54 protein-coding genes and 5 pseudogenes (1 of these 59 cut by a window edge) are annotated in these 57671 nt (G+C 42.2%); 26 read left to right on the top strand and 33 right to left on the bottom strand.

Features of this window, described 5'->3' with window-relative positions:
• A protein-coding gene (locus NMG48_RS10020) for a PAS domain S-box protein (protein ID WP_271255080.1) crosses the window boundary here: on the bottom strand, positions 1-3783 show its 5' portion. The gene continues 2856 nt to the left of window position 1, outside the view; the window shows 3783 of its 6639 coding nt (coding positions 1-3783); it begins with the start codon at positions 3781-3783; the stop codon falls past the left edge of the window.
• A 1058-nt stretch (positions 3784-4841) separates the two neighbouring features.
• On the opposite strand from NMG48_RS10020, the gene fabD reads away from it, so the two are divergent.
• Positions 4842-5723, top strand: coding sequence for an ACP S-malonyltransferase (gene fabD, locus NMG48_RS10025; RefSeq protein WP_271255081.1), 882 nt, complete (start codon positions 4842-4844; stop codon positions 5721-5723).
• A gap of 95 nt (positions 5724-5818) precedes the next feature.
• Here the strand turns inward: fabD and NMG48_RS10030 are convergent, their stop codons facing one another.
• The 6 genes from NMG48_RS10030 to NMG48_RS10055 all read right to left on the bottom strand — a co-directional run bounded on the left by NMG48_RS10030 (position 5819) and on the right by NMG48_RS10055 (position 15617).
• Positions 5819-8158: an EAL domain-containing protein gene (locus tag NMG48_RS10030; RefSeq protein ID WP_271255082.1), complete on the bottom strand. Its 2340-nt coding sequence runs from the start codon at positions 8156-8158 to the stop codon at positions 5819-5821.
• A 657-nt stretch (positions 8159-8815) separates the two neighbouring features.
• Positions 8816-9250 carry a response regulator gene (locus tag NMG48_RS10035; RefSeq protein WP_126384280.1) on the bottom strand — a complete coding sequence of 145 codons (435 nt, stop codon included), beginning with the start codon at positions 9248-9250 and terminating at the stop codon, positions 8816-8818.
• A gap of 57 nt (positions 9251-9307) precedes the next feature.
• Positions 9308-12748 carry a PAS domain-containing protein gene (locus NMG48_RS10040; protein ID WP_271255083.1) on the bottom strand — a complete coding sequence of 1147 codons (3441 nt, stop codon included), beginning with the start codon at positions 12746-12748 and terminating at the stop codon, positions 9308-9310.
• A gap of 80 nt (positions 12749-12828) precedes the next feature.
• Entirely contained in the window at positions 12829-14220 is a 1392-nt protein-coding gene (gene glmM / locus NMG48_RS10045) for a phosphoglucosamine mutase (RefSeq protein ID WP_271255084.1), read from the bottom strand.
• 366 nt (positions 14221-14586) lie between these two features.
• Positions 14587-15183 carry an ATP-dependent Clp endopeptidase proteolytic subunit ClpP gene (gene clpP, locus NMG48_RS10050; protein WP_126384272.1) on the bottom strand — a complete coding sequence of 199 codons (597 nt, stop codon included), beginning with the start codon at positions 15181-15183 and terminating at the stop codon, positions 14587-14589.
• A 119-nt stretch (positions 15184-15302) separates the two neighbouring features.
• Positions 15303-15617 carry a hypothetical protein gene (locus NMG48_RS10055; RefSeq protein WP_271255085.1) on the bottom strand — a complete coding sequence of 105 codons (315 nt, stop codon included), beginning with the start codon at positions 15615-15617 and terminating at the stop codon, positions 15303-15305.
• A gap of 155 nt (positions 15618-15772) precedes the next feature.
• Here NMG48_RS10055 and NMG48_RS10060 point away from each other — a divergent pair.
• The 4 genes and pseudogenes from NMG48_RS10060 to NMG48_RS10075 all read left to right on the top strand — a co-directional run.
• Positions 15773-15934, top strand: a pseudogene (locus NMG48_RS10060) (AbrB/MazE/SpoVT family DNA-binding domain-containing protein); the annotation flags it as partial.
• Positions 15935-15993: 59 nt separating this feature from the next.
• Entirely contained in the window at positions 15994-16362 is a 369-nt protein-coding gene (locus tag NMG48_RS10065; protein ID WP_271251623.1) for a helix-turn-helix domain-containing protein, read from the top strand.
• Positions 16363-16391: 29 nt separating this feature from the next.
• Positions 16392-16940, top strand: a pseudogene (locus NMG48_RS10070) (transposase); the annotation flags it as partial.
• 113 nt (positions 16941-17053) lie between these two features.
• Entirely contained in the window at positions 17054-17389 is a 336-nt protein-coding gene (locus NMG48_RS10075) for a type II toxin-antitoxin system PemK/MazF family toxin (RefSeq protein ID WP_271255087.1), read from the top strand.
• A 79-nt stretch (positions 17390-17468) separates the two neighbouring features.
• Here NMG48_RS10075 and NMG48_RS10080 read toward each other — a convergent pair whose 3' ends face one another.
• Positions 17469-17690: a hypothetical protein gene (locus NMG48_RS10080; protein ID WP_271255088.1), complete on the bottom strand. Its 222-nt coding sequence runs from the start codon at positions 17688-17690 to the stop codon at positions 17469-17471.
• Between the two features lie 146 nt (positions 17691-17836).
• Here NMG48_RS10080 and NMG48_RS10085 point away from each other — a divergent pair, with 146 nt between their 5' ends.
• A complete protein-coding gene (locus NMG48_RS10085) occupies positions 17837-19819 on the top strand; it encodes a DUF262 domain-containing protein (protein WP_271255089.1) in 1983 nt (660 codons plus the stop codon).
• 79 nt (positions 19820-19898) lie between these two features.
• Here NMG48_RS10085 and mazF read toward each other — a convergent pair whose 3' ends face one another.
• Complete coding sequence (gene mazF, locus NMG48_RS10090) at positions 19899-20234, bottom strand: endoribonuclease MazF (protein ID WP_271255090.1); 336 nt, start codon at positions 20232-20234, stop codon at positions 19899-19901.
• The gene (locus NMG48_RS10095; RefSeq protein WP_271255091.1) at positions 20228-20470 is read right to left on the bottom strand and encodes an AbrB/MazE/SpoVT family DNA-binding domain-containing protein; all 243 of its coding nucleotides are present in this window, start codon (positions 20468-20470) and stop codon (positions 20228-20230) included. The genes mazF and NMG48_RS10095 overlap by 7 nt, the downstream gene beginning before the upstream one ends.
• Positions 20471-20638: 168 nt before the next feature.
• On the opposite strand from NMG48_RS10095, the gene NMG48_RS10100 reads away from it, so the two are divergent.
• The 3 genes and pseudogenes from NMG48_RS10100 to NMG48_RS10105 all read left to right on the top strand — a co-directional run bounded on the left by NMG48_RS10100 (position 20639) and on the right by NMG48_RS10105 (position 21670).
• Positions 20639-20887 carry a hypothetical protein gene (locus tag NMG48_RS10100; protein WP_271255092.1) on the top strand — a complete coding sequence of 83 codons (249 nt, stop codon included), beginning with the start codon at positions 20639-20641 and terminating at the stop codon, positions 20885-20887.
• A gap of 31 nt (positions 20888-20918) precedes the next feature.
• A pseudogene (locus NMG48_RS21695) lies at positions 20919-21089 on the top strand (type II toxin-antitoxin system VapC family toxin); the annotation flags it as partial.
• Positions 21090-21229: 140 nt separating this feature from the next.
• Positions 21230-21670 carry a SufE family protein gene (locus NMG48_RS10105; protein ID WP_271255093.1) on the top strand — a complete coding sequence of 147 codons (441 nt, stop codon included), beginning with the start codon at positions 21230-21232 and terminating at the stop codon, positions 21668-21670.
• A gap of 31 nt (positions 21671-21701) precedes the next feature.
• On the opposite strand, the gene NMG48_RS10110 is transcribed toward NMG48_RS10105, so the two are convergent.
• The 8 genes from NMG48_RS10110 to NMG48_RS10145 form a co-directional block, all read right to left on the bottom strand.
• On the bottom strand, positions 21702-22808 hold the full coding sequence (locus NMG48_RS10110; RefSeq protein WP_271255094.1) for an iron-containing alcohol dehydrogenase family protein: 1107 nt from the start codon (positions 22806-22808) through the stop codon (positions 21702-21704).
• 165 nt (positions 22809-22973) lie between these two features.
• A complete protein-coding gene (gene acsF / locus NMG48_RS10115) occupies positions 22974-24050 on the bottom strand; it encodes a magnesium-protoporphyrin IX monomethyl ester (oxidative) cyclase (protein WP_271255095.1) in 1077 nt (358 codons plus the stop codon).
• Positions 24051-24089: 39 nt separating this feature from the next.
• Entirely contained in the window at positions 24090-24533 is a 444-nt protein-coding gene (locus tag NMG48_RS10120) for a bacteriohemerythrin (RefSeq protein WP_271255096.1), read from the bottom strand.
• A gap of 196 nt (positions 24534-24729) precedes the next feature.
• Positions 24730-26130 carry an oxygen-independent coproporphyrinogen III oxidase gene (gene hemN, locus NMG48_RS10125; protein WP_271255097.1) on the bottom strand — a complete coding sequence of 467 codons (1401 nt, stop codon included), beginning with the start codon at positions 26128-26130 and terminating at the stop codon, positions 24730-24732.
• 42 nt (positions 26131-26172) lie between these two features.
• Positions 26173-26904 (bottom strand): biliverdin-producing heme oxygenase, encoded by a 732-nt coding sequence (locus tag NMG48_RS10130; RefSeq protein WP_271255098.1) that lies wholly within the window; start codon positions 26902-26904, stop codon positions 26173-26175.
• Positions 26905-27064: 160 nt separating this feature from the next.
• Positions 27065-30286, bottom strand: coding sequence for a helicase-related protein (locus tag NMG48_RS10135; protein ID WP_271255099.1), 3222 nt, complete (start codon positions 30284-30286; stop codon positions 27065-27067).
• A 255-nt stretch (positions 30287-30541) separates the two neighbouring features.
• Positions 30542-31684 carry a transposase gene (locus NMG48_RS10140; RefSeq protein WP_271252192.1) on the bottom strand — a complete coding sequence of 381 codons (1143 nt, stop codon included), beginning with the start codon at positions 31682-31684 and terminating at the stop codon, positions 30542-30544.
• 277 nt (positions 31685-31961) lie between these two features.
• A complete protein-coding gene (locus tag NMG48_RS10145) occupies positions 31962-32603 on the bottom strand; it encodes a DUF2513 domain-containing protein (protein ID WP_271255100.1) in 642 nt (213 codons plus the stop codon).
• A gap of 20 nt (positions 32604-32623) precedes the next feature.
• Between NMG48_RS10145 and NMG48_RS10150 the strand changes: the two genes are divergently transcribed.
• Together NMG48_RS10150 and NMG48_RS10155 are read left to right on the top strand one after the other, a co-directional pair.
• Positions 32624-32860, top strand: a complete 237-nt coding sequence (locus NMG48_RS10150) for a hypothetical protein (protein WP_271255101.1) — start codon at positions 32624-32626, stop codon at positions 32858-32860.
• Positions 32853-33263 (top strand): type II toxin-antitoxin system VapC family toxin, encoded by a 411-nt coding sequence (locus NMG48_RS10155; protein ID WP_271255102.1) that lies wholly within the window; start codon positions 32853-32855, stop codon positions 33261-33263. The genes NMG48_RS10150 and NMG48_RS10155 overlap by 8 nt, the downstream gene beginning before the upstream one ends.
• A gap of 293 nt (positions 33264-33556) precedes the next feature.
• On the opposite strand, the gene NMG48_RS10160 is transcribed toward NMG48_RS10155, so the two are convergent.
• From NMG48_RS10160 to NMG48_RS21700, 6 genes are all read right to left on the bottom strand, one after another.
• Positions 33557-33814, bottom strand: a complete 258-nt coding sequence (locus NMG48_RS10160) for a BrnA antitoxin family protein (protein ID WP_271255103.1) — start codon at positions 33812-33814, stop codon at positions 33557-33559.
• Positions 33783-34052: a BrnT family toxin gene (locus NMG48_RS10165; protein WP_271255104.1), complete on the bottom strand. Its 270-nt coding sequence runs from the start codon at positions 34050-34052 to the stop codon at positions 33783-33785. Before NMG48_RS10165 ends, NMG48_RS10160 begins: the two co-directional genes overlap by 32 nt.
• A 196-nt stretch (positions 34053-34248) precedes the next feature.
• On the bottom strand, positions 34249-34596 hold the full coding sequence (locus NMG48_RS10170) for a DUF5615 family PIN-like protein (RefSeq protein WP_271255105.1): 348 nt from the start codon (positions 34594-34596) through the stop codon (positions 34249-34251).
• A complete protein-coding gene (locus NMG48_RS10175; RefSeq protein WP_271255106.1) occupies positions 34596-34832 on the bottom strand; it encodes a DUF433 domain-containing protein in 237 nt (78 codons plus the stop codon). The genes NMG48_RS10170 and NMG48_RS10175 overlap by 1 nt, the downstream gene beginning before the upstream one ends.
• Positions 34819-35004, bottom strand: coding sequence for a hypothetical protein (locus NMG48_RS10180; RefSeq protein WP_271255107.1), 186 nt, complete (start codon positions 35002-35004; stop codon positions 34819-34821). The genes NMG48_RS10175 and NMG48_RS10180 overlap by 14 nt, the downstream gene beginning before the upstream one ends.
• Positions 35005-35148, bottom strand: coding sequence for a type II toxin-antitoxin system RelE family toxin (locus NMG48_RS21700; protein ID WP_345961257.1), 144 nt, complete (start codon positions 35146-35148; stop codon positions 35005-35007).
• Positions 35149-35242: 94 nt separating this feature from the next.
• Here NMG48_RS21700 and NMG48_RS10185 point away from each other — a divergent pair.
• Positions 35243-35719 (top strand): annotated as a pseudogene (locus NMG48_RS10185) (transposase); the annotation flags it as partial.
• Between the two features lie 33 nt (positions 35720-35752).
• Here NMG48_RS10185 and NMG48_RS10190 read toward each other — a convergent pair.
• On the bottom strand, positions 35753-36964 hold the full coding sequence (locus NMG48_RS10190; protein WP_271251743.1) for an IS256 family transposase: 1212 nt from the start codon (positions 36962-36964) through the stop codon (positions 35753-35755).
• An 81-nt stretch (positions 36965-37045) separates the two neighbouring features.
• Here NMG48_RS10190 and NMG48_RS10195 point away from each other — a divergent pair.
• Positions 37046-37789: pseudogene (locus NMG48_RS10195) on the top strand (IS256 family transposase); the annotation flags it as partial.
• A 135-nt stretch (positions 37790-37924) separates the two neighbouring features.
• Here NMG48_RS10195 and NMG48_RS10200 read toward each other — a convergent pair.
• Positions 37925-38134, bottom strand: a complete 210-nt coding sequence (locus tag NMG48_RS10200) for a hypothetical protein (RefSeq protein ID WP_271255108.1) — start codon at positions 38132-38134, stop codon at positions 37925-37927.
• 301 nt (positions 38135-38435) lie between these two features.
• Positions 38436-39071 carry a restriction endonuclease subunit R gene (locus tag NMG48_RS10205; RefSeq protein ID WP_271255109.1) on the bottom strand — a complete coding sequence of 212 codons (636 nt, stop codon included), beginning with the start codon at positions 39069-39071 and terminating at the stop codon, positions 38436-38438.
• Between the two features lie 68 nt (positions 39072-39139).
• Here NMG48_RS10205 and NMG48_RS10210 point away from each other — a divergent pair, with 68 nt between their 5' ends.
• Positions 39140-39277, top strand: a complete 138-nt coding sequence (locus NMG48_RS10210) for a hypothetical protein (protein ID WP_271255110.1) — start codon at positions 39140-39142, stop codon at positions 39275-39277.
• A gap of 44 nt (positions 39278-39321) precedes the next feature.
• On the opposite strand, the gene NMG48_RS10215 is transcribed toward NMG48_RS10210, so the two are convergent.
• From NMG48_RS10215 to NMG48_RS10230, 4 genes are all read right to left on the bottom strand, one after another.
• Positions 39322-39582 carry a DUF4926 domain-containing protein gene (locus NMG48_RS10215; protein ID WP_271255111.1) on the bottom strand — a complete coding sequence of 87 codons (261 nt, stop codon included), beginning with the start codon at positions 39580-39582 and terminating at the stop codon, positions 39322-39324.
• The gene (locus NMG48_RS10220) at positions 39579-39917 is read right to left on the bottom strand and encodes a DUF6883 domain-containing protein (RefSeq protein WP_271255112.1); all 339 of its coding nucleotides are present in this window, start codon (positions 39915-39917) and stop codon (positions 39579-39581) included. The genes NMG48_RS10215 and NMG48_RS10220 overlap by 4 nt, the downstream gene beginning before the upstream one ends.
• A 212-nt stretch (positions 39918-40129) precedes the next feature.
• Entirely contained in the window at positions 40130-40528 is a 399-nt protein-coding gene (locus NMG48_RS10225) for a hypothetical protein (protein WP_271255113.1), read from the bottom strand.
• Between the two features lie 368 nt (positions 40529-40896).
• Positions 40897-42141, bottom strand: a complete 1245-nt coding sequence (locus NMG48_RS10230) for a response regulator (RefSeq protein ID WP_271255114.1) — start codon at positions 42139-42141, stop codon at positions 40897-40899.
• Between the two features lie 629 nt (positions 42142-42770).
• Here NMG48_RS10230 and NMG48_RS10235 point away from each other — a divergent pair.
• The 4 genes from NMG48_RS10235 to NMG48_RS10250 all read left to right on the top strand — a co-directional run bounded on the left by NMG48_RS10235 (position 42771) and on the right by NMG48_RS10250 (position 46620).
• The gene (locus NMG48_RS10235) at positions 42771-44486 is read left to right on the top strand and encodes a DUF3352 domain-containing protein (protein ID WP_271255115.1); all 1716 of its coding nucleotides are present in this window, start codon (positions 42771-42773) and stop codon (positions 44484-44486) included.
• A gap of 98 nt (positions 44487-44584) precedes the next feature.
• Complete coding sequence (locus NMG48_RS10240) at positions 44585-45301, top strand: DUF3386 domain-containing protein (RefSeq protein WP_271255116.1); 717 nt, start codon at positions 44585-44587, stop codon at positions 45299-45301.
• A gap of 70 nt (positions 45302-45371) precedes the next feature.
• Complete coding sequence (locus NMG48_RS10245; protein ID WP_271255117.1) at positions 45372-46214, top strand: hypothetical protein; 843 nt, start codon at positions 45372-45374, stop codon at positions 46212-46214.
• A 121-nt stretch (positions 46215-46335) separates the two neighbouring features.
• The gene (locus NMG48_RS10250) at positions 46336-46620 is read left to right on the top strand and encodes a hypothetical protein (protein WP_271255118.1); all 285 of its coding nucleotides are present in this window, start codon (positions 46336-46338) and stop codon (positions 46618-46620) included.
• Positions 46621-46645: 25 nt separating this feature from the next.
• Here NMG48_RS10250 and NMG48_RS10255 read toward each other — a convergent pair whose 3' ends face one another.
• A complete protein-coding gene (locus NMG48_RS10255) occupies positions 46646-48553 on the bottom strand; it encodes an AAA family ATPase (protein ID WP_271255119.1) in 1908 nt (635 codons plus the stop codon).
• Positions 48554-48697: 144 nt separating this feature from the next.
• Between NMG48_RS10255 and NMG48_RS10260 the strand changes: the two genes are divergently transcribed.
• From NMG48_RS10260 to NMG48_RS10275, 4 genes are all read left to right on the top strand, one after another.
• Positions 48698-49141, top strand: a complete 444-nt coding sequence (locus tag NMG48_RS10260) for a gamma-glutamylcyclotransferase family protein (RefSeq protein ID WP_271255120.1) — start codon at positions 48698-48700, stop codon at positions 49139-49141.
• A 131-nt stretch (positions 49142-49272) separates the two neighbouring features.
• The gene (gene tsf / locus NMG48_RS10265; protein WP_271255121.1) at positions 49273-49992 is read left to right on the top strand and encodes a translation elongation factor Ts; all 720 of its coding nucleotides are present in this window, start codon (positions 49273-49275) and stop codon (positions 49990-49992) included.
• A 175-nt stretch (positions 49993-50167) separates the two neighbouring features.
• Positions 50168-50776, top strand: a complete 609-nt coding sequence (locus NMG48_RS10270; protein ID WP_271255122.1) for a hypothetical protein — start codon at positions 50168-50170, stop codon at positions 50774-50776.
• Between the two features lie 48 nt (positions 50777-50824).
• Positions 50825-51154 (top strand): translation initiation factor, encoded by a 330-nt coding sequence (locus NMG48_RS10275; protein WP_271255123.1) that lies wholly within the window; start codon positions 50825-50827, stop codon positions 51152-51154.
• Between the two features lie 34 nt (positions 51155-51188).
• Here NMG48_RS10275 and NMG48_RS10280 read toward each other — a convergent pair whose 3' ends face one another.
• The gene (locus NMG48_RS10280) at positions 51189-51743 is read right to left on the bottom strand and encodes a Uma2 family endonuclease (protein ID WP_271255124.1); all 555 of its coding nucleotides are present in this window, start codon (positions 51741-51743) and stop codon (positions 51189-51191) included.
• 321 nt (positions 51744-52064) lie between these two features.
• On the opposite strand from NMG48_RS10280, the gene NMG48_RS10285 reads away from it, so the two are divergent.
• The 4 genes from NMG48_RS10285 (at position 52065) to NMG48_RS10300 (ending at position 57586) form a co-directional block, all read left to right on the top strand.
• The gene (locus NMG48_RS10285) at positions 52065-53900 is read left to right on the top strand and encodes an NAD(P)H-quinone oxidoreductase subunit F (protein ID WP_271255125.1); all 1836 of its coding nucleotides are present in this window, start codon (positions 52065-52067) and stop codon (positions 53898-53900) included.
• Positions 53901-53930: 30 nt separating this feature from the next.
• Complete coding sequence (locus NMG48_RS10290) at positions 53931-55448, top strand: NADH-quinone oxidoreductase subunit M (protein ID WP_271255126.1); 1518 nt, start codon at positions 53931-53933, stop codon at positions 55446-55448.
• 91 nt (positions 55449-55539) lie between these two features.
• Complete coding sequence (locus NMG48_RS10295; protein ID WP_271255127.1) at positions 55540-56856, top strand: CO2 hydration protein; 1317 nt, start codon at positions 55540-55542, stop codon at positions 56854-56856.
• A 280-nt stretch (positions 56857-57136) separates the two neighbouring features.
• The gene (locus tag NMG48_RS10300) at positions 57137-57586 is read left to right on the top strand and encodes a fasciclin domain-containing protein (protein WP_271255128.1); all 450 of its coding nucleotides are present in this window, start codon (positions 57137-57139) and stop codon (positions 57584-57586) included.
• Positions 57587-57671 lie beyond the last annotated feature (85 nt).

The following is a 57671-nucleotide window of genomic DNA, read 5'->3' on the forward strand; positions in this document are numbered from 1 at the left end:
CAATGCAGCCCCAATTAAAATTGCAATTCGACTACCATCTTTACGGTAATATTCCTTTTCCCAAGGGGTGACTTCACCATATTTAGTTAACTGCTCCATGCACTCATAATCTTTAGCCAGATATTCTTCTGGTGTCATCGCCATCCAATCAATTGCTCCAGACTCCAGATCTTGTCTAGAGTATCCAATCATATCTAAGAAACGATCATTCGTATCGATAATATGTCCTTGGAAATCAGCAAAGATCATACCGACCGCATTAGAGTCAAACATCCGACGGAAACGTTCTTCACTCTGGCGTAAAGCTTGTTCGATCTTTTTGCGATCGCGAATATCACGGAAAATTCCTTGAGCGATTGGCTTGCCATCAAATTCGATTACTGAAGCAGAAATATCAACGGGAATGACTTCTCCATTCTTACTCAGGAAATTGACATCAAATACCTGAGCGATCTCTTGCTTAGCGAACCGCTCAAAGGCAATGATGATATCAGGTAAATCCTCTGGAGGATGTAGTTGGCTAAAGTGCATGGTGGCAAGCTCATCACGGCTATAGCCCAATAGCTCTTCTGACTTACTATTGCACTCTAAGATATACCCCTGTAGATCCGCCAATATAATCGCATCGCTGGCTCCATCCATGAGGGTGCGATAGCGAGTTTCGCGTTCTTGGACTAATCGGTTGACTCGCTCCTCTAGCTCAGTATTGATCCTTTCTAGTTCTAATTCCGCCATCTTCAGACTAGTGATGTCTATTACTGTCCCTTGCGCTCGGAGCGGGATACCATCTTTGGCATACAGGGTTTCGCATTGAGCCTGTATATATTTAATTCTGCCATCGGGCATCAACAGGCGATGGATGACGTTGTAGGGAGTGCGATTGCTTAGTGATTTTGTATAGCCAGCATCTACCCATTCGAGATCGTCAGGATGCACCGCATTGAGAAATACTTCATAGGATAAAGTAACTTGCTGTGGATCAATCTCAAAGATCCGAAAAACCTCGTCCGACCAATAGAGGGTATTCTCAATTAAATTATGTTCCCAATTACCGAAATGGGCAATACGCTGAGCTTCTCTAAAGAGTTGAGTAGTCCGCTTTAGATCATTTTCGGCTTGTTTGCGTTCAGTCACATCTAAGACGATTCCCACCCAATTAACTTGTTGATTCTCTAATCTTTCAATTTGGGCGTTAGCTTGTAACCATTTTATTTTTCCTGATGGGGTGATAATCCGCCATTCATGCTGAAAATTTTGCATATTAGCGAGACTTTGTTCGCCTGCTGCAATATAACCAGCTAAGTCATCAGGATGTATTTGGTTAAGGAGAAGACTAGAATCAGCCAAGGCTTCAGCAATATCAATTTCTAAGATTTCTGCTGCGGGGGGACTAATGTAAGTGAACTCCACAGATCCATCAGGATTTTGCACTAAGGTATAGAGCATCCCCGGGACAGTTGTGGCAATTTTTTGTAAATGGGCTTCACTCTTGGCAAGTTTTAGCTCATTGATCTTGCGATCGCTAATGTCGCGAGCAATTAAGAGTACTTCATTTTCGTTATAGGGAACGACACGCACCTCTTCAACGTGAATATTCTCTTCCGTTGAAAGATCCTGCTCATAGGTCTGCAATGACTGGGTTTGCAATGCTCGCTCTACAAACTCCATACGTTTTTGAGCCAATTCAGGTGGTAGCGTCTCTGATACATGCGTCCCTCGCATATCAGCTAAATCACCCACAATTCGATGCTGATTGGGAATACTGGCAAATTCTAAATAGATACCTTCGCGATTAGCGCGCATAAATAGATCAGGTATTGCCTCAATTAAGGCGCGTTGATGAGCTTCACTTGCTTTTAGAGCCTCTTCTGCTTGCTTGCGATCGCTAATATCCGCGATCATTCCAATTAAGCCTATCCCTTCGCCTTCACCATTCATCAACCACTGATTACGATCTTCTACCCAAATGTAATGCCCTGCTTGATGTCTGATCCGATATTGCCCCAAAAATGGTGTTTTGTTAGTAAAGGATGGCTCAACTAGTTGCTGAAAACTGACTTGATCTTCAGGATGAATTAACGCTAGCCAATCACTAAAAGTATTGGGCATGGACGCAGGGGGATAACCCGTAATTAGCTCAGCATTTGCGCCCCAAACGATAGCATCATTCACAAAATCATATTCATAGAGCATTTGACCACTTGCTCGTTCGGCGGCTTCGTAACGATTGCGCCATGTGGTCAGTTCCGCTAATTGATGCTGGACTTGTTGATAGGCAAGGGATTGCTGAATCGCGATCGCTAGTTGGATCGAGATATCCTGCAAAAGTTTTGCCTCATCTGTTTGCCAATGGCGATAGTCATTGCATTGATGGGCGATCAATAATCCCCATAATTGACCCGATAAGTTGATGGGAACAACAAGATTTGCCTTAACCTGATATCTCTCTAACTGTTCGATATGGCAGGAGCTATAGCCGACGGCGTAGATATTATTTACGACAATAGGTTCATTTTGTTGATATAAAGCGATCGCTCGCGCATGAAAACAAAAATCATTAATCTGATTGCCTAACGAAGCAATCACTCCATCCTCCACTGATTCTGCGAGAATGATGCCACTCCAGTCAGGCTGAAACTGATACACCAATAGGCGATCGCACTGGATAAATTCCCTTAGATCCGCTACACAGGTATCCAAGATTTCTTGGAGATTGAGGGAGCGCCGAATGCGATCGGCAATTTGGGTGACCATCTTTTCCCTTGTCACCTTGGCGATTAAGGATTGGGTGCGGACTTCTACCTGTTGCTCTAGCTCAACATTGCGGTTTTCTAGTAATAGGATCTTTTCTGTCTCTAACCGTGATACTTTGGTTTCTAAAATCTCAGCTAGGTGATAAAGCTCTAGGGGATTAAGAGCCTGTAATAAATTGCTTTGGGTAATAATTCCCAATAGCTCCCCCTGTTGACCTGTGACTGCTAAGCGACGAATAAATTGTTGCTCCATCATCTCTTGTACAGACCTTAGAGAAGCATCTGGCGCGATCGCAAAAACAGGCGTACTCATCACCGATGCTGCGGTGCAATCTTTGAGGCTTAATCCCAAGGATTGAAATTGTACGAGATCTCGCTCAGTTACCATACCCACAGGACACTGCAAAGATTTTCCGCCAGAAGGAGCGTTCAATGGCTCCACAAGCATGATGCAGCTAACCTTGTATTTGGTCATCTGTTGCGCGATCTCTAGCATTGAGCTATGGGGTGCAGCACAAATCACATTACTAGTCATGACATCGGCAACTGGCCGTAACCGCAGCAAGTTCATCGGTTTGAAGCTTTGCCGTAAACTTTCATGGGTGATCAGTCCCACAAGACGATCTTGTTCATCGACGATGGGCAGATGTCGAATATGGTGCTGCTGAAGTAAATTAATCGTTAATAAAACATCGGTGAAGTTCGATTCGCGGAGGCTGACGACTGGATGCACCATCACATCGCGAATCCTTAATTGATCAAGGGGGATTTGCTGACCACTAAGGCGAACGATATCGCGTTCGGTCAAAATGCCAATGAACTTGTCGTCTTCGACCACCAATACACAACTGGATCTGACTTCTGTAAGATGCTCATCAATATGAGCAGTACTAAAGGATGTGTGGCAGTGCGATCGCTCCCTAGTCATTTCGGCGATCGCATCGATGACCATCAAATCAGGCTGAACCACTAAAGGATCACGCACAATTGCCGATTTCAATTCAGATACTGTGAGTGGCGATATGTTCACAAATACTTCCCAATAGATACTTAGATGTTCACAAGATGTTCACGGTAAGAGTGTGTTTGAGAAGTACCCTATTTAGCATAAATTTCTGCTTTTACACCCCTTAATCCTCCCCTTATCAAGGGAAGAAACTCAAATCCCTTTGTAAGGGGAGTTAGAGGGGGTAAAAACTTCTCAAACACGATCTAAAAATCACCCAAATTATTGCTTTTATGATTTGCCTCTATACCAATATTTAGGTATAAGAGCTTACAAATTAGTAGTACATACTAACTTGCAAGATTGAAATCAATCTCAGCAGGTTTTGAGATTTTTTTGGATCTTTAATTGACGGTTGCTAGGCTACACATCGTGATAATTGCTAACAATACAGATGTTACAAATAATTATTTTCCCACCCCCCTATCTACACTCTACTTATATACACACTTTTATATAGATTGCCTTTTGCTCAAAAACGAGGACTGTCTTTGGAAAAGATGCTCTAGAGAGATGTGTAGGTTTTGTGTATTAGGATGCAAATTTTTAAAATAGCCTAGGCAATTCTTAAAATTTGCTACTAAGAATATTCTTAACCTTGTAAATATTTTATCAATTTAATTAGATCAATGTGCATTAGATTAAGCTGCACTGATAGCGTTTTCTTGGTTAGTGAAGTAGGGGGCTGTTTTCCCTCCTTTGGCGGGGAAACAAATCTCTGTAACTCGCTTGTTTGAAAAGCTCTAAGTAAACGCGAGTGCGGGATAATTTGAAACGGGCTTTGAGAGAGGGGTTGCTACGCAACCCCTCTCTCAAAGCCCCAAATTTGTCAGCTTAACTCGAACTGACGTTGATATGGCTTCTTCATGCATAAATTGTTTTTAGGATGATTTGATGAAATTTGGTAAGGGAGAATTTCGCCACAACCAAGATGGTGTAAGCACTTCACCGACAATTCCTCCTGCCAATGTTAAATATATGCGAAGATCAATAACTAACTGATTTTTAACAAAGGTGATCAGCGGCGCTTGGTGCTGCCAATCCTAACTCTCAGATCATTACTAAAAAAATACTGATAAAAAATGACAAAAAATGTATGGATATTTCCCGGACAGGGATCGCAAGCTGTAGGCATGGGCTTAGATCTAGCGGAAGTGGGCAAGGATAAATTTGCTAAGGCAGAGCAAATTCTTGGTTGGTCAATTTTAGAAAAGTCGCAAACTGATGCCGCCGAACTTTCTAAAACGCAATTTACTCAGCCTAGTTTGTATGTAATATCCGCAATTCTTGCCGATGTCCTAAAAGCTAAAGGAGCAAAACCCGATGCCGTAACAGGGCATAGCTTGGGTGAATATAGTGCGCTCTATGCGGCGGGTGTGGTGGACTTTGCCACAGGTTTAGAATTAGTCAAACAGCGATCGCTACTGATGTCAGAGGCAAGCGGTGGGGCAATGACCGCTTTGATTGGTTTTGATCGCACACAATTAGAAACAGCGATCGCCCAAACCGAAAATGTCATTCTTGCCAATGACAATAGCGCCGATCAAGTCGTCATTTCAGGAACAGAAGCTGCTGTCAAATCGATTGTGGCACAGGTAAAAACGAAGCGGGCGATCCCTCTAGCTGTGAGTGGGGCGTTTCATTCCCCCCTCATGGCAGAGGCATCGGCGAAGTTTGCGACAATTCTCGAACGGACAATCTTTAATGATGCGGAAATCCCTGTGATTTCTAATGTTGAGCCAAATGGTGCTACGACATCAGGACAGGCTCTGCGCGCTCTCCTCACTCAACAGATGACCTCCCCCGTGCGTTGGCGCGAAGTATGTTTGTATCTCGCTGAGCAAGGCTATGAACAAGCGATCGAAGTTGGTACAGGCAAGGTTTTGACAGGACTAGTCAAGCGTACTGCACCAAGCTTAGCCCTAGTAAACATTAGTACTCTAGAAAAGGCGATCGCCTTTTAAGTAGCTCAGCATAGCTATAAACCAAACCCAGATGGTTGTACCGCCTGCTACGCGGGCGGTACAACCATCCAATAAAGGGAGCGCTAGCGCTCCCTTTATCGTAATAAAGCTGCGATCTCCTCTGCTTCTAAAGGCTTAAATAGATAATATCCCTGACAAGCATGGCAATTATTTATCTCCAAAAAGTCTAACTGTTCCGCCGTCTCTACCCCCTCGGCAATCACATTTAACCCCAGATTGATCCCTAAAATAATAATCGCTTTGACGATTTCACAATGTTCAGACTCATTTTTAAGACTTGTAATAAATGAACGATCAATTTTGAGAGTATGGATGGGAAAACGATGCAAATAGCTTAACGAAGAATAGCCTGTCCCAAAATCATCAATACAAACTTGAATATTTCTGGCATTGAGATCGCTTAAAATTTGTGTCGCTAAGGAAGTTTTTTCAATTAAGATACTTTCCGTAACTTCTATCTTTAAATGAGAGCTATCTAGATTGCTACTTTCTAGTATTTGTTCTATTTTACGAATCAAATCTGGCTTAGTGAAGTGCTTCCCAGATAAGTTAACATTGATTGTCATAGTTTTTGCTAGAGGAAACTGAGCTTGCCACTTGTGTAGTTGGGTGCAAGCCTCTTGCAATACCCAAAAGTCGATCGCCCCAATGAGTCCGATATCCTCCGCAAGGGGAATAAATTCCGCAGGTGAAATCAAACCATCCTCAGGATGTTGCCAACGCACAAGAGCTTCAAACCCTAGTATCTGTGATGATTTCAGACAAATAATTGGTTGGTAATATACTCGTAGCTCTTGTCGTTCAATTGCTCTTCGCAACTCATTCTCTAAGCGGAGCTTTTTGAGCGCTTCTTTGTGCATTGCGGGATTAAAGATTTCATACCGCTCCCTACCCTGTTCCTTTGCCTGATACATTGCGGTGTCTGCATCACGCAGTAGTTGATCAGGTTGGGTGTATTCACTGGAACTGAGCGCAATACCAATACTAGTACTTATAAATACTTCATTACCATCCAAGGATATTGGAACCTTTAAAGCATCCTGAATTCTATGGACAACTTCAATGACATTATCAAGCTCTTGAATGTCTTCCAGCAACATCACAAACTCATCACCGCCTAGCCGCGCTACCGTATCACCACCCCTCAAGCAGTCAATTAAGCGATTTGCCACAACCTTGAGCAACTGATCGCCTGCTAAATGTCCGAGGCTATCATTGATCACCTTAAACCGATCTAAATCTAAGAAGAGAACTGCAAACTTATCGGTAAGACCTTCGGAATTGAGATGCGATCGCCTTTGTAATAGTTGTAAAGCATGACTAAGGCGATCGAGGAATAAGGCTCGATTTGGCAAACCTGTTAACACATCATGAAACGCATCATGGCGAAGTTGCTCTTCCATCCTTTTGCGCTCCATCAGTTCAGATTGTGCATTTTGATAAAGTTCTGATTGATGAATGGCGATCGCACATTGATCGGCGATTTCTTTAACTAGAGATAGTTCGTTATCTGTCCAAATACGTTCGCGATCATTTTGATAAATACTAATGCCCCCAAAATAAACTTGTTGATAAAACAGTGGTGTCAGTACAAATGATTGCACACCAGAGTTATTAGCAATTTGGCGAACTTCTTCCTTTACAATCTCATTGATTTGATGGATTGCAATCTGCTTTCCCCTTATTAAGTCGGCATGATAATTGGTGAAAAAGTCGCATGGTAGTCCCAGCATCTTCTTATTATTATTATTGGGATCATTGTTTTCATTATTCACATAACTTACAAGTATTTGTTGGTCGCTATTTGGCTGAAGGATCAAGCAATAGGTGGCTTGTAGAGCCTCATGTAAGAGATTTGCCGTTGTTTGCAAGACATCCTCTAAAACCAAAGTTTCCCGCATCGCTTGGACAATACGATTAATGATGGTTTCCCGCCATGCTTGCTGTTCAATTTTGGCGATCGCTTCTTTTTGTTGACGGCGCAGTGTAAATTCTTGCAAGGCGCGTTCTAGCACACTGGGCAACCGAAACAACCGATCCTTGAGAACATAATCAGTCATTCCTGCCTTGATACATTCTACTGCTGCCTCTTCCCCTAAGCTCCCCGTAATTAAGATAAAAGGAATATCTTGACCTGATGCTTTGAGTAATTTAAAAGCCTGTAATCCGTTAAAACTAGGTAATCGGTAATCCGAAAGTACAACATCGTAGGTTGCACTGTGCAAATATTTCTGGCACTCAACTAGGGTCGCTGTTACATCATAGGTGAAAGATATATTTGCTGATTCGAGCGTCAGTAAGATTAACTCCACATCCGCCTCAACATCTTCAATCATCAAAATATGCAGCGATCGCTGTGATCGTTGTTCGGTTGACCCCGCAAATTCTCCAAACTCTGATATCACATTGCTCATGGTTTACAGACAAAGACACAAGTTTAGAGCTTTGAAATTTTTGTCTCGCCTTAGACAAAACAAAAACTCAAAAGCCTTACTGCAATTGATTTTTTGTTTCCAAATGACTGTATACCCCTTTGAAAACTGCTATAGCTAAGTTAGATCTTAAATATTTATAGCAGTGCGTAATCTTGGGAGTTACAGACAAGAAGGCTGACACCTCCTATTTTACCCAGATATTCATTATCTCATCGCGTACTTTCCCAGTGCATGAATTATAAAACTTGTATTCCTACCGATAGAGGAACACAAATCTAGCCTTCGATAGACTGGAAAATGCTATAGATCTGAAAATTGCTATTAATGAAGCATTAAGTATTGATGCCTGACTTCAAGTATATCTAAAAAGAATAAGTGCCTGAACGAATTAAATATAAAAACTCAAAAGCTATGATTTAACCTGCACGTTTACTACATTTTTTGGCTTTTGTAATTAACGTCAGTTCGATATTGTCATTTACGCCGTGCCTTGCATAGCGTAAATGTAAGAATCGCTTAGCGATTCTTACCATTTCTCGCTTAACTCAAACTGACGTTAATTAAACGTCAGTTTTGCCTCCTATCTCAAAGAGGTACATAAACCAAAAATCTGGCTCTTTATCAAATCGGAGAACTCTAAGTGCTGGATGGTAACTGATTGAGCATCATCCAGTAAAATCCTACTTGGCGCGACATCTCCACAAATTGCTGGAAGTCTAAAGGCTTGACAATGTAGCTATTAACTCCTAAATCGTAACAAGCTTTTAAATCACGATTTTCCGCAGAGGAAGTCATCACCACAACTACAAGATTATGGGTACGGGGAGAACTCCGAATCATCTCTAATACCTGAATACCATCAATCTTTGGTAGCTTTAAATCTAAAAGTACTAGTTTTGGCAATGGTTGAATGGGAGGATTACCATCGCGTCCAAATAGATAATGAATTGCTTGTTCACCATCTGAGGCGATATCAATTTTATTAACAAAGTTATAACTATCTAAAGCTAATTGAATTAGCTCGACATCATTAGGATCATCTTCAACTAGTAGAATTTGAGTTGGTTCCATATACATAGCCTGTGATATTTTCTAAAACATTTCAACAATGCACAATCTAAAGTTTGATTAAAGTTTGATAAAAAAGGTTGCGCCTTGATTAGGATATCCTTCTGCCCAAATGGAGCCACCATGACGTTGGATAATGCGTTGAACGATCGCTAAGCCGATTCCTGTTCCTTCAAAGTCTTTTTCGTTATGTAACCTTTGAAAAACTCCAAAAAGTTTATCCGCATATTCCATTTGAAAACCTACGCCATTATCTTTAATTCTAATTGTCTGATCTGGTAGACTATCAATCTCGATCCGAGGTTGGGGTTGATTGCGGCTAAATTTGATAGCATTGCCGATGAGATTGCGAAAAACCTGCTGCAAAAGTGTCGGATCGCCAACGGTATTGGGTAAGTCCCCGATCATAAACTCCACGAGGGAATTATGGTTAGGATCGCTGCGAACAATCTCGATCGCCTCATCAACTAGTTCACGAATTGATATTGGTTTGGACTCTAATGGCTTTCTTCCGTAGCGAGACAAAATCAGCAACCCATCGATTAAATTCCCCATTTTTTGACTACTGCTATCAATTACCTGCAAGTAATGCGTAATTTTGGGGTCATTTAACAACTCCTGTCTTTTTAGATGCTGTTGTAATGCATTTGCAAATCCATTGATATGACGTAATGGCGCTCGGAGATCATGGGAGACAGAGTAACAAAAGGATTCTAATTCTCGATTGGTATTTTCTAGTTGTCTTGATGTTTGCAAGATTTTAGCTTCAGATTGCTTTTGAGCGCTAATGTCTGTAACTCTGACTAGGTTGATAGTTTGACCAGCCACGATAATTTGCTTAACTGCGAGATTACCCCAAAAGCGGTGACCTTTGAGACTGATATAGACAATTTCTTGACTCCAAAAACCTTTGGTTGACAGTTCTAAATTAATTTGCTCCAGTTCTGCTGAAGAAAATTGATATTCTTGTAGGATATGCCCTTCGATTCCCATTAGTTCTGATTTGTCCGAAGCTTCAAACAAATGGACAGCAGGAAGATTGCAGTCAGTAGTTACTAATGTGTGAGGATCGACTAGAAATAGGGCATCCGTAGATTCGTTAAAAATAGCTTCACGCAAATCGTGACTACGCTTTAATTCTGCTTCTGCTAACTTGCGAGCAGTGATGTCAAAGTTGATGCCAATCATCTTCTTTGGTTTTCCTTCTCTATTTCTCTGAATTAGGGCATAGGCTTTAATATGGCGGATGCTATCGTCAGGGAGTATAATCCGAAACTCGATATCGAAATCTTTTGCCCCTTGGAAGGCTAGTTGGATTGCGGATTCAGCGCTTGCTTGATCGCTTGGATGCAGACAATTTGCCCAAGTTAAATAAGTATTAGTAGATTTGTCGGGGACAACTCCATAAAGTTCATACATCCGTTCATCCCAGAGGAGAATATTGTTAGGGACATCCCATTCCCAAATGCCAATCGCTGCTGATTTTAAGGCGAGCGTTAAGCGATCGGTGAGATTTTGGAGATTTTGCTCAGCAATTTTGCTATCGGTAATATCAATAGCAGTGCCGATGATGTGAGTTAATTGTCCTGAGTTGTCATACACCATTTCTCCCTTGGCTAATATGTAGACTAATCTGCCGTTAGGTTGAATGATGCGATGTTCTAGGTCGTAGGCTTTCTGATGATTGATGGCTGTTTGGACTGTATGATGAAAATGTTCCCAGTCATCTGGATGGATATATTGCTGAAGTTCTTCATAACTGGGCGGCACTGTATTAGGCTCTAGTCCATAAATCCGAAATACTTCTTCTGACCAAGTGAGAACCCCTGTACTGACTTCAAATTCCCAACTACCTAACTTCCCGATCCGCTGAGCCGTTTTGAGATGGGTATCGGTTTTGATTAACTGTGCTTCGGCTAACTTGCGATTGGTAATATCAAAGTTGATTCCGAGCATCCGTTGGGGTATACCCTCATCATTACGTTGGACAGTCGCATAGGCTTTGATATAGCGAATACTGCCATCCTGTAGCACGATCCGAAATTCGGGTTCGTAGTCTTTTGCGCCACTTAAAGCTAGCTGTACCTCGTTCTCAGCAAATTGGCGATCGCTCGGATGAACGCGACTCGCCCATGCTAAATAGGCATCAGGCTCATGATCGGGGTTTACGCCATAGAGTTCATAGGTGCGTTCATCCCAAATTAGACAATTGTTGGCAATATTCCATTCCCAAATGCCAATGGATGCAGATTTTAAGGCAAGGGTGAGACGATCGGTGACATTTTGAAGCTCTTGTTCAGTTTGTTTGCGATCGGTAATGTCACGCACAATTACTAAGAGTTCATTTTCACAATAGGGAGCAATTCGTACTTCTTCATAGACAGTTTTGCCAAATTTCGTTAACTGATGTTCATAGATTTGTACTTCTCCTGTAGCGATCGCAGTTTCATATATCTTTAACTGAGTTTGGAGATCCTCTGGCTCTAATACTTCTGAGATGTGATGTTGGATTGGTAAATATTTAGACTTGTTTTGAGATGAAGGCATGATGCACTGTAGACAAGTGCCATCGGGCTTGAGCAAGAGTAATAGATCGGGCAAGGCATGAAGAATCGCTAGATTTCGGGCTTCGCTTTGGAGTAAATCAATACTACTTTGTTCAATTCGTTTCTCTAGTTCGAGATTAAGTTGTTGCAGGGATAGTTCTGATTGTTTGAGTTCCGTGATATCTCGCCCCACTGACTGAATTTCAACCAGTTTACCCTGAGCATTAAAAATCCCTTGATTAATCCATTGTGTCCAGCCGATTTGACCATCAGCACGACGGTCACGATTGACAGCAATAAAACTGGCTTGATCTGGACTGAGCAAATCTATATTGGTTAGGACTCTTTGTAAGTCATTGGGATCAGCAAAATCAATCCATTTCTGACCTAAAACTTGATCTAAGCCACATCCCAATATGTTACAAATAGCTTCATTCGCAAAGATGATCGTAGTGTCAGGTAGTGAACGCAAAATTAAGTCAGTTTGTCTTTGAATAAGGTCATAGTAACGACTTTCCCCCTCCAAAATAATTTCTATTTCCTGATGCTTTTTACTCTCGACTTTATACTGATCACTAATTTCAGTGGCGATCGCATCAAGGCGAATAGGCAAGCCTGAGTCATCTTTAAAGATTTTCCAACGTACCGAAAACCCGCATCTTTTGCCGTTGGGCATTTGCAACTGATAACTGAGATGCGATGAGCCTGATGTTTGAGCTTGGGCGATCGCCTCCTGCATTTTGGGCTGATCTTCAATAGCGATCGCCTCTAACCAAAGCTGCGAATTGGCAAGTAATTCTTCGCGATCGCATTGATAAATTTGGACAGCAGTTGCATTGAAATAAATGGGAGTGAGATCGGGCAGAGCCAGTGACCAAATCATCGCGTCAAGGTTATCCATGATCTGATTTCCCCAACTTTCAGACGGATGGATGAATGCTTGGACGTGACTCATATCTGAACTCAAGCGGCAACGGCTATATTTATTATAGGTAACATGTCTAAAAAAATAGGGAGCCTTAGCTCCCCATATCTTTAAACCTTGACTAGTTGTTTTTCTATTAGTCCCGTGAGGCTATTTGTCCAATGGGTCGCCAGATCAAGAGTTTCAGCTTCCACCATGACCCGCATTAATGGCTCTGTACCTGAAGCACGGACTAAGACTCTACCGCGATCGCCTAAGTCCTGTTCTGCTAAAGCGATCGCCTGAACGAGCGCGTCACAGGTTTGCCAATTGCGGCGCAATTCCCGATCCTCGACGCGCACATTTTTGAGCAATTGGGGATAGGGATGGAAACTTTGATCCATTAATTCAGCAAGAGGTGCTTTTTGCTTTGCAAGAGCCGCCAGATGCAAAGCGGCAAGTAAACCATCACCACTCACGGCGTAGTGACGACATAGCACATGACCCGACTGTTCGCCACCGAGCATTGCGCCCGATCGCACCATTTCGGCATGGACATATTGATCGCCCACGGCAGTACGCACTAAGTTACCGCCTAGTTTTTGCCATGCTCTTTCAAAGCCGAGATTTGCCATCACTGTCGTGACGATCGCACTGTCGGGCAGTTGATTTTTTTCCATTAGCTCCTGACCCCAGAGATACAGGATGTAATCGCCATCAACAACACGCCCATTACTATCCACAGCCAAGACGCGATCGGCATCGCCATCAAAGGCAAAGCCCATATCTGCGCCATGTTCTTTCACGGCGGCGCGGAGGGGTTCGAGATGGGTGGAGCCGCAATTAACATTAATGCGATCGCCATCGGGTTCTTGGTGGAGGCAAATCACCTCTGCGCCCAAGTTACGAAATACCTCTAGGGAAACGCGAGTAGCCGAGCCATGAGCCAGATCGAGGACGACTTTGATGCCTTGTAAGTCTGTCGCGATCGAGTTTTGCAGAGAATCTTGATAGTCAGAAATTAGATGAGCTTTCTCGTGATACTTGCCCCAATCCGTAGAGGAATTAACAAGATCGGCGTGAAGTCTGGATTCGAGCAAAGCTTCGATCGCCTGTTGCGTTTCGCTACAAAGCTTTGTGCCATTGTCGCCAAAGAACTTAATGCCATTGTCTTCGGGGGGGTTATGGCTAGCGGAAATCATTACGCCGCCAAAGATTTCGGGGGAGTTGGCAGTGAGATAAGCAACCGCAGGCGTAGGACATAGCCCTATATGCCACACATCCCAACCTGCTGCCGTCAAACCTGCGGAAATTGCTGCCGATAGCATATCGCCCGATGTCCGAGAATCTTGCCCGATCGCAATTACCTTTGCTACCTTTACTGAAGCATTAAGGCGATCGCGCTCCAATTCCACTCGCTCTTTTAAAATTTTACCCGCACTAATCCCCACTTCTAGGGCTAATGGGGCTGTCAAAAAACTACCGACATGTCCACGAATGCCATCCGTACCAAACAATTTCATAACCTAAACTCCACACACCAGACAGTATTTTGATGAACTCTGAGGAGGTTGGCTCCGTAGGAGCCAACCTGCTAGAAAATTTTGATGACCTTTTATCCAATTCAACCTGCAACTAATGTTACGTGGAAGGTTGTAAAGCCCTCACCCCTAGCCCCTCTCCCGCAGGAGAGGGGAACAAGAAAATAATATGGGCTTTGCTCCCCTTCTCCTGCGGGAGAAGGGGTTGGGGGATGAGGGTTCCACGTAACATTAGTTGCACGAGGCAACTTGATAGAAATTAATGACCTATATATTTCTAATCAAGTTGCCATGAAAGTCAATAGCAATAAACAAGAAGGCTCACATCGTGAGCCTTCTTATAAAAAACTATGCTGCAACTTCAAACTTTGGGCGTTGATTAACCACTTCATCGATCAATCCGTAAGCCTTTGCCTCATCGGGAGCCATGAAGAAATCGCGATCGGTATCCTCAGCAATGCGATCGATGGGCTGACCAGTATGGAAAGCCATCAACTCATTCAGACGATTCTTGTGATACAGGATTTCCTTAGCTTGGATTTCGATATCTGTGGCTTGCCCCTGTGCGCCGCCAAGAGGTTGGTGAATCATGATACGGGTATGGGGCAAAGATAGTCTCTTGCCCTTTGCGCCACCAGTGAGCAAGAAAGCCCCCATACTTGCCGCCAGACCGACACAAATGGTCGAAACATCAGGGCGAATGTGCTGCATCGTATCGTAAATTGCCATACCTGCGGTCACAGATCCCCCAGGGGAGTTGATATACAAGAAAATATCTTTTTCGGGATCGTCGGCTTCGAGGAAAAGCAACTGAGCAACAATGATGTTGGCAATGCTGTCGTCAACCTGTTGCCCCAAAAATACGATCCGCTCCCGCAGCAGGCGCGAAAAAATATCAAAGGCTCTTTCGCCACGACCAGACTGTTCGATTACGGTTGGGATCATAATTAATCTTTACGGTTTACTCTCAGTCTATTGTACTGATATGTAAACACCGAGAACCTCTCTCTCTATTCGGATTTCACCCCGCTAACCAAAAGATGGCGCTTCGCGCCATCTTTTGGTTAATTATGGCGATCGCGATAAATTGCCTTAGAAACGCGATTTTGTTCGCGAGTGAGACGGGCGGCTTCTTGACTGCTCAAATGTCCATCCTTGAGATAATTGCGACGTTGGGCTTCGATACGTGCCTCACGTCTTTCTAGATTTAGGTATTCGCGCTGGCTGATTGTGCCTTGTTGCACGCCTTTATAAATGCGTTCCTGTTGATTAACTTCGCGATTATAGATTGTGCCTGCGGAGGCGGAACTGGGATTAACTAGGCTGAAGGTGCTAACTACTGAAGTAATGGCAAGAATTGGCAGAATCAAGCTTTTCATAATGTTACCTTTGGCGATCGCCTTGAATCGAATGTTTAACGATTTACGCTGATTTAGACATTTGCCCCTAGCCAAAAGGTTCAAGTTATTTTTTGCGGTAATGACGCTTGAGTTTTTTGCTAATGTTATATTTAAATATAACTAATAAAGAAGTTATGCACACCACAAATCTCCGTAAAGTCGGTGGCTCGATCATGTTAGCGATTCCTCCCGCCGTTCTCGAAATTTTGAACCTACAATCAGGTACAACTGTGGGGGTTGCGGTTGATAATGGCAGACTGATTATTGAACCTCAACTAAAACCACAATACAGCCTATTGAGGGAAAGAGTAGTACAAGATAAGCTAGGATAGCAAAACCCAAAAGAGAGTAAAAAATGGCACCTTACTCACTAGATCTCAGAGAAAAGATCGTAGCAAACTACGAAGCAGGAAATACATCGATTCGGGAAGTAGCGAAGCAATTTCAAGTCGCGACGAAAACAGTGCAAAAACTACTGAATCAATACCGAGAGACAGGAGAACTAAACCACAAACCATTAGGTAGTCCAATCAAAAGTCCCCTCGAAGCGCATCAGGAGAAAATCCTCGAAATTGTCTCAGAGCATCCAGATTGGACACTATGGCAGTACTGTGAAGAAGTAGCAGAACAAACAGGAGTATCAGTGACCACAGGCAGCATGTGCCGATTTTTCCAGAGGCATAACATCACTCTAAAAAAAAGACCTATCGCCATGAAAAGGTAAAAAGTGAGGCAGTACAACAGCAAAGATGTGAATTTTGGGAAGCATTGAATGAAGTGAAAGCTGAAGATCTGATTTGTATTGATGAAACGGGAGTATGGCAGGGGATGGAACGCTCTGTGGCAAGAAGTGAATGTGGCAAAAGAGTATTCAGTCTTCGTCCCTTTTACAAAGGTCAGAAATACACAATAATTGGCGCTATTTCAGTTGATGGGATTGTTTGCCTGAAAACGATTCAGGGTTCTATGAAAGGAGCAGATTTTCTCACCTTTGTCCAAGATGACCTAGTACCTAAATTACGTCCTGAGCATAGGATCATCATGGATAACCTCAACTGCCATAAAGTTGAGGGGGTCGCAAAAGCAATTACAGCGACAGGTGCTAAGATTTTGTACTTACCCACCTATTCTCCTGATTTTAATCCAATTGAGATGATGTGGTCGGTTCTCAAATATTTTATTAGATTGCTTAGACCTCATTCTCAAAAACTACTTCAGCATTTAATCAACGTTTTCCCTTACTTGTTAGAAAAAGATTTCTTCAAAAATTGGTTTACTAAGTGTTGTTACTGTACTACTTAATCCCTCAATGGACTGTATTCACTGGATGAGCTTTTAGCACAGTGCAATCCGAATGCGCCGATAACGGAAGATGATCGTATTTGGCTAGATGTCGAACCTGTGGGGAATGAACTGTGAAACGTGGTGATATTTATCTTGTTTCGCTTGATCCAACGGAAGGACATGAGCAACAAGGCTCTAGACCAGTTCTGATTGTCTCTCCTGAGAAATTCAATGCTTTAACCAAAGTTCCGATCGTGGTTCCAATTACATCGGGTGGAAGTTTTGCAAGAACCGCAGGTTTTGCTGTTTCTCTGGATGATGCTAGAACTCGCACTAAAGGTGTATTTCGTTGCGATCAACCCCGTCCTATTGACTTATCTGCTCGTAAGGCTCGAAAGTTGGAGAGTGTGCCAGATGCGATCGTTGATGATGTTTTGGCTAGGATTGTTACTCTATTTAGTCCCTAGTAATTTCGCGATCGCTAATGATGTCGAAGGTGCGATCGCCTATTCACTACAAGCTCAAATAATCTGATACAGAAGGGAATTATTTATCATCAGCAAGAATTGATTCTAATATTTCAGGGGTTAGTCCATTACGTGAGGCTTCATCTGCAAGAGCATCCATGCTTTGCATAAGTGATATTGTTTTTAGCTCTTGTTGTACTAATAGAGTAAATAAGTATTCAATTCTCTTTCGTTGCTCAGGAGTTATTTTGCTGTACTCTCTAGCAATGTTTTCATCTACTTGAATAGATATCATTTTCATTGTTTCTCTCTAATGATGAAATATCGGTTCGGAATTTGCTGTATTTTGTAAAATCGAAAAAATCTTATCTCTCAAAATTTGCTAGAATTATTAGGATTATAATCTGTAACATCTAAACCTTAAACAACATTGGGGATAACTGAGTAATGCAAGCATCTGAAACAAAACTACAACAAATTATCGAAGGCACAAAACAATATGTTGTACCTTTGTTTCAGCGTCCTTATAGCTGGAAAAAGTCTGAATGGCAAATGCTATGGGACGATCTTATCGAACTTAGTGAGTCTGACAATCCCCGCACTCACTTTATGGGTTCTATAGTCACAATACCCACAACTTCAATTCCTGAAGGTGTAAGTAAATACTTATTAATTGACGGTCAGCAACGTCTGACAACTATTTTTATCTTATTGTGCGCTATTCGCGATCGCGCAAAAGAAACGAAAGATGAAGAACTAGTTGCAGAAATCAATAATACGATCTTGGTTAATCCTTACAAAAAGGGGCTGGATTATTATAAATTGCAACCAACACAGATAGATCGTGAGGTCTTTCATAAGTTAATTAGAGCAGAATCTGAAGTCAATTCATCTGAAATACAAGAATGCTATAACTTCTTCTTAAGAAAAATCAGACAGAATCTTGCGGATATCTATAAAATCCATAAGATAATTTGTAACAATCTCTCAATTGTTAGTGTAGTCCTTAGTACCGAAGACGACCCTTATCTTGTTTTTGAGAGCCTCAACGCCAAAGGGCGGGCTTTAACTCAAGCAGATTTAATTCGCAATTACTTTTTTATGCGAATTCATTCAGATAATCAAGAATCCATCTATAAGCAATATTGGCAACCAATGGAAACGCTTTTAGGCGCAGGCTTAACTGAATTTATTCGACATTACCTCACTAAGGACACCATAGATGTCAAGCAAAATGAGATTTATTTACAAATTAAAGAGAAAATCAAACAAGATGATGCACTACCACATCTTCAGGACTTACATAAATTTGCAGACTACTATTCACGACTACTAAATCCAGAACTAGAAAACAACCCAAAAATTCGTAAATATTTAAAGCGTATTGATCGTTTAGAAGTTGCAACCGTTTATCCGTTTCTATTAAATTGCTATGAAGAATGGATACAAAATAAAATTTCTGAAGATGAATTCATATCTGTTTTCCAAACACTTGAAAACTTTATTTTGCGGCGTTTTGTTTGTGATGTTCAAACAAGAGGACTGAACAGAATTTTTGCCCTGCTATATTCTCAAATCATCAAAGATCCTAATGTTACTTCTGGTTCATTTGTTGAACGCCTCAAAATCATTCTTCAGTCTAAAGATTATCCAAAAGATAGTTCATTTAAGGAAAGATTGCTAGATGTTAAATTGTATGGAAGTAATCGAACTGAAAAGGCTAAATTAATATTAGAATCTCTTGAAGAATCATTTCAACATAAAGAACAAGTAGATCTTAGTAAAGTCTCAATAGAACATATAATGCCCCAAACCTTGAATAACTGGTGGAAAGACCATCTGGGCGAAGATTGGTCAATTACACATGATTTATTTCTTCATTCATTGGGAAATCTAACTCTGACAGCTTATAATTCTGAGCTTTCTAATTCTGATTTTATTACTAAAAGAAATGAATACAAGAAAAGTCATCTTGAACTAAATAAGTATTTTGAGAAATGTGATGTATGGAAAAGAGAAACTATTGAAACTAGAGCCGATTACTTAGCAAATCGTATCATTGAAATTTGGAGCTATTTTGGGGATGAATCTGTAGGAACAATTGAACCTAATGTATTAACTGGAAAAGTTCCTAAATTATTGTTCATGCTTGGAGAAGAATATTCAGTAAAAAGTTGGCGGGATGTTTTAGAGATTACTTTAAATAATATTGCTGAAATTGAGCCAGAGCATTTCAAAAAGATTATGGAACAGTTTCCTAGACTAGTAGGGGCTGATGAAAAAAGTTTTCGTAGTACTCGAAAATTAAAAAACGGTATATTTATTGAAACTAACTTGTCAGCTAAATATATTTATAGTTTGTGTTTACGTTCAATAGAAATCGCTGAGCTTTCTCTTCAAGATTGGTATGTTGACACAGTGAAATCATGATTTGTATATTTAGTGATCGCCTTGCTAATTCGTGATGAAGGATATAGGCGATCGCCTTGATTACCCCCCAAATTTGACACTAGGTTAATAACGCCTCAATTTTGCCGATAACTTCATCAATAATACTTACAGAAGCCTTCTCAATAAAATCGATCCTTCTCGCTTGCCAATCCAAACTCTTAATCTGATCCGCAAGAATCACTCCCTTAGTCTTAGTATCCGTGAGTAGAACCTCAAACTTCCATCCCTTAACTTTAGAAGTAATCGGACAAAGCAGAGCCAAATTTGACCTTTGATTATAGGCGATCGGCGAAATCACAAAAGCAGGACGATGCCCAGATTGTTCATGCCCAGCCTGTGGATCGAAATCTAACCAAACAATATCACCACGATCTGGAATGTATTGCTTTACCATGCCTCATTCCCAACAGAAACACCCGTAGAAGTTTCTGCATGGAGATGCTCGGAAGTCATCCCATCCAGCAATTCATCTAGAGTGTATTTTTTACGTCGATGCGGTGTCAAAACAATCTTGCCATCAATAATCTCAATATTGATTTCGCTTCCAGCCTGAATTTGTACCTGTTCAGCTATAGCTTGCGGAATGCGTACAGCTAAACTATTACCCCACTTCGCGATCGCGGCAGTCATAAAAATCACCGTCAATGTATCTATATTGTATCTACATTAGCTTAATTTACGATCTTTGGTTTCTTTGAAGGGATCGCCTTGCTAATTCGTGATGATAGATTTTAGGCGATCGCCTTAGCTACTGATGTTTTGCTAAACTACGAATAACTTAAGCGTGAGAAAAATAAAATGACCACCTTAGAAATAGCGATCGCCAAAATCAAAAATTTACCCGCCGAACAACATAACGAAGTGATTAGATTTATTGAGTTCCTAGAATTCAAAGTAAGTAAACCTAGTGATAGCCAAACAAACATAAGAACTGAGGAGAAAGAGATTTCTTTTGCTGAAGCTGCCAAAGACTTTATCGGTTGTTTAGATAGTAATCTCGAAGATTTATCTTATAACCCCAAATACATGGAAGGATTTGGTAAATAATGTCAAAAAGTGTCATTCTCGATAATAATCCTTAATGCGGCGTTATCAATCTGTACCAATGTCCATAGCAGATGCTTGTCTAGTGCGGATGTCAGAAATTTACACTCAGAGTTCAGTTATAACACTAGATAGTGATTTTAGAATTTACAGAAAGAATCGCAATCAAGAAATTCCCGTAATTATGCCTGAACTGGATAGATAATTGGGCGATCGCCTTGTTAACTTGTGACGATAGATTTTAGGTGATCGCCCCACAAGATGCGATCAGATCCTTTAAACTGGAATAGCTCTAAGATTTTCTGTCTAAATCTTGAAAATCATTTCCAAATATTTCCAAAGCTAATGTCAAGCCCGACCCATTTACCTGAAGCCATCGATCGCATTGTCCAGCGATTTCAGAGGCTCTCCGATCCAAAGCTACGTTATGAGCAACTGATTTTATACGGGAAGAAACTCGAAGCATTTCCCGAAACTCTCAAAACCCCTGAAAACAAAGTGCAGGGATGTGTATCACAGGTATATGTGGTAGCGAAATTAGATACCAACGAGCGAGTCGTATTTGCAGGTGACTCGGATGCGCTGATTAGTAAAGGATTTGTCGGTTTGCTATCGGTCTGTATGGGCGGCTTAACCCAAAAGGAAATTGAGTTGCTCACACCCGACTTTATTAAAGACACAGGTTTAGTCGCCAGCCTTACGCCATCTCGCGCCAATGGCTTTTATAACGTCTTCAAAAAAATGCAACAACAGGCGATCGAAATTGAATTACCCAGTGTTCGCTAAATAAAAAGCCTCGCTTTGCGAGGCTTTTTATTTAGACGGTGGCGGTAATTGGACTGGTAGTAGAAACCATCGCCGCCAGAACTTGGCTAGGGGAAACAGTGAAGGGTAAGCGATGAATATCGGAATTGGGCTGACAGGCGATCGCGGCAATATGTTCTAATTCGGCAAGAGTGACTTGACTTAAGCCGAGATCGGCAAGGGTGGTCGGTAAGCCAATCTCTTGATAAAACTTCAGCAATTGATGCCGCGACGAAGCAGCGAGTTGATTGCCTTGAAATTCCTCTAGACGCAATTGCACCAAAATGCCATAGGCAACCTTTTCGCCATGCAATGTGCCGTGGGTTTGATGCAGATGCGTTAATGCATTGTGAACCGCATGGGCGGCGACAGTGCGACAATTTGCGCCACCGATCCCACCGATCGCACCCGCAAGACATACCGATGCATCGACAACTTCGCGCCATGCTTGACTATTGGGGTTAGCGATCGCTTCGGCAGACTTTTGAAACAAAATATCACGCAGGATTCTTGCTTCTTGTACGGCGGCGATGACCATCGTTTTCTCGCTACTGCCACTACTGACGGAGGACTCGTACCATTTGGCGATCGCATCGCCAATGCCTGAGACGAGGGTGCGCTTGGGAGCCGTAGCGATTACGTCATAGTCCACAAACATCATGTCAGGACAGCGATCGAGGGTCACGTCATAATCAAAGGCTCCATGAGCATCATAGACATTGCTAAGGGCTGTCCATGCGGCACAGGTTGCACCAGTGGTCGGTACGGTGACAATCGGTAACTGACATTGATGGGCGACTAATTTCGCAGTATCAAGGACTTTGCCACCACCAATACCGACAATCACATGGGGATTTTCCTGCTGGACGAGGCGACGCAGCATTGCTAAATTTGCATCACTGCAATCGGCGATCGCTGGTGCATGGATAATTTCGCGATCGGTATTTTGGAAATAGCTTGCAGTAACTTGACCTGCGGTTTCCCCAGCAATGACTAGAGCTTTATTCCCATAGCGTGACAAATATTTCGGGAGTTGCGCTAAAATCCCGTTTCCCCGTAAAAGTTGGGCTGGTGCGATCGCTAAAATCGGTAATGCTTCCACCGTAAGTGTGTCTGACATCAGGTTAAGACATGGTAAACATAAGTTTTATTCTATCTCTTCCACTTCTAAATCTGCCAATTTTATAGCGCTTTTCAAGCAAGAGAGGTACAGAGACAACCCTCTGTACTAGAAATGATGACGCTTTGCGTCATCATTTCTAGTGAAATAAGTTCAGGCTAATTTTTAATGAACTTTGCCCCGTTGAGCTTCAGCATCAATGGGTTTGAGTAGATACACCAGTAGCAATTGCCAGAAAATTGCGAGGAATAGGGGCCATTTTTGTAAGGTCTTCACAAATTGGGGGCGATCGCTATCATTAATTGCCATCAGTTGGAAATTGTAGTCAGCACATTTCTCTAATCTAGGGAAAAATTCGGGATGACTGGTATCTAATACCGCAGGAAAGGCACTGATCGAGGTTTTGTTAGTATTGATCACCACGTCCTTATTGTATTGGCGAGCATCTAAACCGATGGATTTATAGAAATCAGCCCGTTCAAATACAGTGATTGTGTGGGTGGCAAATACGGTCAACAGGAAGAAACGCGCCCAGAGTTTGGCTTGCCATGTTCCCCATAAATCGGGCTGCGATCGCAATAGCACCTTAAAGAAATCGCCATGACGATTTTCATCTTGACACCAACTTTCAAAGTATTTGAAAAGAGGATAGAAGCGGTTTTCAGGATGATTCTGCATATGATAATGCACGAGAATATAGCGCCAATAACCAATTTTCTCAGAGAGGTAAACCGAGTAAATTACCCATTCTGGTTTGAAGAAGGTATAGCTGCGTTTTTTCGTCATATTGACCAAATCCAGCGATAGATGAAAATCTTTCATTGCTTTATTTAAGAAGCCTGCATGGCGTGCTTCATCTCTAGCCATCAGGTTAAAGGCTTCCGATAAGAGAGGATTACGATCTTTGAGTTGACGCGATAATTCCTTAAACAGCAGAAAGCCTGAAAATTCGGAAGTGCAAGAACGCTCTAGAAAGTCAATGAAGGCGGCGCGGGTTTCCTCATCAATATGTTCCCAAGACTGTTCAAACTCCTTATCGCGCTTGAAGTGATTGCGATTGTAGTCAGTACGCAGTTCTTCGACCACAGCTTCAAGTTCCGCCTGTTGCGAAGAAGTATCCATCTGGGCAACCGCATCATAGTCGGTGGTGTAGAACCTTGGTGTTAATAGAGTTTCTTTAACAGGAATTTTAATGCCATCACGGAGGAGTTCGGGTTCGGGTCTAGATTGGATAGAAACCATAGTAGTAATTAGTTATATAAAGTTTAAAAATATTGGATTTTAATGAGAGCGCTTTGCGCTCTCATTAAAATTGTCTTTTTGAAAGAAGCGAATCATCTTCTGGTCTTCACCCTTGATGTGGTGAGACAGCCATTCAGTCAGGAATTGGGTGATATCGGTAGTAATGGCATCGCGATCGCGAAATTTCTTTAGTAGATGAGACACCTTATTGACGAGATGATCATGGGTCTGTTTATGTCGCTCATAGTCAGGATAATTGATGGACAACATTAAGGTTTCTTCGGTCTGAAAATGCTCAACTGTGTGACTAGCTAAGCGATTTAAGATTTCATACATGGTGTCAAAGTCCTGCTTTGTGACCACGGCATCATGCAAAACATTCACGATTTCAAAGAGTTCTTGATGTTCTTGATCTACCTGTAAGTTGCCAGTTTCATAGTCTGTATGCCAATAAGCGATCGGTTTCGTCAAAGTCAATGTCATAGAAATTAATAATAGATACATCGGTTTAGCACTTTGCGCTAAATCACTGGTGTTATGTGGAAGCTTACAAGACCCTCACCCCTAGCCCCTCTCCCCTTTTGGGAGAGGGGAACAAGAATTTAGTCTTACTCCTCCTCTCCCTTAATGGGAGAGGGGGCTGGGGGGTGAGGGCGATATCTATTTCACGTAACATCAGTTAAATAGATTTAGAAAATCTGCCTGTTTCGTTTTTGACGAGATAGCTATCAAAGACCGAGGCAATATTACGGATCAGCAACCTTCCCGCAGGCTTAACCTCAATGTGGTCTTGTCTCAATTCAATCAAGCCATCAGCCTCTAACTGGCGCAACTTTAAGCGTTCGTCGGCAAAGTATTTACCAAAATCGCGATCGCAGGTTAGATGATATTTAGATTCAATTTCCCTCTGTGAAAGTTCAAATTGACACATCAATTCCATAATGATGGAACGACGCAAAATGTCATCGGCATTCAGCTTGACACCACGTTCGATGGGTAACTCACCTGCATCGATCGCCTTGTAAAAGTCTTGCAAGCCCTTATGATTTTGGGTATAGACATTTTGCAGCATACTGATCGAAGTCATCCCAAATCCCAAGAGGTCAGACTCAGGCTTGGTGGTATATCCCTGAAAATTGCGGTGTAGTTTTCCTTGACGTTGCGCGATCGCTAATTCATCATTGGGCTTAGCGAAGTGATCCATACCAATGAACACATAGCCATGCTTGGTCAAAGTTTCAATTGTCATTTCCATGATTTGCAACTTCTCTTCAGGGGAAGGCAAAGTTGCGGGATCGATCTTCTTCTTTTGTAAAGGCTTTAGCCAAGGCACATAGGCAAAGTTAAATACGGCAACGCGATCAGGATTGAGAGCAATGGTTTTCGCGAGGGTTTCATGGAATGTCTCTAGGTTTTGATAGGGCAATCCATAGATTAAATCCACATTCACGCCTTCAAATCCCACTTCACGCATCCAGCGCATTCCATCAAAGAGCATGTCTTCAGGTTGAATCCGATTGACTGCTTCTTGAACTTGGGGATTAAAATCCTGAATGCCAAAGCTAATACGGTTAAAGCCGAGATCTCTTAAGCCCTGTAGATATTCTTTAGTTAGCGATCGCGGATTGACCTCAATGGAAATTTCGGCATCTTGCTCAAAGGTAAAATGCTTTTGGAAAGAATGCCACAGACGTTCCACTTGATCGAAAGAGAAATAATTGGGAGTGCCGCCGCCCCAGTGCATTTGTTGGACGAGGCGATCGCGATCTACCGTTGCGGCAACCTGCTCAATATGGCGAATCAAATATCCTAGATAGGGTTCCGCAATTTCTTTGCGAGTGCTAATTACGGTGTTGCAGCCGCAAAAATAGCAGGGCGCATCACAAAAGGGAATATGGGCATAGAGGGATAGTGGTGTCTTCTGCAAGTTTCCTGCAGCGATCGCTCCACGAAAATCGATTTGTTCAAAATTTTCGTGGAGTTCTGTTGCAGGAGGATAACTTGTATATCTTGGTACGGGCTGGTTGTACTTATGTAAGAGGTTAATGTCGAACTTAACTGTTTGCTCTAATGTATTCATCAAATCTTATAAGCTTTATTAAAAATATTGAATGAAAACTCGCTATACCGTTACAGGATGTCCACGACGTTCGGTACTACCAACCCGATCCTGTTTGGTTAGTAGTTCAAATACATGGGGATCAATGACCGCTCTCACATCTGCTTCTAACTCATCAACCACATTCCGATTGAGGGTAAAAGCATAATTTGCCTCTTCGACAATTCTTTCAACCGTTGCCTCATCCACCTCAAGGGAATCCAAAGCTTGACGATATTTATCTTTAAAATCCTTCTTGGCTTCTACCGTTGGCAATTGGTCAAATTCGTAAAAAGTTGTACCATGCTCATCGGGTAAGTCGAGTGCCGATCGCACGATATGCTTCAAGGCTTGACCGCCAGATAAATCGCCCATATAACGGGTATAGGAATGGGCAATCAGCAACGCAGGATCAGTATTAGAAATTTCCTTGAGGCGATCGACGTAGGCTTGTCCTGCTTTTAAAGGCACAATTTCGGAACGCCAATTTTCACCATAATAGAAGGCTAAATCCTGTTCTAAATTTTGTTGGCGATTGAGTTCTTGGAAATATAATTTGCCAACAATAGGATGTTGCTGATGCCGACGAAATTCCTCTTCGAGGGTGCTATACACAAGATAAAGATTTGCCAATAATTTCCTAAAAGGAACGGTCTCCACAATTCCCTTGAGAAAGCATTTCATAAATGCAGTGTTCTCTGCGGCAGTATGTGATTTCTGTGTACCTTCGCGCAGACGGTTAGCTAGGTGACTCATCGACAGTTACTCACGAATTTTAATGGCATCATCCTAGACCTTATACTTATATATAATGTCAAGCAAAGTTATGTTAAGTATAAGCTCGTGACTTTTATACGCTCTTCAGCTTGTGAACGTTATTTATGTGCGATCGCTTAACAAGCGCCATAGAATTTGTTCAGATGATCGATATCAAAGGTTTTGTAGCATTGATGTAAAGGAAGCGATCGCTTGTTTGTTCTTTCACAACGGTAAATCCTAAACTGTCGATTAAATCTAGCAATTCTTGTTTTTTATCTATCCATCGAGTGATGGTTTCAGCGATGAGGAGACTGCCGCCGCCCTTGAGGGTGCGATGGGCTTCTTGAAGATAGTCAGCGTAGTTTAGACCCATAAGAGATAGGGAAAAGATGGCGACATCGAGGGTTGCATCTGGGAGAGGTGTATGGGAGATGTCACAGGCTTGTACTTTTGCGTTGATGGCGATGTGGTCGAAGGAATGGACTTGGTGATTGGGAAGTAATTCGGCGAGTTTGGCTTCACCGCAACCGAAGTCACCGATCTGGAGATTGGTATAGTTTTGAAGTTTTTCGGCAATTTTTTCGTAGGGAATTTCCTGCCATGTTTCACGGGCGGCGCGATAGAGGTGGTGGTATTGATACCATTCTTCGGGATTGGCTTTGAGCCGATCGCCTGTGGTGTGGCTGTAGGAATTATTGAAGCGGTTGTTCATCGCTGAGAAGTCCCCAAAGCGGCGTTGTAGGATTTTAGCGATCGCTTCGGGTAAGGTGACGCGTAACTCTTCACGGTTGATTTCGTAGATGTCGCCACTGTCAACGCGATTGATCCATGTTTGTAGGGCTTCTCCTGCTTTTTGGAGGACGACTTTTTCCGATGCGAGTTCGCCTTTGGGAATTACGCCATCGATCGCGGTGTCAGCGAGGGACTTTTTCCATTGGATGCGACTCCATCGGTATTGGCGATCCCATGACCAGATATCGCCTTGATGGTCGAGGATAACTTGGGGAATGATTACTTCGACTTTAGCAAAGGATGATTTTTGGCGATAGATGCGCCCGACTAGTTGCTCGTATTCGGCATGAGTCCAAGGGAGGCTGGCAATAATCAGGCGATCGCAGACATATTGCAGTCCATCTACGCCTGTGCCGATGGGAGCCGTGCCGATGAGAATGTCGATTTCTCTGGCGATGAATTTCTGTTTGGCGGAATCACGGTCTTTAGTATCTTCTACGCCTGTGAATAAGCCCACCTTGTAACCTGCGGCGGCGATCGCCTTGCGGAGTGGTTCGACCATACCATCGACATAGTGGGTATAGATGAGGGTTCCTGTTTTGAGATGGGCGATAATGGTGTCGATTTTAGCTGAGAGGAGGACTTGCTCGACGGCGAGGGGGCTGGTTTTGATGGCGGCGATGAGTTGGGGGCGCAGGTGTTCGCCTGAGATTTCGGGAAAGCTTTCGGCGATCGCAATCTTGTAATTGGGACGATAGCGGATGCCATGAAGCATCAGTTTTTCATGCATGGCAAGGGCATTGGCGATTGTGCTGAAGGTTTTCAGCTCGTCAAATTTTTCGCCTCTAGTCATTTCTAGCAGTGCCTTGGCTTCGTAGAGGTTGTTGATTACGGGTGTGGCGCTCATGCCTAAGACGCAGAGTTCAGGATTTTGGCGGGATGCTTCGGAGAGTAGGTAGTTAAGGGTTTTGCGGCGTTTGCTTTCTTTGTTGGGACTGGGATCGCGTTGTTTGACGTTTTGGATTTCATCGATGACGACAAAATCGATCTGGTGATTGGCGAGGATGTTGCCGACAAGTTCGGCGGAGTAGGGTTGTTGGAATTTCTCGAAGTTGAGGATGAGATAGTTATGTTGTTTGCGATCTACGCTGATTTCACCGCGTTCTTTTTGGTAAATGATGCTGTCGGGATAGACTTGGGCGATCGCTTTTGCCCATCCTTCGATGGTGCTGTTAAAGGCGATGATGATCGTGAATTTGGCGTTAATGACGCGACTGGCAAAGATAGCGGATATGGTTTTCCCTGCGCCAACTCCTGACCAGTTGCCGATCCTTCTTTCCGTGAGGATGCGATAGGCAGTGAGGCGTTGCATCAGGTTGGGTGGATATGGGAAGTTATAGCCGTTGGGTATGGTTAGGTTTGCTGCGCCATCGTGTTGACTGAGGAAGCGATCGCGGATCGTCTGAAAGTATGTGCCGCCTGTTTCGTTGCGAAGTCTGTCTAGGTCAAAGGTGGGGTCGTTGTTTAGGCAGGTTTGCCATAGGGCGCTAACGCGATTACAGATTAGAAATTCTATGGTTTCATAATCTGAGGTAATTCCTGCTTCTACAAGTAAATCAACTGCTTTTAGAGAGTCAAAGGATTTTAGTTGAGGTAGGTCATTAGATACAGTCTTAGAGTCATCAGGAACTACATCTTTTTCTAATTCTTCGGTATCTACATCATCATCAAGATCACTTTCAGTATTTTCGGGTTTACTTTCTTCTTTGTTTGTTAATTCTTCTAACTGATTAACTATCTCATTAAATTTAGCTTCTTTATCTTGATCTTCATCAGAACCTAAATCTTTAATCTTTTTAAGTGTTTCAGCATTTTTCTGTTTGTTCCCAAGAGAGGCAATCATGCCATTTTGTCTCATGATTGCATAAAGTTCAGAAGACTCTAAGCTTAATAAGATAGGCTTTAGGCTATATAAAAAGCTCAGAATGGCATTTGGTCGCCATAAATTGATGATACCTAACCAGTCTCCATAACCTAACCAACTTTTATTCTTATATACATCATGAGGATTAGTAGGGATGTCTTCAGGCTTATTTCCTGATTTTGTCCACTCTATCCACTCTTGCCTACTTTTGATATTAAGTTGATGTACAAACTTACGAGCTTCCTCAAATGAGCGATATTTACGATTAAAGACTGCAACTGTACCAGTTCCTAACCAATCACCCCAACCTTTCCAACCTTGATTCTTGTAAACTTTAGTAGGATCAGCAGGAATATCATCAGGTTGCAAGTTAGTTTTTACCCAATTATTCCATTCCTGCCTACTTTGTAATTGAAGTTTATGGACAAATAGTTTTGCAGACTCAAATGATCGGTAACTTTTATTTTGCGGAGCAACTACATTTGTACCTAGCCAATCACCTAGACTTTCCCAACCCGTATCTTTATAAACTTTTTCAGGAGCAGACGGTATGTTATCAGGTCTGGCTTCTGATTTTCTCCATGTTGTCCATTCTTGATTATTTTTTAACTGAAGTTTATGAACAAACTTTCGCGCTTCCTCAAAAGGTAAAAAGCTACGATCAACAACTGCAATTATCCCTGTCCCCAGCCAATCTCCCCATCCACTCCATCCTGAATTCATATAAACCCCAGCAGGATTATTAGGGATATCATTTGGCTTCTTCCCTGAGCTTATCCAAGCTATCCATTCTTGCCTACTTTGTAAGTTTAACTGATGTATAAACTGTCGAGCATCTATAAATGATCGATAATTTCGATTGAATACAGCAACTGTTCCTGTACCTAACCAGTCACCCCAACCAGTCCAGCCATTATCTTTATAAATCTGTCGAGGGTCAGCAGGTATATCTGAGATCTTGCAGCATTCGTGAAAGAGTCAAGTGGGAATGGGTTTGAGAATAATTTCAAAGCCATGACGAGCAGCAATATCGGCACTAATTTGAAGATACCTGAGAAGTTTCAACCAAAGGACAGAAGGGAATAAAACAGAAAGGGTTAAATCACAGGTAGCTTTCCAGTCCAAGATGGGAGGAAACGACCATTGATCAATCCAATGAGCCAAAAGATAAGAAAGCAGAGAGAGGATAAGCCAACGATAAACGCCAAGTTTTGTAGATTGCCCAAAACAATGCAAACCAAAGCGATGTTTGATGGTTTTGAAGAATCCCTCAATCGCCCAACGCTTACGACCTAACATCACCAGATAAGCGCCAGAATAAGGATGAGAAGAGACCACAAAGCGTAACTCCCGTTTACTATCGGCTCTTTTGAGCCAGAACCAAGAGATCGTCAAAGGCGTACTTAGCCCTTCCAGTAAAATTAGTTGTCCACGTTTGCCATGGGGATAAAGTTGTTTGACGGTACGTCCATCTTGAAGTTTACGATTGTTGCGGACACCGACAACGATGCGCCAAGACTTGGCGCGGACAGCATTGAAAAACTTCACCGTACTAAACTCAGTATCAGCAAGGACAATCACAGTCTTGCCTTGGGTTAGTTGCTTGGGTACTGTCCCCAATAACTTACAAGCTAAGTCAGAGGGACTGGAGTATCCTTTGCCGCGCCATACTCTAAAACTCCATGGTACGCGCCACTCTCCATAGACCAGATACAGTACAACCAGATGTAGTCCTCGCTTTCCGTTGAGGATTCTCACCCATGGGTCTGGTTCGTTTGGGGTGGGATTGCTCAAATGTAAAAACTTGCCGCTTTTTTCTAAGGTGGTCAGGTCTATCAGTATCTTTAATGGCACTCTCTTCGATGGGCGATGCTTGGCGATTTGCCCCAAAATTGACAGCCTTGTTGCTCGAATTAGTCCTCTTGTTGACCAGTTATAGTGATTGAGAAATCGGCTTAATGCACTCGCTGATTTTACCTGTGTATGTTCTGGATAGGGATGCCCTTGCGCTTCCAGAAATAGCCCTAATATTGCATTCAGACTTGCTTTTTGATACACACTTGGCATCAGACAAATTAGGCTATACACTAAACCTTGGGCGTGCTTAACGATGCTTTCCATAATCGTTATTTAATTTACTACTACGCCCTTTTTTTCACATCTTTACTCTCTTTGCAACCCCTTTCCAGAATGGTGCAAGTTCTCAGATATCTTTCGGTTTGGATTCAGTTTTTGTCCAATCTGACCATTCTCTTCTGCTTTGTAAATTAAGCTGATGGACAAAAGTACGAGCTTCTTCAAACGAGCGCCAGTTTGTTTTTTTTACCATTCGATACCTATACTAATCCATACATCAGCAACTAAAATTACAGACTTTACACCACAATACCTCATTATTCTATTGCAATCCCAAGTTTTGCTTAGCAAACAATACAGCAAGCTGAGCTATGGCTGCAAACGGTGCGTTACCGCCTTTATCTTTCACATAATTAAGTGTTTTTTGCCAGACAGAATTATTTTTAATGGAGTCGAAAAATTCGTAACCTTCCCAAGTTAAGTTAGTCAAGGTCTTGGCTACAGGAAGAACGTCTGCCATTTGATTGTATTTTGTAGATTTCTTGCCTTCTGCTAGTCCACTATCAATTAATAGGTAGGCATTGTAAGCAATTTCTTCTTCCGAGTATCCATCCACTTGTAAAGTTGATACATATAGTTCTGCTTTAGAATCTTCTAACCGTAAGACAAGTTCGCGAATTAGATTCATATCTCTTTTCATAGCCATTGCCTTTTTGATGGTAATACCTGATTTTATCAAATAATTTTTAGGCTTGGTGAGGGGCGATCGCTGTTTGATGTGGGGAATAGGCGATCGGGTTTTATGGGTGATGAGGGTGCGATCGCTGGTTGATTTGCAGAGAATAGGCGATCGGGTGTTGGGTGTTGAGGGTGCGATCGTTGTTTGATGATGTGGGAAAAGGCGATCGGGTTTTGTGGGTGATGAGGGGCGATCGTTCTGTAAATAAAGATATAATGTCAGCAAAGCAGCATAAGCAAAAAATTATGATTCAAACCTTAGATGCTCTCTTTGATGGCGTAACCCTTGTTCCTGAAGTGCCTCTAAACATCAAATCAGGCACAAGAGTACGGATTATTGTTGAAAGTCTTTTGCCTGATGCAAAACCACCCAAAAAATCATTCTTACAAACTGCTAAATCTTTAAACTTGCAAGGCAAACCCGATTGGTCAGAAAACATCGATCAATACCTTTATGGGGAAGATATCTCAGAAAATGCGTGAATTTTTTTTAGATACATCCTTTGCGATCGCACTATCCGCAATTACAGATCAAAACCATGCAAAAGCAGTAGAACTAGCTGAACAGATTGAATCTCAAAATATATGCCTAGTAACCACTCAAGCAATTTTATTGGAAATTGGAAATGCACTTTCCAAACAAAAATATAGAGCCGCCGCAATCCAACTTCTTGAATCACTAGAATCAGATCCAAACGTTAAAATAGTTCCTCTAACAAATGAACTATATGACGCTGCATTTCAATTATTCAGAAGCCGCCAAGATAAAGAATGGGGATTAGTTGATTGTATTTCATTCGTAGTTATGCAAAGTCATTCAATTACCGAAGCCTTAACTGCTGATGACCATTTCAATCAAGCAGGATTTCGAGCATTATTAAAATGATTTTCGCTGTTTGATTTGAGGAATAGGCGATCGGGTTTTGTGGGTGATGAGGGGTGTGATCGCTGTTTGATTTTGAGGGAATAGGCGATCGGGTTTTGTGGGTGTTGATGTGGCGATCGCTGTTTTGTGGTGAGATTTAGGCGATCGGGTTTGTATGTGGTGAGGGGGTGATTGCAGTTTGGTTTTGAGGTTTAGGCGATCGGGTTTTGTGGGTAGTGAATGGGCGATCGCTGTTTAGTGTTGAGGGAAATAGGCGATCGGGTTGAAGGGTTATTATGCTTTGATTTAGTAGTTTATTGTAAAACTTTCCCCGATTCTTCCTGTTCCTTTGCTTGGCGCAAAATTTCATTAATCAGACTTTGATAGCCAACTTCTCCCGCCTTCAATTTGAAATACTCAATAAGATTGGCATCTAAGGAAATAGTAATACTTTGCTTACGTGGCATAGGTTTAAGTGCAATACGAAACTTTGCCCGATCTAAATCTGATTGTGTTACTTCGGAATATTCATCACGATCATTAGAGGTTTCTGAAGAAGAGAAGTTGTTCATTTTTGTTTGCCTCACGCATGGAAATAATACGTATTTCGTCTTCGGTTTCAGTATGTACAATAACAACAACTTTCATGCCCAAGAGTCCAAGCGTTACCCAACGCTGTTCTCCATAGTTTTCACGGTTATCTTCAAACGTGAATGTCGAGCCTGTAAAGACTTTTTCAGCATTCACAAAATCGATAGCGTGCTTTTTTAGGTTGCTTTGTCTTTTAACTTCATTCCAGATGAATTTCATATATGATTTTCATTATACATACTTTAAATAACTCGTCTCTTGAGATTAAAGTTTAGCATTTAGAATATGGCGATCGCTGTTTGATATTGGGAAATAGGCGATCGGGTTTTGTGGGTGATGAGGGTGCGATCGCTATTTGATGTGAGGGAATAGGCGATCGAGTTTATGGATGATGAGAGGCGATCGCTGTTTAATGTTATATAAACTCACACGAGTCATTGATTGATATAACAACTCCTGCGGGTAAAGAAGTAATCACTTCACTTATTCGCTCCATCAACGGAAGTAAATAATCAGGTCTAGTACTACGAGCATCCGAAACGACAATTCTCAAATTCTTCCCCACTAAATTTTGCTGATAACGCAAGTTCTTATCCGCAGTAATAAAAGCATCAAAGGGATGATTCTCAGCTAAGCGAAGAATTTCACTATCCTTAAACCCACGCCATCCCATATCATCAACATTGTAAACTTCATGACCTCTAGATAGAAAAGACTGCTTGAGTTTTCTACTCAGAAGATTTTCATCCAATAATATAATCATCAAGCAGAACGTTCCTGAGCAATTAATAATTTGGCAGCACTTTCCAAAACCCTCATGACTTGTGATTTTAGATAAGGAAAATCATCAATAAATTCGGCTAAACCTCCCTCACCTTCAAGATAGTCAAAAAAAGTCTGCAAAGGAACTCTCGTTCCCTTAAAAACTGGAACTCCACTCATAATATCGGGATCGCGATGAATAATCCCTTTCATTTCCAATAAGTTATTTAGTGTCATTACATAGCACGATATAACTTATTTCATTATAAAACAAAAGCATAGAAAGGCGATCGGGTTTGCGGGTGATGAGGGGGCGATCGCTGTTTGATTTGAGGGAAAAGGCGATCGGGTTTGCGGGTGATGAAGGGGCGATTGCTGTTTGATGATGAGGAAATAGGAGATCATTCATCTAATCATAAATTTCCCTGCGATGTCCGATTTGATGAATAATGAGACTTTTTTGTGATTGGGCGATCGCATAAATAACCCGATAATCTCCAACACGCAGCTTAAAAAAACTTGATAAATTGCCAGAAAGAGATAGAGGTGTAATTTATTCAAAATTCGAGAGTGTAAAGTGAAGTGTGTAAAGTCTGGGATATATACAGAGAGATGATCTAGACACACAATTACCAACACTAAAACTGATGAATATACGCAAAGAATTGCTCGACGAATTGCTGCAAGAATGTAAAACACCACCTGACCTATTCGGAGAAGGAGGCATTCTGAAACAACTGACAACCGCGTTGGTGGAGAGAGCATTGGAAGCAGAACTATCAACCCATCTGGGATACGGTAAGCACGAACCAAGACCAGAAGGACAAACTAACAGTCGCAACGGTTATAGCCAGAAAAAAGTGCAAGGTGACTTTGGCGTAGCCGAAATCGCAGTCCCCCGAGATCGGCAAGGGGAGTTTGAACCGCAGATGGTGAAGAAAGGACAAAGTCGCTTGTCAGGACTAGATGAAAAGATCATTGCTCTCTACGCACGAGGTATGAGTGTCAGGGATATTCAAGCCCAGTTGCAAGAAATGTATGGTGTTGAAGTATCACCAACACTTATTTCCAATGTTACAGATGCAGTAATTGACGAGGTGAAGCAATGGCAAAACCGTCCCCTGAGACTGTCAAGTAAAATGTGTAAAGTCTAGAAGCTAGACGTGGAGACGATCCTCGAAGAGGATGGCAAAGCGATTAAGAGCAGGTTTCCAATCACGAATCGGCATCGTCCACTTCTTCGAGATATTCCGCATTGCTAAATAAACGAGCTTGAAAGCAGCATCATCAGAGGGAAAAATCTGTTGGGATTTAATCACCTTCCGCAAACTACTGTTCATCGACTCAATCGCATTGGTGGTATAAATCGCCCTGCGAATCTCGGTCGGGAAAGCAAAGAAGGGGATAATGTTTGCCCAATGACTGCGCCAAGACTTGGAGATTGATGGATATTGCTTGTCCCACTTTTCAGCAAAGAGTTCGAGATTAAACTCAGCCTCCGATTCCGTCGCCGCGCTATAAATAGCCTTGAGGTCAGCACAAACTTGCTTGCGTTGTTGCCAAGGTACAAAAGCGACCGAGTTTCTGACCATGTGGACAATGCATAACTGCACCTGAGTTTTAGGAAATACCGTCTCAATCGCATTAGGGAAACCAGTCAAGCCATCGACACATGCAATCAAAATATCTTTGACCCCACGGTTGTGAATTTCGGTGAGTACTGACAACCAGAATTTCGCACCTTCATTCGGAGAAATCCACATACCCAGTAATTCCTTGTACCCGTCCATATTCACGCCCAAGGCAAAGTACAAGGATTTGTTAATCACTCTGCCATTGTCTCGGACTTTGATGACTAGACAGTCCAGAAAGACGATTGGATAGACTGCTTCAAGGGGACGGTTTTGCCATTGCTTCACCTCGTCAATTACTGCATCTGTAACATTGGAAATAAGTGTTGGTGATACTTCAACACCATACATTTCTTGCAACTGGGCTTGAATATCCCTGACACTCATACCTCGTGCGTAGAGAGCAATGATCTTTTCATCTAGTCCTGACAAGCGACTTTGTCCTTTCTTCACCATCTGCGGTTCAAACTCCCCTTGCCGATCTCGGGGGACTGCGATTTCGGCTACGCCAAAGTCACCTTGCACTTTTTTCTGGCTATAACCGTTGCGACTGTTAGTTTGTCCTTCTGGTCTTGGTTCGTGCTTACCGTATCCCAGATGGGTTGATAGTTCTGCTTCCAATGCTCTCTCCACCAACGCGGTTGTCAGTTGTTTCAGAATGCCTCCTTCTCCGAATAGGTCAGGTGGTGTTTTACATTCTTGCAGCAATTCGTCGAGCAATTCTTTGCGTATATTCATCAGTTTTAGTGTTGGTAATTGTGTGTCTAGATCATCTCTCTGTATATATCCCAGACTTTACACACTTCACTTTACACTCTCCGTCCCCTTGAAGCAGTCTATCCAATCGTCTTTCTGGACTGTCTAGTCATCAAAGTCCGAGACAATGGCAGAGTGATTAACAAATCCTTGTACTTTGCCTTGGGCGTGAATATGGACGGGTACAAGGAATTACTGGGTATGTGGATTTCTCCGAATGAAGGTGCGAAATTCTGGTTGTCAGTACTCACCGAAATTCACAACCGTGGGGTCAAAGATATTTTGATTGCCTGTGTCGATGGCTTGACTGGTTTCCCTAATGCGATTGAGACGGTATTTCCTAAAACTCAGGTGCAGTTATGCATTGTCCACATGGTCAGAAACTCGGTCGCTTTTGTACCTTGGCAACAACGCAAGCAAGTTTGTGCTGACCTCAAGGCTATTTATAGCGCGGCGACGGAATCGGAGGCTGAGTTTAATCTCGAACTCTTTGCTGAAAAGTGGGACAAGCAATATCCATCAATCTCCAAGTCTTGGCGCAGTCATTGGGCAAACATTATCCCCTTCTTTGCTTTCCCGACCGAGATTCGCAGGGCGATTTATACCACCAATGCGATTGAGTCGATGAACAGTAGTTTGCGGAAGGTGATTAAATCCCAACAGATTTTTCCCTCTGATGATGCTGCTTTCAAGCTCGTTTATTTAGCAATGCGGAATATCTCGAAGAAGTGGACGATGCCGATTCGTGATTGGAAACCTGCTCTTAATCGCTTTGCCATCCTCTTCGAGGATCGTCTCCACGTCTAGCTTCTAGACTTTACACATTTTACTTGACAGTCTCCAAAATTCTCGCTTAACCACTTGATTTTACGAGCTATCCGTATTTGATTAGTGCGATCGATTTTCGCAAGATCTGCGATCGCCTCAGAAGTAAAATCAATGCTATAGCTCATCCCAATTAAGCCCCAATGATTGCATAGCTTGAACCGCAGGAATAACATTTGGTTGCTGTTGTTGTCGTAATAAACGCTCCACAACTGCTGTTTTTAACTTCTTACCTTCATCTAGATCGATATATTCTTCTAATACTTCAATCACAACTTCACGAACTAGTAAACGAAACTGTTCGGTAGTGAGTTCTTTTATTTGCATAACATTACGGCTCTACTACTTGTTTTGCATTAATTCTAACGTAATCGTCAATATAAATTAGCAATGCGATCGCTGTTTGATGTTGAGATTTAGGCGATCGGGTTTTGTGGGTGATGAAGGGTGCGATCGCTATTTGATATTGGGAAATAGGCGATCGGGTTTTGGGTGGTTAGGGGCGATCGCTGTTTGATTTGAGGAAAAAGGCGATCATGTTTTGCGGGTGGTGAGGGGCGATCTCTGTTTTATGTTGTGGGAATAGGTGATCGGGTTTTGAGTTTGAGGGGCGATCTCTATGCAACTCCTATGATTTACAAATAGCTTTAAGAACTTTAAGAATCTGTATAGAAGGCTCAGATTCGATCAACGATAGAGAAGGAAATAGCTGATAGCTTGGTGATTCTCCTGCACAGATACGGATAAACTGAAAATGCAAACCATTTGTTGCTAAACCCCAAACTGAAGACTGAGACTGCAAAGACTCATGAGCATAAGTTAATAATTGTGGAATTCCTGTAAAAGGTTCAATCCCCGCTCTCTTTGCTTCAACTATAAGCACCCAAAGCTTGGTTAAATTTGGAACTCCAGATTTTTTAACCGCCAAAATATCATATCTACCCGTAATGCTGGTATCCGATTCAAGAATGTCGATACGCTGAATGTTTTCTTCTAAAAGTAACTCGATCTCTTGATTATAGTAACCTGTCAAATTCATTAGAGGTGCAAGCGCAAGAAACTTAATTTGTCCTTCGGAAACTCTACCTGATAGAAGGTATCGACGAAAATTAGTACAAATCTCAGTTAGTTCTGTTTGCTCAAAATCAGAAATAGATTCCAGATCAAGATAATCAGAAAAAATACCCATCTCTCCAGACTCGTGAAAGCCTAATAGATGCTGTACATCTTCAAAATTTAAATTTTTCGCGGCAAGTGTAACCATCTTGACCTCTTTAAAACTAGCAATATTTTCTATCTTAACATCTGAACAATTGCATTGAATCTTAGTAAATGGCGATCGCTGTTTCATTTGAGGGAATAGGCGATCGGGTTTGTGTGTGTGAGGTGCGATCGCTGTTTGAAGTGGAAATAGGCGATCAGATTTTGTGGATGTTGATGGGGCGATCGCTGTTTGATTTGAGGGAATAGGTGATCGGGTTTTGTGGGTAGTGAGGTGCGATCAGTACGAAATTCTAAGCCGCAGCAAGCTCATATTGCAAAGTAAGAAATTCATTAGCCTTCAAATAGGCGATCGCAAACTCACATCCATCAGAATCTGCAAACTCCACCAGATAGTCAACCCCTTGATTATCCTGATGAATATCCACAATCGTACCCACCAACCCCACTGGCAAAGCCGAATTAAAATCATATTCCGCTTCCATTAGTGAAAGCCTATCGACAGAAATTGGTTTTAGAATAGCGATCGTATCAAGTAACTGTGGAGTTTTCATTGTTTCTCTCTCTTTAAAAAAGCACTAATCAAACGTGGATAACCAGACACTAAACTAACTTCCCAAATAGTCCGTAACTCAGCACCTCCTGTATCAGGGATTTCCCAATCAACTTTATATTCTTTACCGAATTTCGTATTACTCTCCTGCACAACTTCACCTTCAACTGCTGCAATTTGAATTAATTCAACCAAGCGATCAGCATTTTTTGTAATACCCAGCTTAGATTGAAATACTCTCGCTTTATCTTTACCCTTGTCATGGTTGAGATTTAAGCAATACCCTAAAATCTTTTGCATAGAAATTTCAGGGCGATCGCTATTTGGTAATTTCATAGGCAAAGGTAATACTAAGTTAATTTTAGTATATCTAAACTCTGAGGCGATCGCTGTTTGATGTGGGGAATAGGTGATCGGGGTTAGGGTTGGTGAGGGGAGATCGCTGTTTGATATTGAGGAAATAGGCGATCAGGTTTTATTGTTTTTGATTGGCGATCTCTGTTTGATGTGAGGAATAGGCGATTTGTCATTTGAGCTTTCCTATCTTTCTATCGAGCAAAACCTTTAGTTTTTGTCCATCTACGCTTAGATTTATCAACCACAGTAATTCCAGTTACGGAGAAAAAGCCACTGTCAATATCATTAGCCATCGCAGGAAGTAAAAGCCTCACATTGTTTTCATAGTTGAACTTCCAAATAGTAGATAATTTCTCCCTGCCATCTTCATTCACATAGACGGTCTTATCTTTAGAAATTAATACCATTGCTACCGATCCCGAATTTTCCGTCACCACTAACACAAAATTATTGCGATCAGCCTTCAAACCTGCATACCATTCCTGAAGATGTTCCTCTAACTCAAATTTGTACAAATCATAATCCATCTGTTCTTTCTCAAGCAGAGCTTTGCTCAATAAATCCGATATTTCTTTGGTTCTACTCGACATAATGCTATTGTCACACTCTAAGTTGTGTTCTATTTTATCGCACGGTTACAGATGGGCGATCGCTAGTTGATTTGAGGGCATAGGCGATCATTTTTTTTGTGCTGAGGGACGATCGCAGTTTGATTTTTAGAAAATAGGCGATTGGGTAAAAACGTCTTCTGTTGTTGAATCTCTTACTAAATTATAGATGATTCCAGATTGCTTTTCCATCTTGGTAGTAATCCTGACTGTTTTGAAGGTTTTTGAATATAGCAGATTGAACATGTCATAGATTGCTCTATGACTCTGCTTATTCCATAGAAATTTTGATTGTAGAAGTCTGTCTCAGATAAAGCTTAGGGGCATGCAGGAAAATAAGGAACTCTTAGCTAGATTAAGTCAGATATATTGTCAACAGAGGGAGCATCTTTGATTGCTGTATCAGAAGCAAGAAGATACTTCTTAATTTGTTCACCAATTTTTTCATTGCCCGATGCCTTCGATATAAAGGCAGTTGCACCAACAAAACGAGACCTAATGCGGTCAATCAATGTGTCATTACTGGTCAAAATTAAAATTGGCGTATCCTTAAACTCTGGAATACGACGGATTTGCGAACAAAGTTCATATCCCCCAACAATTGGCATAACTAAATCTAAAATAATCATCTCTGGCTTATGTTCAACCAGTAGTGGTAATACTTTAATAGATTCTTTAATTGCTAAGAATCCAAAACCGAACTTTGAGACAATCTGGTCAATAGTTGCACATACCTGATTGCTATCATCTACGCAAGCAATAAGAGGACGAGGTAAAATTTGCAACTTGTTTTGACTCTGGTTACTTTCTAATGCTTGGGTAGAGTCCTGTTCTGCTTCTCTACTTGATACAATAGCGGGAAGAGGAGCTTGGATGTCAGGAACTTCTGCTAGTCCAATCAACCCACGATGATAATAGGCAATTAGAGATTGAACAAGAGGAAGTAAATCTTTTTTCATCCATGTAGATAGTTCCCGTAGCGATCGCCTACCATCAAGGATCGTAATTAAAGTTTTATAGGTAAGTTCTGAGGCTTCTTCCCTAAGTTGTTCAGGACGCTTAATCCAAGGAGCAAGATTTGGCGAAAAGTCAGCTATTCCTAATTTACGCCATGTAATCCAATCTTCGTGAGCGCGCTCAATAGCATGTTCTGCATGGATCAGAGAAATTACAGGGGTGATTTCATCTTCAAAATCACAGTAATAGGTGATTCGCTCATTAGCTGCACATTGAATAATGTCAAATAATACTTCATGAACAAAGCTTTCAATGATTGGTGAGATTTGGTCACGAGATAAGACCATACGTTTCATGAGGATGACCAGCACATGGTAGTCCCATAGTCTAATTTCTTCGGGGGTACGGAGAGAGATTTTATTAAAATCGATCTGTAATTTGTACTGCCCCATTAATCTGCGCCAACGTCGATGGTTATGTACTCCCCCCGAAGCCCATACCAACCTACCGTGGCAATAGTAAATAATCCATTTATATTCTTTGACGCTATGAAGTTCCAGTTTTCCAGTAAACTGCTTGCGACCATAGCCGCGTAATTGTTCTACAAGGCTATAAACGGCTAGATTATCTGTATCCATTTGTTATCCATGCGTCTTAGAAATTGATTTTTCTAGTTAGAAGGATCCGAAAAATTGACTTTTAGAAGTTGAAAGTAATTTCAGAATGCGTAATTATTTGGAAAATTCGTTTCGTGAAATATAACGCATCAAAAACTATCAAGGATTGGTTTACCCTATTGCTAAATAATCCTACGGTTAATTCCATCGACATACTCAGACGGTTACTAAAAATTTAGTTAAATTTAGATTTTTTGCAAAAGCTTACTCAATATAATCAATATAAGGAATATATACTAGTTCTAAATGATTTGTATGAAGCGTACCCGCATAAGTACGCTTCATACAAATCATCGCAATCTTAGTAAATGATTTACGATTGCTATATAGAAATTACTATAATACTGCCAGCATACCGATAGCGCTTTAAACTAAGGGATGAGCAGGAAAATAAGGAACCGATTTTTTGGGTGAGGCGAAGCAGCACCAAAAAATCTGTTTTTTATTAAATTGCAGAAACCTAAGGGGCAATACCAAGCTTTCAAAAAAGTTTTGGGTAATCGTCTGTAACCAAATCTGTAGTATCTTGATTGAGATTTGGCGCTATCAATATTTTGATGTCTTGCAACTTTTAGGTTTATCCCACATCCATGTCAAAGTCATCCAGAACTAACAAATCTAAACAAACCAAACAATCGACTCTGTTGATGTACATAGGCATTGGCGCTGCTGTGGTTGCCACAGGCGCAGGGGGAGCCTATTTCTATTTTTCTCAGCGATCGCAAGCAACTAAAGGAATTTTGGGTGCAGCCGCAGCGATCCCCCAAGAAGCACAAATTGTAATGGCATTTAATACCAAATCTGAGCCTTGGAATAAATTGGCGCAATTTGGGACACCTGCATCACAAAAGCTAATTAGTGATGGGATTACTAAATCTCCGCTTAATTCTTTGCTAGTCCAAAGCAAAACAGAATATGGACGTGATGTGCAGCCTTGGTTAGATGGTTATGTGATGACAGCACTTGTTCCAAATGCAGCCCAGCCACAGGCTCCTGCGGCAACTTTAGTTATTGCCCCAACCCGCGATCGCGGCAAGTCTGATGCCTTTCTGTCCAAATATCGTGAAGCTCTAACGCAGCAAGGGGCAAGATTTACTCCTAAGCAGTATAAGGATGTTACCTACTATGAGTCACCCACCCGTGACCCCAATAATAGTGTTGTGACCGCAGATTTTGGCGGGCAGTATGTGGCGCTCTCTACCAGTCCTGCCTTGATGCAGCAGGCGATCGATACTTACAAAGGTACCAGTTCTTCCCTTGCCAAAAAGCCGATCTTTGCCAAGATTTATGGTTCTGCTAATCAAACTAAAATCGCTGATCCATTGTTGCAAGTTTATCTGGATGGGGAAGTAGCGCTAGAGTTTATCGGCTCTCAAGCAAAGCTGAATTTGAATGAATCTGCAATTACCCAGTCCCGTCGTGAACTGGATGCGATGACGCTTACTGGTGGAACCCAAAAGGAAGGATTACGCTTTGAGATTAATACCTATCTCAAGAATGAGAACTCTAATCCACTGATAAATAACGAAGCAAAGGTACTCAATCTTTTGCCACAGGAAACCTTTTTATTAGTGTCAGGGGTGAATCTATATCAGTCTTGGCAGTCCTTAGTTGCTCAGTCTAAGGGAAATGCTAGTTCGGCTCAACTGATCGAGCAGATTCGCAAAGGGGTAAAAGATACGACTAAGCTTGATCTAGATCAAGATATTCTCAAATGGATGAATGGAGAATTTGCGATCGCTGCCATTCCTAATAACCAAGGGATTTTGGCAAGCCCCGGATTTGGCTTTGTGGCGATCGCCCAAGCTAGTGATCAAAATGTGGCTCGAGCAGCACTCGATAAAATTGATAAAGCTGCCCAGTCCTCCAGTGGATTATTGCCCAAAGGGGTTGAGCTAAAGCCAAAGCAAATTGGGGACAAGTCCGTAGTAACTTGGGCGATCGCTAATACCACCATCGCAACCCGTGGCAGCTTAGATAACAATTTTGTCTTTTGGTCAATGGGCGATCTTGCCGATACCTTTATCCCTAAACCTGCTCGTAACTTACCTGAAAGTAGTCCCTTCCAAATCTTGACTACAGGACTTCCCAAATCTAATGGTGGGTATTTCTATCTGAATATGACTACAGCCCTGACTCTTGCCGATCGCCTATTACCTCCCGAAGTTAAATCTAATCCCAGCTTTACCGAAATTCGGGCTGTTTTAGATGCAATCAATGGGATCTCAGTTACTTCCACCAATGTTGATGCCAAAACCACCCGCTTAGATTTTTTGTTTACACTTAAGCCCACACCCGGAAATTAAATCTCTAATGATGCGCGTGGCATGACATACCATGAACATCACTAGGCTCATAGGGTTTCGGGATAAAATAGAAAAATACTCAACACGTTTAACAAAAAATGGTTACAGCAGCCCCAGACACTAAATTTGATACTAACGCCCGTGATTTATTTCAGGCAGCTTACGAAAATCGCTATACATGGGATAGCAACTTCCCTGGGCTAACCGCCAATGTATCGGTAGCGATCAATGGTGTGGCTCGCACAGGAAAAGCCCGCATCAATGGGGATCTGACTGTGGAAGTGAGCATGGATGAACCTCAGTTAGTTGAGCGCACCAGTCGCACTCCTAGTGGTGAAGAAAAGACGGTATCCGTTGATGAAGGTCAGGAATGGCTGTACAATCAACTGCGCGATGTCGTTACCCACCGCAAACGCAAGACCTTTGAAGAAGCTCATGGGAAATCGAGCTTTAATCTTGGCGAAACCGATGAGTCAGGAGCTGTCGAGATTTTGGTAACGGGTGACTCGATGGGATCAAACTACAAAGTACGTGGCAAAGAGATATCGATGGTTAGCCGTGTCATGGGTAGAATTGGCTTTGTGATTAATCACCTCGATCATTTGGATACAGGCGAAGGTTACATTTCCTCTCTCTACACTGCGGTTTTTCGTAATCCGATGAATGATGAGATTGTCCGTCAATCTCGGTTTGAGGATATCTACGAAAAGATTGGCAATTACTATGTAATGACTAAGCAAGTTGTGCAATCCAACGAGCAAGGGCAAACCAAAAACTACGAAATTATCTTTAGTGATATTCAGCTACTAGGCTAAAACTTTATTAAAAATCTTGCGAAGTAAGATTTTTAATCCTAAAGAACAAGGGGCTTAAGCCCCTTGTTCTATGATGATGACAACGATAGTAGCCAAAATTATGAGAGCCGATCTGGAACGGTTATTAATTTCTGAAGCAGAACTTTTGGAATTGACTGGTTTTGATCGCCAGAAGTTGTTGCAATCAAATCATTTAACACCGCGACAGATAATGATTCAGCGTGCGATCGCTTTAGGCGTTGGGGCAGTCTCCTTTGCTATATTTGCAGGTATGTTTTTACCAGCATTACGATTTACAGGAATTATCCTGTTAGTTAGCTTACTATTGGGGGCATTGAGTATTGCTATTGAAATTGCTGAAGTTACGGTCGTCTGTTTTTGTATCGCTTTGGCAGCATCAATTTACTCAATTTATGTTTTGATGGGTGCTACTTTAGGGACGATTTGTCTATGTTTGATTTTAGCGATCGCCAGTGGTATTTTGGCTTGGTTTTTGACTAAATGGATCGATCAAAATTGGAAAAAGTCCAAACAGCCTGTACTAGAAATTCCCAAAATTGTGATACGCCTATTTACGGAAGTTGATAAGTGCAATAAGGTTGTACGAGATATCGATGTGTTTGATCAACTAAAAGAAGCAGGTAATACGATCAAATTAGAATCTCGAGAAGCCGCGATCGCGGCTTTGCGGATGACTCGCAATGATATCGTTAGGGCTTTAAAAACGGAACGGATTTTACGCGAACATCCTGACTTTCATCCTGATCGCTTTGATATTGATTTAAATGCCTTTGAGTCTATGCAGGTAGGGGAGCAAGCAAAGGAATATGGACGCATTTTTGATACCACCTTGCAGATTGCGATCGATGTGCAGAAAACGATGTCGGAATTGCAGAAGACAAGCCCAGATTAACTTAAAAATAGAACTAAGCCCTGTGTTGTATGCTGCGCGTACAACACAGGGCTTGTTGTTTTATATTTAATTTCGCCCAGCTACTTATATATTAAACTGGAGTGAGAGTAGGAAAATATTTATGACCGAACAAAATGCCCCATTAAATGAAAGTGAATTGCTTCGTTTGGGAGGGCAGAAAACATCTAACTTTGTAATTTTGCCTGCTCAAATTCGATATCACCATATTAAACTGGATGATTTAGATAAACCCATAGCTGCAATTACTTATAACGGTTTTACCTATAGTCTATTTCGGACTAGTTCTAACTGGACGGAAGTGGAAAAATTAACTAGTCGCCTTTCTGTAGCTTATGTAATTACAGTAATTGCTAAAGGGTGGGCAATTTGGGTATTTGAATATTAATTGAAGGGCGCTATGCGCTCTCAAATTAATTTCTTTGTGATTGGATTTCGGCAAAGGCTTGTTCAAAATCTTCATTCGTAATTCGCAAATTTTCTAGTTGATTTTCTAATTGATTAGAGTAATCACGTTGATGACGACGAATCGCAAAGATCGCCGCACGGTTACTTAAGAAAGCAAGATCAGCTCCATTCCAATTTTCCGTCCGTTCTGCCCAGATTTCTAAATTGAGATGACGATCAAGGGGGCGATCGCGATTATGTACTTCCAAAATCGCACGACGACTATCGGTATCAGGTAAATCCACCATCATATGCAGTTCAATTCTGCCCGATCGCAATAATGCAGGATCGATAAAATCGCGACGATTAGTTGCGCCAATTACGAGTAATCCTTCCGCCGATTGCAACCCATCGAGTTCTGTGAGTAGTTGACCAATTACGCGATCGCTGACACCACTATCGCCTTGATAGCTACCTCGTGCAGGAGCAAGGGTATCAATCTCATCAATAAAAATCACACAGGGGGAAGCCTGTCTTGCTTGGGCAAATAACTGACGGATGGATTGTTCAGAAGCTCCTACCCATTTTGTCAGTAACTCTGAACCTGCAACGGAAATAAAATTGGCTTGAGCTTGAGTGGCGATCGCCTTTGCCAGTAAAGTCTTTCCTGTTCCAGGTGGACCATAGAGTAGCACACCACGCGCCGCCTTAGCACGAGTATGGGCATAGAGTGCGGGATCGACTAATGCTCCTGCCACAGCTTCTTGGAGCGTTTGCTTGACTGTAGCGAGTCCGCCAATTTCTGCCCATTGGACTTTGGGAACTTGAATTTGGAGCGATCGCAATACAGCAGGTTGGACTTGCTTCAGCGCAAATTCAAAGTCTTCACGATTTACATTCAGATTCTCAGGAATATCAACTACACTGGCAACCTGACGACGCAGAGCATTAGTTGCCGCCACTTGGCATAGTCCTTTAATATCTGCTCCCACATAACCATAGGCACGATCGGCAATATCTTCCAAATCCACATCACTGGTTAATGGCATTGATCGCGTATGGATTTCGAGAATCTCTCGACGTGCTTTGCGATCAGGTATGGGAAAAATAATCTCGCGATCAAATCTCCCCGGACGACGGAGAGCAGGATCGATCGCATCAGGACGATTAGTTGCTGCTAGGACAATCACACCCTTGGTTTCCGCAAATCCATCCATTAAACCTAGCAACTGTGCTACTAGGCGCTTTTCTACTTCTCCTTCCACATTTGCCCGATTGGGAACGAGCGCATCAATTTCATCGATAAAAATTAGACAGGGGGAGGATTTGGCGGCTTTCTCAAATACTTGTCTTAACCGAGTTTCCGCTTCGCCATAATATTTGCTAATAATTTCAGGCCCCACGATCGCAATGTAATTTACGCCTAATACATTGGCTAGCGATCGTGCCGTCAAGGTTTTGCCTGTTCCCGGAGGTCCCACTAATAACACACCCTTAGGTGGTTCTAAGCCCAACTTGGCTAGTACATCTGGGCGTTTGAGAGGAATCTCTACTAAATCCCGCAATTGCGCTAGGGTATCGCCTAAGCCACCTACTAATTCGGCGATCGCTTGGGGCTTGTCCTTGGAAAATTGCTCTGAGGTTGGTTCAGGTTTGACCACATCAGGCGATGTTACTTCGCTATTTCCACCTGTTGCCGTAGCAGCACGGGGCGATCGGGGAATATTACTCCGTCGAGGAATGCTGGACAAAGGACGTGATGTGACATTTACCTCTGTGTGAATCTCGCCAGATTTTTGTTTCTCTTCGAGTTTTTGCGCCAGATCGATGAGCTGATCGAGATTTAGCAACTGCTTGACATCATCTACTAGAGATTCTAGACCTTCCACTTTAAAGGCAAATTTGTCCTTAAAACTATCTTTGTCATTACTCATCGATGCTGGTTTCCTATTGATAATCTTCTGGACGGCGACTACATTCTATGTTAGCTCTGATATAGGGGCGATCGCATCAGCATAAAGTAGAAGCGAGTTTAGACTTCGCTCAACCCATGAATATAAAAATATCATGACAAAATCATGACAGAAAATCACCCAAGTCCTGACCAATGCCATGTCTTTGTCTATGGCACGCTCAAGCCTAACGAATCTAACTATGACCAATATTGTGCTGGTAAAGTAATCGCTCAGCAACAGGCGATCGCCTATGGTGAATTATTTGCTCTGCCGATGGGTTATCCCGCGATGACCATTGGTAATATGCAGATATATGGATATGTGCTTACATTTCCCGATGACATTATCTTAGAAGCTATGGATGGGTTAGAAGACTATCAAAGCGATCGGGCTACTTCTGAAAATTTATATAATCGTCAAAAGATAGAAACTTTTGATCTCGCAGGAAGTTTTCTAGGCTTGGCATGGGCTTACTTAATGACCAAAGAACAGGTAATCAAATTTGCAGGCAGCGCTCAGACTGATGGATGGTGGAGTAGTTTTTCAGGCGATCGCCCCAAATTTTGAAAACCTTGTGTACACGGAATTGTGATAACTTAGAGTACTGCAAACAACATTTTAGAGATATTTTCGGCAACGAGCAAAACTCCAAGCTCCTCGAAATGTTGCCCTAGAGATCCCAAAACAAGCTTATTAATATGGCAGACATTACAACCCAACAAATTCAAGAACTACGCGCCAGAACTGGTGCAGGTATCAAAGACTGTAAAGCAGCTCTAGTTGATTCTGAAGGCGATTTCACCAAAGCTACCGAATACCTCAGACAAAAAGGGCTAGCTTCTGCGGTCAAAAAAGCAAGCCGTGCTGCCACAGAAGGCATCGTTCATAGTTATATTCACTTTGGTAGCCGTATTGGTGTGCTAGTCGAAGTTAACTGCGAAACCGACTTCGTAGCCCGTCGTGAAGAACTTAAAGACCTAGCTGACAGCGTAGCTAAGCAAATTGCTGCTAGCCCTAACGTAGAATACGTCAGCGTAGCTGATATTCCTGCCGAATTTGTCGAAAAAGAAAAGCAAATCGAAGCAGGTAAAGACGACCTTGCTAGCAAACCCGCAGCCATCCGCGACAAAATTGTACTTGGTCGTATCGAAAAGCGCCTCAAAGAATTGTGCCTACTCGATCAGCCATATATCAAAGATCAAAGCATTACCGTTGACGAGTTGGTTAAGCAAACTGGTGCTAAACTCAGCGAAAACGTTAAGGTGCGTCGCTTTGTCCGTTTTGTAGTTGGCGAAGAAATTGCTTCTGAAACTCCTGAAGCCCCTGCTCCTGTAGTAGAAGCCCCTGCTCCTGTAGCAGAAGCTCCTGCTGAAGAGCCTAAAAAAGACAAAAAAGAAGATAAGAAGAAAAAGAAATAAAGTTCAAGAGGTTGGGTGTTATGTAATATCCAGCCTCTTAGCTATATAAGTTTTCAAATGAGCATATGCTCATTTGAAAACAAAAAATCAATCTCAGTAAGGTTTTTAAGTTGTTATGTTGCCTCAGACAAAATAACAATCGCTGTAAATACTGTGCATTTTTGAGCTGTGAATTATGACGACGCTGGTGCGTATTGATAAAGATATTCAAAATATCCAACAGTCGATCGCTGATGTGATCAGTCGTATCGATGTCATTCATCTAGAGTACTCACAGGCGATCGCCAAAGCTGTGCAGCAACAAATTTTGCTCACCGTCTTTAGTTTTTGTACTCAAAAATGTCCTGACGCATTTCTGGCACTATCCCTATCAGAGCGGCAGAAACTGCAAGCATCTCTACGCAAAACAATTCAGTCTCTCTGCGATCAGATGCAAAAGACCCTCGAAGAATGCGATCGCGACAGTCGCACCAATCAAGAAAATCTCGATAACCTCCTCAGTAAACTCCTCAACAAAAGCATCGAGACCCTAAACCAGCTTTTAGTTGAGCATAAAGTTTTAAACGCCCCAGACCCCAAGGCTCAAGACGATAAAACGCCTCAGATGACCATTCGTCTTGCCGAAATTGAGTTTACCGATCGCAATGTGATGTCCTGTCGTGGCGAAATGCGCGTTTTATCAGCGAGACTAGCGCATTTGCAAAATGAGTTAGCCAAAAAACATCAACAAAAGATGATTGCTGAAGCTGAATTAGCATGGCGATCGGCATGGACAGAATCATAGTAAAGAAATGGCTTAAGCCTTTTTTTACTATGATTTATAAAAAAAGCTATGACTAAAAATCGTGTAGTTTATCGAGAATTCGGCACACCAGAAGAAGACGATGCCGATAATAATGGGGTTGATTTGCCACCACAACAGCAAAATATTCGCATTCAAGCTACTCGCCGAGGTCGTGGTGGTAAAACTGTGACTGAAGTGACAGGCTTTCAAACTACACCCGAAAATCTCGCTAAGCTCACCAAACAGCTAAAAAATCAATGCGGCGCAGGTGGTACAGCAAAGGATCAAGCGATCGAGATTCAAGGTGATTGCGCTCAGAAAATATTACAAATCTTGCTAGGTTTAGGCTACAAAGCCAAAGTAAGCGGTGGTAAATAATAAGGAGAAGTCGCGCCGCGCCCCCTCCTCCTTGTTAGCGTTTTAGCCAACCAAAAATTTGATTGGGCGTAAGTTGTAAAGCCATCTCATCTAAAACCGTTAAAGCCATATCTCCTCTAGCCAGTAGTAAAGGCTGATCGGGTACAAAGACCATAATTACCTCTTCTTGGCTATCAATTAACCAACCAAGTTGCGTACCTTCGGCTAAACAATCCTGAATTTTGGCGATTAATTTAGTAACGCTTTGGTCTACCGATAGAATTTCGATGATCCAGTCTGGCGCACCTTGGATTGGCTGATTTGCAACAGGTATACGTCTTTGATGGACAATTGTTATATCTGGAACTACTGAGTTTTTGCTCAAAATACAACGCAGTTCTGGAAAAGCTTCATAGATACTGTTGGTATTGTCGATCGCCCTAACTAAGTGTTTTTGTAAAAGACTGTGATAGAAGGTAGGCATTGGCTTCTGCAAGACTTGTCCATGGAGTAGTTCCCAAGCTGGAGATTCTTCGATGTTGTGAAGTTGCATAAACTCAGTCAAGGTGACTGGTTGTAGGGCAGTGGAAACCATAAGCCAAGAACCCACAAATAGGATCAATTTCTAAACCCTATCATAATCAGTACTTATGAAACTTAACCGATCACTCCCATACTTGACTTAACACGTCGATTAGAGGCAAAGTCAAAAAACACTCCTAACCAAGACCTAGTAAAGATTTAGAGGTTTTAGCGCATAGTTAATTGCATGGTAGAGCGCTGATCAAAAACTACTAAAAAATATGATCCAAGCCCTCTCTTATAGTAACCATAGAAAAATACTGATGAAGTTAGGTATTTTCATTTAGAGATATCTTTGCAATAATCATAGAAATTTAATTATGGTTTTTTGTAAATAAATAGAGTTTATATGATAAACAACTGGCTGGACACGATCTGGCTGATTCCCTGCTATTCCCTGATAGGAGCGATGCTATCGATCATCTGGTTTCCCGCGATTACCCGCAAAACGGGACCAAGACCAGCAGGCTACGTCAATATCCTGATGACATTTTTATCCTTTGTTCATGCGATCGCCGCCTTGACCGTAGCTTGGGGACAGCCAGCATACTCACTATCCTTTCCTTGGCTAGCAGTGGGAGGGCTAAACTTTACCATTGACCTCCAAATTTCTGATCTGAACATTGGTGCGATCGTTTTGATTGCGGGCATCAATCTCCTCGCTCAGATCTATGCAGTGGGTTACATGGAAATGGATTGGGGCTGGGGCAGATTCTTTGCTTTACTCGCACTCTTTGAAGCAGGGATGTGCTCTCTCGTTCTTTGCAATTCCCTCTTTTTTAGCTACGTCATTCTGGAAATCCTCACCTTAGGAACCTACTTGCTGGTTGGTATTTGGTATAACCAATCCCTCGTGGTAACTGGTGCAAGGGATGCCTTTTTAACTAAGCGCGTTGGCGACTTATTTCTATTAGTTGGTGTAGTTGGTTTGCTACCCCTCACTGGCACTTGGAACTTTACCGAACTAGCAGAATGGGCAAGGACTACCGATATTAATCCGACGACTATTTCTCTCGTGACCCTAGCGTTAATTGTTGGACCTATGGGTAAATGCGCCCAATTCCCATTGCATCTTTGGCTCGACGAAGCAATGGAAGGTCCTTTACCTAGCACCATCCTGCGTAATTCCGTAGTTGTGGCAACAGGCGCTTGGATATTAGTAAAACTTCAGCCTCTCATTTCCATATCCCCTTTGACACAGCAGGTAGTGATTGCCATTGGTGCAGCGACTGCCCTTGGAACCGTCTTAATCTCCATTGCTCAAATTGATATCAAGCGATCGCTATCCTATTTGACCAGTGCATTTATGGGACTAATTTTTATATCCGTTGGTGTTGATGATATTCACAGTGCCTATACTTTGATTTTGTCCCATGCCTTAGCGATCGCCCTACTATTGATGTCCATTGGTAGCATCATTTCTAACGCAGTTACCCAAGACCTCTCTTTGATTGGTGGTCTCTGGAAACGCCGCCCCGTTTCTGGTTTATGTTTCTTAGTAGGCATCCTTGCCTTGATTGCATTCCCTCCCTTTGGTGGTTTCTGGGCAATGCTGGATTTGATTTCCGAACTTTGGCAAAAGAACATCGCCTTAGCCGAACTTTTGCTATTGATTAACGGACTGATTGCCTTCAGCTTAATGCGTGTATTCGGACTGATTTGGGGTGGTAAACCCAAGCAAATGACCGAAAGATCCGTAGAACCGCTATGGCTCATTGTTCTACCGATGACTATTTTGGCAGGTATTGTTTTACACACTCCTCAAATGCTGACAGCTTGGGGCATTATCCCCGCTTGGGCAGTCATACTCAAGCCTGAATCTTTACTGCTCTTAGGTTCAAGCAGCATGGGACTAGCCGCAGGTGGATATCTCTATCTCAATGAGCAAGTCAGTAAGCCAATTCAACTTCCTTGGCGAGATCTCCAAAATTTCTTTGCCTACGACTTCTATACGCCCAAACTCTATAAAGTCACAATTGTAGGACTGGTAGATAGCGTCTCACATGCGATGTACTGGTTTGATCGCTTCTTTGTTGATGGAGTCGGCAATCTTTTTGGTCTAGCCACCCTGTTTAGTGGGCAAAACTTACGTTACAGCACCTTTGGACAGTTACAACTCTATACGCTAACGATCATGGTTGGCATTGGCGTTCTCCTGTTATTGCTATTCAATCGGACTCTCTAAATCTGGATCTTTTAAGTTGGACATAAAATTATGCTCAGTGCGTTAATTTGGCTACCAGTAATTGGTGCTTTAGCGATCGCCTTGCTACCCCAAAATCAATCCAAAAAAGGCGCAATCATTGTTGCCAGTGCCATCCTTATCCTCGATGTGCTACTTCTGAAGCAATTTGATACTAATCTTGCCGCTTTTCAGCTATCCGAGAACCTACCTTGGCTCGAAAATCTTGGCTTAAACTATAGCCTTGGTGTCGATGGACTCTCCCTACCTTTAGTCGTCCTCAATGGCTTACTTACTTGGCTGATTATTTGTTTTTGTGAGCGCCAAATCAAGGAACGCTTCAAGCTCTTCCAAGTATTAATGCTATTAATTCATGCAGGGGTAAGTGGAGCTATGCTCTCAACTAATACCCTCTTGTTTGTCCTGTTTTACGAATTAGTATTAATTCCCCTATATCTCATCATCGCAGTTTGGGGAGGTTTACAGCGTAGCTATGCTGCAATGAAGTTTCTCATCTTCACCGCAGTCTCAGGCATACTCGTATTAGTTGGCTTCTTAGCTTTAGGTTGGCTTACCGCTAACCCCACACCGATCTTTGACTATGCCACTCTCCAAACTCTTTCCTTACCTTTAGAAGTTCAACTTACTTTGCTAATAGTTCTACTATTAGGATTTAGCATCAAAGCGCCCTTTGTCCCATTCCACACTTGGCTACCTGACACCTACGTGGAGTCTGCAACCCCCACAGTAATGATGCTCGGTGGTATCGTTGCAAAATTAGGAACCTACGGTCTATTTCGTTTTTGTGTTGGTCTATTCCCCGATGCTTGGACGCTCTTATCTCCCTATATCGCAATTTGGGCAGGTTTAGGGGTTTTGTATGGAGCAATGGTAGCGATCGCCCAAAAGGATATCAAACGGATGGTAGCCTATAGCTCGATCGGTCACATGAGTTATATTCTCTTGGCTGCTGCTGCTGCAACTCCTCTGAGCCTCATCGGTGGTATTGGTCAGATGGTTAGTCATGGCTTAGTTCTAGCCTTATTGTTCTATCTAGTTGGCGTAATCGAAGAGAAAGTTGGAACCAGAGATTTAGATTTGCTCAATGGCTTGCTCAATCCCTTACGTGGTCTGCCAACTACAAGCGCTCTGTTGATCTTAGGTGGGATGGCGAGTGCGGGTATCCCCGGACTAGTTGGATTTATTGCGGAGTTTCTAGTCTTCCAAGGTACTTTCACAAAATTCCCCATTCCAACGATTTTCTCCATCCTTGGCACAGGTTTAACTGCCGTTTATTTCGTGATTTTGCTCAATCGCACCTGTTTTGGCAAATTGGATAATGCGACGGCATACTATCCCAAAGTGAGTGGTCTTGAACAATTACCTGCCCTAATTTTGACTGGATTGATTATCTTCCTAGGAGTTCAACCAGTATGGCTAGTCAAATGGAGTGAAAAGGCAACAGTCAAGATTGCTGAGCAAGTAGAAGGTAATATCCTTGTTTCACAAAATCTAACTGAATCTCTGTCATCTCCTCTCATTAAAGACTAATGGACTAATTACCGTAATTAGCTTCTGGGTCGCCATTGAATGCAAGTTGCTCTATTAATACAGGAAAGATCAATACAGGAAAGATAAAACTATGACAGCTACTTTAGTGCCACCAACCACACAACTGCCTCCATCCACACATCCCTATGCCGAAGTAATCCATAGGTTAGAAGCAGGCGGCTCCATGCTACCTGACACGCCCGAAAACTTAATGCAAATAATCGGACTCTATAAGGCTTATGCAGTGCCGATGGATTTCTATTGGCGGGATTTGCTTTACATAGCGGAACAGGTATTTCTAGAGCCACTTCCTGCATTTAAGTACTTTTTGCCTCAGGAATACCTCGATTTACGCAATCACTATGCAGGTGATGATGCTGATTGGCGTTTTTGGCGTGGTGAGGCAACAGCTCATCCTGAGTTGTTAGAGTTTATGTCTAAGGGAGAACTGAACGCGAAAATCCCCAAACTCTTCCATCATCTCTATCACGATCGCATCAATATGGAGTTTGCCGAAGAATGTATGCGGGCAATGTTCTGGCATCGGAATATGGGCGGCGAACTAGAGCCTTATATGGATTCGGAGGAATATCGCCAAAATGCCGATCGCGCTATTCGGGCTTATTTTAAAAACAATCCCGTCATGTTGGGACTGTATAAACTCTTTCCTGAGTTATTTTTAGAGCAATGTCGTCAAGCAACCATGACCTCAGTTTTAGGACTGTTCTGGGAAATCATGGCTCCCGTATTTTTCGAGATGTCTGATATTTACGACGAAGGCGGCTTTAAAGGTGTCCCCGATGCGATGAATTTCTTGGTAAATGGCATCTTTGCGATCGCAGGTCGTCCTATTTATCATCGTGTCAATATTGGTGGTGAATGGCTGGATATTGTCCCCAAATCGAAGGGATTCACTTGGCTCTATGAAGCAGCATTCCCCTATGTTGAGGCAGTGTTTTATCGTACTTCTCCCTTCCGTGGCACTAAGTCCTACAATGCTCAGGCAAATGAAATCCCTAAGGATCAGAATGATTTCCACTATGGGATTTTATATGCAGATAAATTCCCCGTAGGTTCAGCAGGGATTCCCCCAACTTTGTTACATCAGGATATGTACCACTTCTTACCTCAGTACTTAGTGGACTATTACAAGCAATTCTGTCGGGGTGAAGATGACACCTTGATTCAGTTGGCAGTGAGTTTTCAGCGATCAATGTACAACGTTACTTCAGCCGTAATTCAAGCAGGTAGAGCTGCATTTCTCTATCCTCTTGATGATCCTAATCCCAAACATCTGTTAGCCAATCGCCATTATTTTGAGGGACAACTCAATCGCTTCTGCAACCCTAAATACGGCATGGATAAGGCTGCCAGAATTGCCATGATTCAAGATCAAAACTATCGTTAATTACACTCAAACTAACCACAAGGAATTTTTTAAAAGTCTTGCGGAGTAACACTTTTAAAAAATTCCTTAGTTCAGGGTTGAGTGAAAAGCGCTGTAAGTAACTGATGTTACGTAGAAATAGGCTCGCCCCTCATCCCCTAGCCCCTTCTCCCGCAGGAGAAGGGGAGCAAAACCTAAATTATTTTCTTGTTCCCCTCTCCTGCGGGAGAGGGGCTAGGGGTGAGGGCTTTAGAAGACTTCCAAGTAACATCAGTAAGTAATTAAATCTCAGGAACTAACTATGACTACAATCGTTGATATCGCTGTTAATAATGAAGGCTTTTCTACCCTTGTCACCGCAGTATCGGCAGCAAGTTTAGTAGAAGCATTACAAAGTCCAGGACCTTTTACAGTATTTGCTCCCAATGATGCGGCTTTTGCAAAACTCCCTGCTGGCACAATTACCACCCTAGTTCAAAATATCCCTCAATTAGCACGTATTCTGACCTACCACGTAGTTGCAGGCAAATATAAAAGAGAAGACTTAATCGGCATTAAATCCCTCACTTCCCTTGAAGGTTCTCAAATTGATCTTAATATTTCAGAGGAAGGTTTTGAAGCAAATAACGCGACGGTGATTGCTGCGGATATTGAGGCAGATAATGGTGTTATTCATGTAATTGATACAGTTATGTTGATGCGCCCCCATTGGTTTTATCCAATTATGGAGTCGGGTAAGGTCGGCGTATAGTAGTTTGTTTTACTTATAGTAAAATCCAACTTAAAAACTTTAGAACTTACGCGAGTGGATGTGAAGTGGGCGAAGCCCGCACCAC

It is taken from the genome of Pseudanabaena sp. Chao 1811, assembly GCF_027942295.1.
Lineage (GTDB): Bacteria > Cyanobacteriota > Cyanobacteriia > Pseudanabaenales > Pseudanabaenaceae > Pseudanabaena.

What these genes read in the sequence shown, in the direction of transcription:
- fabD (WP_271255081.1), top strand. Translation starts at nt 4,842, where the DNA reads ATGACAAAAAATGTATGGATATTTCCCGGACAGGGATCGCAAGCTGTA.
- NMG48_RS10030 (WP_271255082.1), bottom strand. Translation starts at nt 8,158, where the DNA reads ATGAGCAATGTGATATCAGAGTTTGGAGAATTTGCGGGGTCAACCGAA.
- NMG48_RS10035 (WP_126384280.1), bottom strand. Translation starts at nt 9,250, where the DNA reads ATGGAACCAACTCAAATTCTACTAGTTGAAGATGATCCTAATGATGTC.
- NMG48_RS10040 (WP_271255083.1), bottom strand. Translation starts at nt 12,748, where the DNA reads ATGAGTCACGTCCAAGCATTCATCCATCCGTCTGAAAGTTGGGGAAAT.
- glmM (WP_271255084.1), bottom strand. Translation starts at nt 14,220, where the DNA reads ATGAAATTGTTTGGTACGGATGGCATTCGTGGACATGTCGGTAGTTTT.
- clpP (WP_126384272.1), bottom strand. Translation starts at nt 15,183, where the DNA reads ATGATCCCAACCGTAATCGAACAGTCTGGTCGTGGCGAAAGAGCCTTT.
- NMG48_RS10055 (WP_271255085.1), bottom strand. Translation starts at nt 15,617, where the DNA reads ATGAAAAGCTTGATTCTGCCAATTCTTGCCATTACTTCAGTAGTTAGC.
- NMG48_RS10065 (WP_271251623.1), top strand. Translation starts at nt 15,994, where the DNA reads ATGGCACCTTACTCACTAGATCTCAGAGAAAAGATCGTAGCAAACTAC.
- NMG48_RS10080 (WP_271255088.1), bottom strand. Translation starts at nt 17,690, where the DNA reads ATGAAAATGATATCTATTCAAGTAGATGAAAACATTGCTAGAGAGTAC.
- NMG48_RS10085 (WP_271255089.1), top strand. Translation starts at nt 17,837, where the DNA reads ATGCAAGCATCTGAAACAAAACTACAACAAATTATCGAAGGCACAAAA.
- mazF (WP_271255090.1), bottom strand. Translation starts at nt 20,234, where the DNA reads ATGGTAAAGCAATACATTCCAGATCGTGGTGATATTGTTTGGTTAGAT.
- NMG48_RS10095 (WP_271255091.1), bottom strand. Translation starts at nt 20,470, where the DNA reads ATGACTGCCGCGATCGCGAAGTGGGGTAATAGTTTAGCTGTACGCATT.
- NMG48_RS10100 (WP_271255092.1), top strand. Translation starts at nt 20,639, where the DNA reads ATGACCACCTTAGAAATAGCGATCGCCAAAATCAAAAATTTACCCGCC.
- NMG48_RS10105 (WP_271255093.1), top strand. Translation starts at nt 21,230, where the DNA reads ATGTCAAGCCCGACCCATTTACCTGAAGCCATCGATCGCATTGTCCAG.
- NMG48_RS10110 (WP_271255094.1), bottom strand. Translation starts at nt 22,808, where the DNA reads ATGTCAGACACACTTACGGTGGAAGCATTACCGATTTTAGCGATCGCA.
- acsF (WP_271255095.1), bottom strand. Translation starts at nt 24,050, where the DNA reads ATGGTTTCTATCCAATCTAGACCCGAACCCGAACTCCTCCGTGATGGC.
- NMG48_RS10120 (WP_271255096.1), bottom strand. Translation starts at nt 24,533, where the DNA reads ATGACATTGACTTTGACGAAACCGATCGCTTATTGGCATACAGACTAT.
- hemN (WP_271255097.1), bottom strand. Translation starts at nt 26,130, where the DNA reads ATGAATACATTAGAGCAAACAGTTAAGTTCGACATTAACCTCTTACAT.
- NMG48_RS10130 (WP_271255098.1), bottom strand. Translation starts at nt 26,904, where the DNA reads ATGAGTCACCTAGCTAACCGTCTGCGCGAAGGTACACAGAAATCACAT.
- NMG48_RS10135 (WP_271255099.1), bottom strand. Translation starts at nt 30,286, where the DNA reads ATGAATTCAGGATGGAGTGGATGGGGAGATTGGCTGGGGACAGGGATA.
- NMG48_RS10140 (WP_271252192.1), bottom strand. Translation starts at nt 31,684, where the DNA reads ATGGAAAGCATCGTTAAGCACGCCCAAGGTTTAGTGTATAGCCTAATT.
- NMG48_RS10150 (WP_271255101.1), top strand. Translation starts at nt 32,624, where the DNA reads ATGATTCAAACCTTAGATGCTCTCTTTGATGGCGTAACCCTTGTTCCT.
- NMG48_RS10155 (WP_271255102.1), top strand. Translation starts at nt 32,853, where the DNA reads ATGCGTGAATTTTTTTTAGATACATCCTTTGCGATCGCACTATCCGCA.
- NMG48_RS10160 (WP_271255103.1), bottom strand. Translation starts at nt 33,814, where the DNA reads ATGAACAACTTCTCTTCTTCAGAAACCTCTAATGATCGTGATGAATAT.
- NMG48_RS10165 (WP_271255104.1), bottom strand. Translation starts at nt 34,052, where the DNA reads ATGAAATTCATCTGGAATGAAGTTAAAAGACAAAGCAACCTAAAAAAG.
- NMG48_RS10170 (WP_271255105.1), bottom strand. Translation starts at nt 34,596, where the DNA reads ATGATTATATTATTGGATGAAAATCTTCTGAGTAGAAAACTCAAGCAG.
- NMG48_RS10175 (WP_271255106.1), bottom strand. Translation starts at nt 34,832, where the DNA reads ATGACACTAAATAACTTATTGGAAATGAAAGGGATTATTCATCGCGAT.
- NMG48_RS10180 (WP_271255107.1), bottom strand. Translation starts at nt 35,004, where the DNA reads ATGAATGATCTCCTATTTCCTCATCATCAAACAGCAATCGCCCCTTCA.
- NMG48_RS10190 (WP_271251743.1), bottom strand. Translation starts at nt 36,964, where the DNA reads ATGAATATACGCAAAGAATTGCTCGACGAATTGCTGCAAGAATGTAAA.
- NMG48_RS10200 (WP_271255108.1), bottom strand. Translation starts at nt 38,134, where the DNA reads ATGCAAATAAAAGAACTCACTACCGAACAGTTTCGTTTACTAGTTCGT.
- NMG48_RS10205 (WP_271255109.1), bottom strand. Translation starts at nt 39,071, where the DNA reads ATGGTTACACTTGCCGCGAAAAATTTAAATTTTGAAGATGTACAGCAT.
- NMG48_RS10210 (WP_271255110.1), top strand. Translation starts at nt 39,140, where the DNA reads ATGGCGATCGCTGTTTCATTTGAGGGAATAGGCGATCGGGTTTGTGTG.
- NMG48_RS10215 (WP_271255111.1), bottom strand. Translation starts at nt 39,582, where the DNA reads ATGAAAACTCCACAGTTACTTGATACGATCGCTATTCTAAAACCAATT.
- NMG48_RS10220 (WP_271255112.1), bottom strand. Translation starts at nt 39,917, where the DNA reads ATGAAATTACCAAATAGCGATCGCCCTGAAATTTCTATGCAAAAGATT.
- NMG48_RS10225 (WP_271255113.1), bottom strand. Translation starts at nt 40,528, where the DNA reads ATGTCGAGTAGAACCAAAGAAATATCGGATTTATTGAGCAAAGCTCTG.
- NMG48_RS10230 (WP_271255114.1), bottom strand. Translation starts at nt 42,141, where the DNA reads ATGGATACAGATAATCTAGCCGTTTATAGCCTTGTAGAACAATTACGC.
- NMG48_RS10235 (WP_271255115.1), top strand. Translation starts at nt 42,771, where the DNA reads ATGTCAAAGTCATCCAGAACTAACAAATCTAAACAAACCAAACAATCG.
- NMG48_RS10240 (WP_271255116.1), top strand. Translation starts at nt 44,585, where the DNA reads ATGGTTACAGCAGCCCCAGACACTAAATTTGATACTAACGCCCGTGAT.
- NMG48_RS10245 (WP_271255117.1), top strand. Translation starts at nt 45,372, where the DNA reads ATGATGATGACAACGATAGTAGCCAAAATTATGAGAGCCGATCTGGAA.
- NMG48_RS10250 (WP_271255118.1), top strand. Translation starts at nt 46,336, where the DNA reads ATGACCGAACAAAATGCCCCATTAAATGAAAGTGAATTGCTTCGTTTG.
- NMG48_RS10255 (WP_271255119.1), bottom strand. Translation starts at nt 48,553, where the DNA reads ATGAGTAATGACAAAGATAGTTTTAAGGACAAATTTGCCTTTAAAGTG.
- NMG48_RS10260 (WP_271255120.1), top strand. Translation starts at nt 48,698, where the DNA reads ATGACAGAAAATCACCCAAGTCCTGACCAATGCCATGTCTTTGTCTAT.
- tsf (WP_271255121.1), top strand. Translation starts at nt 49,273, where the DNA reads ATGGCAGACATTACAACCCAACAAATTCAAGAACTACGCGCCAGAACT.
- NMG48_RS10270 (WP_271255122.1), top strand. Translation starts at nt 50,168, where the DNA reads ATGACGACGCTGGTGCGTATTGATAAAGATATTCAAAATATCCAACAG.
- NMG48_RS10275 (WP_271255123.1), top strand. Translation starts at nt 50,825, where the DNA reads ATGACTAAAAATCGTGTAGTTTATCGAGAATTCGGCACACCAGAAGAA.
- NMG48_RS10285 (WP_271255125.1), top strand. Translation starts at nt 52,065, where the DNA reads ATGATAAACAACTGGCTGGACACGATCTGGCTGATTCCCTGCTATTCC.
- NMG48_RS10290 (WP_271255126.1), top strand. Translation starts at nt 53,931, where the DNA reads ATGCTCAGTGCGTTAATTTGGCTACCAGTAATTGGTGCTTTAGCGATC.
- NMG48_RS10295 (WP_271255127.1), top strand. Translation starts at nt 55,540, where the DNA reads ATGACAGCTACTTTAGTGCCACCAACCACACAACTGCCTCCATCCACA.
- NMG48_RS10300 (WP_271255128.1), top strand. Translation starts at nt 57,137, where the DNA reads ATGACTACAATCGTTGATATCGCTGTTAATAATGAAGGCTTTTCTACC.